50 protein-coding genes, 1 tRNA gene and 1 other RNA gene (1 of these 52 cut by a window edge) are annotated in these 41,561 nt (G+C 50.7%); 46 read left to right on the top strand and 6 right to left on the bottom strand.

Features of this window, described 5'->3' with window-relative positions:
- Nucleotides 1–871: 871 nt before the first annotated feature.
- A tRNA-Arg gene (locus EJQ19_RS25265) sits at nucleotides 872–943 on the bottom strand.
- A 275-nt stretch (nucleotides 944–1,218) separates the two neighbouring features.
- Here EJQ19_RS25265 and EJQ19_RS25260 point away from each other — a divergent pair.
- The 7 genes from EJQ19_RS25260 to EJQ19_RS25230 all read left to right on the top strand — a co-directional run bounded on the left by EJQ19_RS25260 (nucleotide 1,219) and on the right by EJQ19_RS25230 (nucleotide 9,142).
- On the top strand, nucleotides 1,219–2,241 hold the full coding sequence (locus EJQ19_RS25260; RefSeq protein WP_126144002.1) for a sugar-binding transcriptional regulator: 1,023 nt from the start codon (nucleotides 1,219–1,221) through the stop codon (nucleotides 2,239–2,241).
- Nucleotides 2,242–2,325: 84 nt separating this feature from the next.
- Complete coding sequence (gene gap / locus EJQ19_RS25255) at nucleotides 2,326–3,333, top strand: type I glyceraldehyde-3-phosphate dehydrogenase (RefSeq protein WP_126144001.1); 1,008 nt, start codon at nucleotides 2,326–2,328, stop codon at nucleotides 3,331–3,333.
- Between the two features lie 162 nt (nucleotides 3,334–3,495).
- On the top strand, nucleotides 3,496–4,677 hold the full coding sequence (locus EJQ19_RS25250; protein ID WP_126144000.1) for a phosphoglycerate kinase: 1,182 nt from the start codon (nucleotides 3,496–3,498) through the stop codon (nucleotides 4,675–4,677).
- Nucleotides 4,678–4,724: 47 nt separating this feature from the next.
- Complete coding sequence (tpiA, locus tag EJQ19_RS25245; RefSeq protein ID WP_126143999.1) at nucleotides 4,725–5,477, top strand: triose-phosphate isomerase; 753 nt, start codon at nucleotides 4,725–4,727, stop codon at nucleotides 5,475–5,477.
- A gap of 1 nt (nucleotide 5,478) precedes the next feature.
- Entirely contained in the window at nucleotides 5,479–7,017 is a 1,539-nt protein-coding gene (gene gpmI, locus EJQ19_RS25240; RefSeq protein ID WP_126143998.1) for a 2,3-bisphosphoglycerate-independent phosphoglycerate mutase, read from the top strand.
- A gap of 25 nt (nucleotides 7,018–7,042) precedes the next feature.
- Entirely contained in the window at nucleotides 7,043–8,335 is a 1,293-nt protein-coding gene (gene eno, locus EJQ19_RS25235; protein ID WP_126143997.1) for a phosphopyruvate hydratase, read from the top strand.
- A 99-nt stretch (nucleotides 8,336–8,434) separates the two neighbouring features.
- Entirely contained in the window at nucleotides 8,435–9,142 is a 708-nt protein-coding gene (locus EJQ19_RS25230; protein ID WP_126143996.1) for a M50 family metallopeptidase, read from the top strand.
- Nucleotides 9,143–9,172: 30 nt separating this feature from the next.
- On the opposite strand, the gene EJQ19_RS25225 is transcribed toward EJQ19_RS25230, so the two are convergent.
- The gene (locus EJQ19_RS25225; protein ID WP_126143995.1) at nucleotides 9,173–10,543 is read right to left on the bottom strand and encodes an extracellular solute-binding protein; all 1,371 of its coding nucleotides are present in this window, start codon (nucleotides 10,541–10,543) and stop codon (nucleotides 9,173–9,175) included.
- A gap of 280 nt (nucleotides 10,544–10,823) precedes the next feature.
- On the opposite strand from EJQ19_RS25225, the gene EJQ19_RS25220 reads away from it, so the two are divergent.
- From EJQ19_RS25220 to ssrA, 8 genes are all read left to right on the top strand, one after another.
- Complete coding sequence (locus tag EJQ19_RS25220; protein WP_126143994.1) at nucleotides 10,824–11,774, top strand: carbon-nitrogen hydrolase family protein; 951 nt, start codon at nucleotides 10,824–10,826, stop codon at nucleotides 11,772–11,774.
- A 603-nt stretch (nucleotides 11,775–12,377) separates the two neighbouring features.
- Nucleotides 12,378–13,322: a Gfo/Idh/MocA family oxidoreductase gene (locus EJQ19_RS25215; protein ID WP_126143993.1), complete on the top strand. Its 945-nt coding sequence runs from the start codon at nucleotides 12,378–12,380 to the stop codon at nucleotides 13,320–13,322.
- On the top strand, nucleotides 13,319–14,620 hold the full coding sequence (locus EJQ19_RS25210) for an enolase C-terminal domain-like protein (RefSeq protein ID WP_126143992.1): 1,302 nt from the start codon (nucleotides 13,319–13,321) through the stop codon (nucleotides 14,618–14,620). Before EJQ19_RS25215 ends, EJQ19_RS25210 begins: the two co-directional genes overlap by 4 nt.
- Nucleotides 14,621–14,770: 150 nt before the next feature.
- Nucleotides 14,771–15,007 (top strand): preprotein translocase subunit SecG, encoded by a 237-nt coding sequence (secG, locus tag EJQ19_RS25205; protein WP_126143991.1) that lies wholly within the window; start codon nucleotides 14,771–14,773, stop codon nucleotides 15,005–15,007.
- Nucleotides 15,008–15,169: 162 nt separating this feature from the next.
- A complete protein-coding gene (locus tag EJQ19_RS25200; RefSeq protein ID WP_126143990.1) occupies nucleotides 15,170–15,886 on the top strand; it encodes an alpha/beta hydrolase in 717 nt (238 codons plus the stop codon).
- Nucleotides 15,887–15,911: 25 nt separating this feature from the next.
- Entirely contained in the window at nucleotides 15,912–18,758 is a 2,847-nt protein-coding gene (gene rnr / locus EJQ19_RS25195; protein WP_126143989.1) for a ribonuclease R, read from the top strand.
- 103 nt (nucleotides 18,759–18,861) lie between these two features.
- Nucleotides 18,862–19,344 (top strand): SsrA-binding protein SmpB, encoded by a 483-nt coding sequence (gene smpB / locus EJQ19_RS25190; RefSeq protein ID WP_126143988.1) that lies wholly within the window; start codon nucleotides 18,862–18,864, stop codon nucleotides 19,342–19,344.
- Nucleotides 19,345–19,512: 168 nt separating this feature from the next.
- Nucleotides 19,513–19,876, top strand: a transfer-messenger RNA (tmRNA) gene (gene ssrA / locus EJQ19_RS25185).
- A gap of 24 nt (nucleotides 19,877–19,900) precedes the next feature.
- On the opposite strand, the gene EJQ19_RS25180 is transcribed toward ssrA, so the two are convergent.
- The 4 genes from EJQ19_RS25180 to EJQ19_RS32255 all read right to left on the bottom strand — a co-directional run bounded on the left by EJQ19_RS25180 (nucleotide 19,901) and on the right by EJQ19_RS32255 (nucleotide 22,334).
- Nucleotides 19,901–20,815 (bottom strand): recombinase family protein, encoded by a 915-nt coding sequence (locus EJQ19_RS25180; protein ID WP_126143987.1) that lies wholly within the window; start codon nucleotides 20,813–20,815, stop codon nucleotides 19,901–19,903.
- Nucleotides 20,812–21,327 (bottom strand): recombinase family protein, encoded by a 516-nt coding sequence (locus EJQ19_RS25175; RefSeq protein ID WP_126143986.1) that lies wholly within the window; start codon nucleotides 21,325–21,327, stop codon nucleotides 20,812–20,814. Before EJQ19_RS25175 ends, EJQ19_RS25180 begins: the two co-directional genes overlap by 4 nt.
- A gap of 73 nt (nucleotides 21,328–21,400) precedes the next feature.
- Nucleotides 21,401–21,862: an ImmA/IrrE family metallo-endopeptidase gene (locus EJQ19_RS25170; RefSeq protein ID WP_126143985.1), complete on the bottom strand. Its 462-nt coding sequence runs from the start codon at nucleotides 21,860–21,862 to the stop codon at nucleotides 21,401–21,403.
- A gap of 13 nt (nucleotides 21,863–21,875) precedes the next feature.
- The gene (locus EJQ19_RS32255; RefSeq protein WP_206438488.1) at nucleotides 21,876–22,334 is read right to left on the bottom strand and encodes a helix-turn-helix domain-containing protein; all 459 of its coding nucleotides are present in this window, start codon (nucleotides 22,332–22,334) and stop codon (nucleotides 21,876–21,878) included.
- Nucleotides 22,335–22,539: 205 nt separating this feature from the next.
- On the opposite strand from EJQ19_RS32255, the gene EJQ19_RS25160 reads away from it, so the two are divergent.
- The 31 genes from EJQ19_RS25160 to EJQ19_RS25020 all read left to right on the top strand — a co-directional run.
- Nucleotides 22,540–22,833 (top strand): helix-turn-helix domain-containing protein, encoded by a 294-nt coding sequence (locus tag EJQ19_RS25160; RefSeq protein ID WP_126143984.1) that lies wholly within the window; start codon nucleotides 22,540–22,542, stop codon nucleotides 22,831–22,833.
- A gap of 72 nt (nucleotides 22,834–22,905) precedes the next feature.
- The gene (locus tag EJQ19_RS32930) at nucleotides 22,906–23,040 is read left to right on the top strand and encodes a hypothetical protein (RefSeq protein ID WP_277600985.1); all 135 of its coding nucleotides are present in this window, start codon (nucleotides 22,906–22,908) and stop codon (nucleotides 23,038–23,040) included.
- A gap of 3 nt (nucleotides 23,041–23,043) precedes the next feature.
- On the top strand, nucleotides 23,044–23,382 hold the full coding sequence (locus EJQ19_RS25155; RefSeq protein ID WP_126143983.1) for a hypothetical protein: 339 nt from the start codon (nucleotides 23,044–23,046) through the stop codon (nucleotides 23,380–23,382).
- The gene (locus tag EJQ19_RS25150; RefSeq protein ID WP_126143982.1) at nucleotides 23,366–23,824 is read left to right on the top strand and encodes a DUF5348 domain-containing protein; all 459 of its coding nucleotides are present in this window, start codon (nucleotides 23,366–23,368) and stop codon (nucleotides 23,822–23,824) included. Before EJQ19_RS25155 ends, EJQ19_RS25150 begins: the two co-directional genes overlap by 17 nt.
- Nucleotides 23,825–23,919: 95 nt before the next feature.
- On the top strand, nucleotides 23,920–24,072 hold the full coding sequence (locus tag EJQ19_RS32000; RefSeq protein WP_164716715.1) for a hypothetical protein: 153 nt from the start codon (nucleotides 23,920–23,922) through the stop codon (nucleotides 24,070–24,072).
- A 7-nt stretch (nucleotides 24,073–24,079) separates the two neighbouring features.
- Nucleotides 24,080–24,229 carry a hypothetical protein gene (locus EJQ19_RS31995; RefSeq protein ID WP_164716714.1) on the top strand — a complete coding sequence of 50 codons (150 nt, stop codon included), beginning with the start codon at nucleotides 24,080–24,082 and terminating at the stop codon, nucleotides 24,227–24,229.
- Between the two features lie 343 nt (nucleotides 24,230–24,572).
- The gene (locus tag EJQ19_RS25140) at nucleotides 24,573–25,382 is read left to right on the top strand and encodes a DnaD domain protein (protein WP_126143981.1); all 810 of its coding nucleotides are present in this window, start codon (nucleotides 24,573–24,575) and stop codon (nucleotides 25,380–25,382) included.
- A complete protein-coding gene (locus EJQ19_RS25135; RefSeq protein WP_241243083.1) occupies nucleotides 25,366–25,701 on the top strand; it encodes a hypothetical protein in 336 nt (111 codons plus the stop codon). Before EJQ19_RS25140 ends, EJQ19_RS25135 begins: the two co-directional genes overlap by 17 nt.
- On the top strand, nucleotides 25,698–27,092 hold the full coding sequence (gene dnaB / locus EJQ19_RS25130; RefSeq protein ID WP_126143979.1) for a replicative DNA helicase: 1,395 nt from the start codon (nucleotides 25,698–25,700) through the stop codon (nucleotides 27,090–27,092). The genes EJQ19_RS25135 and dnaB overlap by 4 nt, the downstream gene beginning before the upstream one ends.
- Before the next feature lie 5 nt (nucleotides 27,093–27,097).
- Nucleotides 27,098–27,355 (top strand): hypothetical protein, encoded by a 258-nt coding sequence (locus EJQ19_RS25125; protein WP_126143978.1) that lies wholly within the window; start codon nucleotides 27,098–27,100, stop codon nucleotides 27,353–27,355.
- Nucleotides 27,356–27,759: 404 nt separating this feature from the next.
- The gene (locus tag EJQ19_RS25120) at nucleotides 27,760–29,076 is read left to right on the top strand and encodes a radical SAM protein (protein ID WP_126143977.1); all 1,317 of its coding nucleotides are present in this window, start codon (nucleotides 27,760–27,762) and stop codon (nucleotides 29,074–29,076) included.
- Nucleotides 29,077–29,118: 42 nt separating this feature from the next.
- Entirely contained in the window at nucleotides 29,119–29,388 is a 270-nt protein-coding gene (locus EJQ19_RS25115) for a hypothetical protein (protein ID WP_126143976.1), read from the top strand.
- Between the two features lie 25 nt (nucleotides 29,389–29,413).
- On the top strand, nucleotides 29,414–29,608 hold the full coding sequence (locus EJQ19_RS25110) for a hypothetical protein (RefSeq protein ID WP_126143975.1): 195 nt from the start codon (nucleotides 29,414–29,416) through the stop codon (nucleotides 29,606–29,608).
- Nucleotides 29,609–29,732: 124 nt separating this feature from the next.
- On the top strand, nucleotides 29,733–30,167 hold the full coding sequence (locus tag EJQ19_RS25105; protein WP_126143974.1) for a hypothetical protein: 435 nt from the start codon (nucleotides 29,733–29,735) through the stop codon (nucleotides 30,165–30,167).
- Complete coding sequence (locus EJQ19_RS25100; protein WP_241243080.1) at nucleotides 30,133–30,651, top strand: sigma-70 family RNA polymerase sigma factor; 519 nt, start codon at nucleotides 30,133–30,135, stop codon at nucleotides 30,649–30,651. The genes EJQ19_RS25105 and EJQ19_RS25100 overlap by 35 nt, the downstream gene beginning before the upstream one ends.
- A 77-nt stretch (nucleotides 30,652–30,728) precedes the next feature.
- Nucleotides 30,729–31,055 (top strand): hypothetical protein, encoded by a 327-nt coding sequence (locus EJQ19_RS25095; protein ID WP_126143973.1) that lies wholly within the window; start codon nucleotides 30,729–30,731, stop codon nucleotides 31,053–31,055.
- Nucleotides 31,052–31,600 (top strand): tyrosine-type recombinase/integrase, encoded by a 549-nt coding sequence (locus EJQ19_RS25090; protein WP_126143972.1) that lies wholly within the window; start codon nucleotides 31,052–31,054, stop codon nucleotides 31,598–31,600. The genes EJQ19_RS25095 and EJQ19_RS25090 overlap by 4 nt, the downstream gene beginning before the upstream one ends.
- A gap of 246 nt (nucleotides 31,601–31,846) precedes the next feature.
- Complete coding sequence (locus tag EJQ19_RS33110; RefSeq protein ID WP_126143971.1) at nucleotides 31,847–32,143, top strand: HNH endonuclease; 297 nt, start codon at nucleotides 31,847–31,849, stop codon at nucleotides 32,141–32,143.
- Between the two features lie 123 nt (nucleotides 32,144–32,266).
- Nucleotides 32,267–32,629 carry a P27 family phage terminase small subunit gene (locus EJQ19_RS25080; RefSeq protein WP_126143970.1) on the top strand — a complete coding sequence of 121 codons (363 nt, stop codon included), beginning with the start codon at nucleotides 32,267–32,269 and terminating at the stop codon, nucleotides 32,627–32,629.
- Nucleotides 32,626–34,365: a terminase large subunit gene (locus tag EJQ19_RS25075; protein WP_126143969.1), complete on the top strand. Its 1,740-nt coding sequence runs from the start codon at nucleotides 32,626–32,628 to the stop codon at nucleotides 34,363–34,365. Before EJQ19_RS25080 ends, EJQ19_RS25075 begins: the two co-directional genes overlap by 4 nt.
- A gap of 13 nt (nucleotides 34,366–34,378) precedes the next feature.
- Complete coding sequence (locus tag EJQ19_RS25070) at nucleotides 34,379–35,581, top strand: phage portal protein (protein ID WP_206438487.1); 1,203 nt, start codon at nucleotides 34,379–34,381, stop codon at nucleotides 35,579–35,581.
- Nucleotides 35,571–36,185, top strand: a complete 615-nt coding sequence (locus EJQ19_RS25065) for an HK97 family phage prohead protease (RefSeq protein WP_164716713.1) — start codon at nucleotides 35,571–35,573, stop codon at nucleotides 36,183–36,185. The genes EJQ19_RS25070 and EJQ19_RS25065 overlap by 11 nt, the downstream gene beginning before the upstream one ends.
- 12 nt (nucleotides 36,186–36,197) lie before the next feature.
- Nucleotides 36,198–37,412, top strand: coding sequence for a phage major capsid protein (locus EJQ19_RS25060; RefSeq protein WP_126143967.1), 1,215 nt, complete (start codon nucleotides 36,198–36,200; stop codon nucleotides 37,410–37,412).
- A gap of 66 nt (nucleotides 37,413–37,478) precedes the next feature.
- Nucleotides 37,479–38,078 carry a hypothetical protein gene (locus EJQ19_RS25055; protein ID WP_126143966.1) on the top strand — a complete coding sequence of 200 codons (600 nt, stop codon included), beginning with the start codon at nucleotides 37,479–37,481 and terminating at the stop codon, nucleotides 38,076–38,078.
- A gap of 3 nt (nucleotides 38,079–38,081) precedes the next feature.
- On the top strand, nucleotides 38,082–38,369 hold the full coding sequence (locus EJQ19_RS25050) for a hypothetical protein (RefSeq protein ID WP_206438486.1): 288 nt from the start codon (nucleotides 38,082–38,084) through the stop codon (nucleotides 38,367–38,369).
- Nucleotides 38,356–38,967 (top strand): head-tail adaptor protein, encoded by a 612-nt coding sequence (locus EJQ19_RS25045; protein WP_126143965.1) that lies wholly within the window; start codon nucleotides 38,356–38,358, stop codon nucleotides 38,965–38,967. Before EJQ19_RS25050 ends, EJQ19_RS25045 begins: the two co-directional genes overlap by 14 nt.
- The gene (locus EJQ19_RS25040) at nucleotides 38,964–39,437 is read left to right on the top strand and encodes a hypothetical protein (RefSeq protein ID WP_126143964.1); all 474 of its coding nucleotides are present in this window, start codon (nucleotides 38,964–38,966) and stop codon (nucleotides 39,435–39,437) included. Before EJQ19_RS25045 ends, EJQ19_RS25040 begins: the two co-directional genes overlap by 4 nt.
- Nucleotides 39,424–39,864, top strand: coding sequence for a phage tail terminator family protein (locus EJQ19_RS25035; RefSeq protein ID WP_126143963.1), 441 nt, complete (start codon nucleotides 39,424–39,426; stop codon nucleotides 39,862–39,864). Before EJQ19_RS25040 ends, EJQ19_RS25035 begins: the two co-directional genes overlap by 14 nt.
- 2 nt (nucleotides 39,865–39,866) lie before the next feature.
- A complete protein-coding gene (locus tag EJQ19_RS25030) occupies nucleotides 39,867–40,928 on the top strand; it encodes a phage tail sheath subtilisin-like domain-containing protein (RefSeq protein WP_126143962.1) in 1,062 nt (353 codons plus the stop codon).
- Nucleotides 40,929–40,944: 16 nt separating this feature from the next.
- Nucleotides 40,945–41,379: a phage tail tube protein gene (locus EJQ19_RS25025; protein WP_206438485.1), complete on the top strand. Its 435-nt coding sequence runs from the start codon at nucleotides 40,945–40,947 to the stop codon at nucleotides 41,377–41,379.
- A gap of 14 nt (nucleotides 41,380–41,393) precedes the next feature.
- Nucleotides 41,394–41,561, top strand: the beginning of a protein-coding gene (locus tag EJQ19_RS25020) for a phage tail assembly chaperone (RefSeq protein ID WP_126143961.1). It continues 231 nt past the right edge of the window; only the first 168 of its 399 coding nucleotides appear in the window; its start codon is at nucleotides 41,394–41,396; its stop codon lies beyond the right edge, outside the window.

Genomic DNA, 41,561 nt, shown 5'->3' with positions numbered 1-41,561 from the left:
AGATGTGTATAAGAGACAGATCTACAAGTATGATAACGAAAAAACGTCTTAAGGTCAAGAAAGGTCAAACAAAGGTCAAACAAAGATGAATGCTGGTGGGGAGGGAAGGGTTGGGGGCTGTGGCTTTGCTTTGGCTTTGGCCATTATCCCTATCGCTCAGGAGTAGGTAGAGTGCGCTGAGGAAGATGAATGATGCTGCCGCCGCCACGCTTTGGCAACTATCCCTGTTGCTCAGGGAGACCGCGAGTGTGGCGATCCTTCAGTGACGGGCGACCTGTAAAACGTACAGCTAATTTTGCAAAAAGAGCTCTTTTAGGGAGGTTTACCTGTATTTGGTACAGCAAGATAATCTACTTCGTCTAAATAGTAGGGGATTAAGCAGGAGCGAAGCGGATTTTGATGTCGTTATTGCAACTTCTATTTCAGATTTAGGGGGAACTCGGAAATTTACATGTAAGTTTTACAGCTGATTGTGCAAAAATCCAGGGGGCGATGTTCAAAGGGGCTGCATAGCGTAAGGTAGAATGAATGAGATAGGGGGCCCACGACGATCTAAGTAAAAAGGACAATGGTTGAAGGTGTGAGTGAATACCTATAGCTTGTTAGGGCATTGAAGTACCTGAGTTGCTCCCCTGAGCCAAGGGGATCGTTGCCGAAGCTGTAAGCGGGTGAATGAACAATGAGGGGGGGTTAGTTGGCAATCGGAGTATCTGGAGCTGCACTGAACGAAGGGGATCGTGCGCGAGGCGGATGTTGAACTGGAGCAACGGACTAGCAGCAATCCCTGGCAAACTGGTGGCCCACGCGATCCAGCCAGATAAATAAAAAAGCCCGCCGAATCGGCGGGCTTTCCTTACAACTCATTCTGTTACGCGCCCGAAAGGAATCGAACCTTTATCTCAGGCTTCGGAGGCCTACGTCATATCCATTGGACCACGGGCGCATGTTCACAAAAAAGCGAAGCAAGGGTTATTATATGACAGGCGCGCAGAAAAAGCAAGAAGGAAAGCCCTTACAGCCTAAATTCATCTTTTTGTTTGAACAAATCTTGAATGTTGCCGAAGAATTGGTTATAATAAACTCTGTAAGAAGTCAGAAAGTTTTCACGAAATTGAAACAACTTGCTAGACGCCTTTTTTTTCACCCGGGTGGGACACAAAATGTATACGCGGGACACAAAACGTCCATCATAGGAGCAGGAGTGTTGACGGTCGTCATATGAGAGAAATTCTTGACATTCAAAAACAGCTCATGCCTGATGTCATGGACATCATGAAGAAGCGTTACTCCATTCTGCAGCACATTCTTGTATCCGGTGTTGTCGGTCGCAGGTCGTTAGCGTCCTCGCTCGATATGACAGAGAGGGTGCTTCGCGGCGAAGTCGAGTTCCTTAAGGAACTTGGTCTCCTCGAATCCGATCCTACTGGCATGAAGATCAGCGAAACGGGCAGGAAGCTGCTCGAGGATATGCAGCCGATCATTAAGATGGCTTTTGGCCTCACAGATCTGGAAGAAGCGATTGCGAAGGCGTACGGCATCTCGCAGGTCATTATCGTTCCCGGTGATTCCGACACTTCGGAATTCACGAAAAAAGAACTGGGACGCGCGGGAGCCGCAGCATTGAAGAAGTATGTCGCTAAAGATGACATCATCGCGGTGACGGGTGGATCGACGCTGGCGCAAATCGCCAATAACCTGGTGACATCGTCCTCCATGAAAGGCAGCTGGTTCGTACCAGCGCGCGGAGGGCTTGGTGAAAGCGTAGATATGCAGGCGAACACGATCGCTTCGATCATGGCGAAGAAGACGGGCGGGAAATACAGGCTTTTGCATGTGCCTGACCATCTTGGCGAAGAAGCGTATCAGACGCTGATGCAGGATCCGCAGATTCAGGAAGTTGTGAGCGCGGTACGCAGTTGTCGCATTGTTGTGCACGGGATCGGAGATGCTATGGTCATGGCACGCCGCCGCAAGGTGGATGATGAGACGACAGGCAGCCTCAGAGCCGATGGCGCATTGGCGGAAGCGTTAGGGTACTATTTTGACCGGCAAGGGAATGTGGTTCACAAGATGCCTACGGTGGGACTTAAACTGGAGGATCTGCAGCGCATTGAGGTCGTGATCGGTGTTGCTGGCGGGAGAAGCAAGGGCGAAGCCATCGCGGCGGTACTGAAGCACGGTCAGGAAGATGTGCTGGTCACGGACGAAGCGGCTGCCCAGGAAATTATGAAGCATGCCTGAGTGAAAATGAGACATCATAACGTATGCCTTACCGGGCTGCGTTTTGAAATATAATTAATCATGTACTTTTAGGAGGAATTGACGATGGCAGTAAAAGTAGGTATTAACGGTTTTGGTCGTATTGGTCGTAACGTATTCCGCGCAGCTCTGAACAACCCAGATGTACAAATCGTAGCAGTAAATGATTTGACAGATGTTAAGACGCTTGCTCACTTGCTGAAATACGACACAACTCACGGTAAACTTAACGCTACAGTTGAAGCTGGCGAAGGCGAACTGATCGTAAACGGTGTTTCCGTTAAAGTATTTGCTGAGCGTGACCCTGGAAACCTGCCTTGGGCATCTGTAGGCGCTGAAATCGTTGTTGAATCCACAGGTATTTTCACAGCGAAAGAAAAAGCGGCTCTTCACTTGAAAGGCGGCGCTAAGAAAGTTATCATCTCCGCTCCAGCTACAGATGAAGATATCACAATCGTGCTTGGCGTGAACGAAGACAAATACGATCCAGCAGCTCACACAGTGATCTCCAATGCTTCCTGTACAACTAACTGCTTGGCTCCATTTGCAAAAGTAATCAACGACCAATTCGGAATCGTTAAAGGGATGATGACAACTGTTCACTCCTACACAAACGACCAATCCGTTCTGGACGTTCCTCATAAAGACCTTCGCCGCGCTCGCGCAGCAGCTGAGAACATCATTCCTTCCAGCACTGGCGCAGCAAAAGCAATTGGTCTGGTATTGCCTGAACTGAAAGGCAAATTGAACGGTATGGCAATGCGCGTTCCTACACCTAACGTTTCCGTAACGGATCTGGTTGTAGAAACAAAAGTTAACGTAACGGTTGACGAAGTTAACGCTGCTCTGAAGGCTGCTGCTGAAGGCCCTCTGAAAGGCATCTTGAACTACTCCGCTGAGCCGCTTGTATCCAGCGACTACAACGGTGACCCAGCTTCCTCCACAATTGACGCGTTGTCCACAATGGTTGTTGGCGACAACATGCTGAAAGTCGTTTCCTGGTACGACAACGAGTGGGGCTACTCCAACCGCGTTGTAGACTTGACTGCATTCATCGCAAGCAAAGGCCTGTAATTGCATAGCTAGACACGATAGAGCCACATGAAGGGGAGAAGCGATTCTCCTCTTTATGTGTGATTTTCGCTATATCCGATAGACCGGAGAAACCATACACGTTCGGGAGCTTGTGCTTACGAAGTCAGTTTTCTGACGAAAACTTTTAGGAGGCTTTTGACGATGAATAAGAAAAGTGTACGTGATGTAGAAGTTGCTGGTAAACGAGTTTTTGTCCGCGTTGATTTCAACGTGCCTGTAGAGAACGGTCAGATCACTGACGACACACGCATCAGAGAAACGCTGCCAACGATCAAGTACTTGGTCGAGAAAGGGGCAAAAGTTATTCTTGCTGCGCATTTTGGTCGTCCAAACGGTCAAGTGGTTGAAGAGCTTCGTTTAACACCGGTTGCCGCAAAATTGGCTGAATTACTCGGTCAAAATGTGATCAAAGCGAATGAATCCGTTGGTGAAATCGTGAAAGCGCAAGTCGATGCGCTTCAGAATGGCGATGTGCTTTTGCTTGAAAACGTTCGTTTCAACGCAGGCGAAGAGAAGAACGATCCGGAATTGGCAAAAGCTTTTGCAAGCTTGGCTGATCTGTTCGTGAATGACGCATTCGGCGCGGCTCACCGTGCGCACGCTTCCACAGCGGGGATTGCGGCTTACATTCCGGCGGTGTCCGGTCTTTTGATGGAGAAAGAACTGGACGTTCTTGGAAAAGCATTGAACAACCCTGCGCGTCCTTTCACAGCGATCGTCGGCGGCTCCAAAGTGAAAGACAAAATTGCTGTCATCGAAAACCTTCTGAACATTGCAGACAACGTCCTGATCGGCGGCGGTCTGTCCTATACATTCCTGAAAGCGCAAGGCTACGAAATCGGAAAATCCTTGCTGGATGAGTCCAAGCTTGATCTGGTGCTCAGCTTCATCGAGAAAGCCAAAGAAAAAGGCGTAAACTTCCTGATTCCGGTCGACATCGTAGTTGCTGACAAATTCGGCGCGGATGCGAACACACAAATCGTGGGCATCGACGGCATTCCGGCTGGCTGGGAAGGCATCGACATCGGTCCGAAAACGCGTGAACTTTACGCTGACGTGATTGCAAAATCCAAGCTGGTTGTATGGAACGGGCCAATGGGCGTTTTCGAAATCGAGCCGTTCTCCCACGGTACGCGTGCGGTGGCTGAAGCTTGCGCGAACACAGAAGGTTACACAGTGATCGGCGGCGGCGACTCTGCTGCGGCAACTGAGAAATTCCACTTGGCTGACAAAATGGACCACATGTCCACTGGCGGCGGCGCATCCCTGGAATTCATGGAAGGCAAAGCGCTTCCTGGCGTCGTAGCACTTAACGATAAATAAGCATGGAGCCGGGCGACCGGATACTTAATTTGAGGAGGATTTGACCCATGAGTAGAACTCCGATTATCGCGGGGAACTGGAAAATGTTCAAAACCGTTTCCGAAGCGGTCAGCTTCGTGAATGAAGTGAAAGGCAGCACAGTAGCGGGCGTAGAGAGCGTCATTTGTTCTCCTTTTACAAACCTGCCTGCGCTGGTTGAAGCTGTGAAAGGCACGGATTTGCACGTTGGCGCGCAAAACCTTCATTTTGAAGATAACGGCGCGTTCACGGGCGAGATCAGCGGTGTAATGCTGAAAGATCTTGGCGTAGAGTATGTGATCATCGGTCACTCCGAGCGCAGAGCTTACTTCGCAGAGACAGACGAAATCGTGAACAAAAAAGTCGCTGCAGCGTTCAAACACGGCTTGAAACCGATCCTGTGCGTAGGCGAGAAGCTGGAAGAGCGCGAAGCGGGTCAAACGAAAGACGTGTGCAAAGTGCAAACGGAAGCGGCTTTTGCCGGCCTGAGCGCAGAGCAAGCGGCGAAAGTCGTGATCGCGTACGAGCCAATCTGGGCAATCGGTACGGGTAAATCCTCGACAGCAGCTGACGCGCAAGACGTGATCGGCTACATCCGTGAGCTCGTTAAAGGTCTCTATGGTGAAACGGTTGCGGCAGCGGTTCGCATCCAATACGGCGGCAGCGTGAAGCCGAACAACATCGCCGAGTACATGGCACAGCCTGACATCGACGGCGCACTCGTAGGCGGAGCGAGCCTGGAGTCCGCTTCCTACATCCAACTCGTCCAGGGGGCGAAGTAAGATGACGAGACCGAAACCGGTAGCACTCATCATTCTCGACGGCTTCGGACTTCGTTCGGAAGAGCAGGGCAACGCAGTTGCTCACGCGAAAAAGCCGAACTACGATCGGTACTGGTCGAGTTATCCACATACAACCCTCACCGCTTGCGGTGAGGCGGTCGGTTTGCCGCAAGGCCAAATGGGCAACTCCGAAGTCGGTCACTTGAACATCGGCGCAGGCCGTGTTGTGTATCAGGACTTGACGCGGATTTCCAAATCGATTCGTGACGGCGAATTTTTTGACAACGAAACGATCGTCAGCGCCGTGCGCCATGCCAAAGACAACGGCAAAAAGCTTCACTTGTACGGATTGTTGTCCGACGGCGGCGTGCACAGCCACATCGAGCATTTGTTCGCTTTGCTGGATCTGTGCAAAAAAGAGCAGTTCGCAGATGTGTATATCCACGCTTTCCTGGACGGCCGCGACGTGGCGCCGGATTCCGCGAAAGGGTACATGGAACGCCTGCTGAACAAAATCAGTGAAGTCGGCGTAGGCAAAATCGCGACCGTTCAAGGCCGCTACTACGCGATGGATCGCGATAAACGCTGGGAGCGTACGGAAAAATCGTACCGCGCCATGGTTTATGGCGAAGGCCCTGCGTACACCGATCCGATGAAAGCGATCATCGAGTCGTACGAGAAATCGGTCTATGACGAGTTCGTTATGCCGACCGTGATCGTAGGCGAAGACGGCAAGCCTGTAGGCTTGGTTGAGTCCGGCGACGCCGTCGTCTTCTTCAACTTCCGTCCTGACCGTGCCATTCAGCTGTCGCAAGTCTTCACGAACGAAGACTTCCGCGGCTTTGATCGCGGGCCGCAAGCGGCCAAAAACCTGTACTTCGTCTGCTTGACGCTGTTCAGTGAGTCCGTTGACGGCTTCGTGGCCTACAAGCCGAAAGACCTCGATAACACGTACGGTGAGGTTATCGCGCAAAACGGTTTGAAGCAGCTGCGCGCGGCAGAGACCGAGAAGTACCCGCACGTGACGTTCTTCTTCAGCGGCGGCCGTGATCACGAGCTGCCAGGCGAGACCCGCCTGCTCATTCCTTCGCCGAAGGTCGCCACCTACGACCTGCAGCCTGAAATGAGCGCGTACGAGCTGGCAGACGCGGTAGTGAAGGAGATCGAGGCGGAGAAGCACGACACGATCATCCTGAACTTCGCGAACCCGGACATGGTTGGCCACTCCGGCTTGCTGGAGCCGACTGTGAAAGCGATCGAAGCGACAGACGAGTGCCTAGGCAAAGTCGTCGAAGCGGTGCTGGCAAAAGGCGGCGTGGTGTGCATCACAGCAGACCATGGCAACGCGGATATCGTGACCAATCCGGACGGTACACGCAATACGGCGCACACGACGAATCCAGTCCCTTTTATTGTGACGGACAAATCTGTTACACTAAGAGACGGCGGCATTCTGGCCGATATTGCACCGACCCTGCTCGACTTGCTGCAAGTTAAGCAACCGGAGCAAATGACCGGAGCTACGATTATCAATCACTAATTTTATCGAAGGAGTGTTTCACACAATGACTATCATTTCTGACGTTTATGCACGCGAAGTACTGGATTCCCGCGGTAATCCAACAGTTGAAGTTGAAGTTTACCTGGAGTCCGGCGGTTTTGGCCGTGCGATCGTGCCATCCGGCGCATCCACAGGCGCATATGAAGCGGTTGAGCTTCGCGACGGCGACAAAGGCCGTTACCTGGGTAAAGGCGTTCTGAAGGCTGTTGAGAACGTAAACGAAATCATCGCTCCTGAGATCATCGGTCTGGACGCGCTTGATCAAGTCGGCATCGACAACAAAATGATCGCGCTTGACGGTACGCCGAACAAAGGCAAACTGGGCGCTAACGCGATCCTGGCTGTTTCCATGGCCGTTGCCCGCGCTGCAGCTGACGCGCTGGACGTGCCTCTGTACACTTACCTTGGCGGATTCAACGCAAAAACTTTGCCAGTTCCAATGATGAACATCATCAATGGCGGCGCGCATGCGGACAACAACGTTGACGTGCAAGAGTTCATGGTTCTGCCGGTTGGCGCTCCTTCCTTCAAAGAAGCGCTTCGCATCGGCGCTGAAATCTTCCACAGCCTGAAATCCGTACTGAAAGAAAAAGGCCTGAACACAGCGGTTGGCGACGAAGGCGGTTTTGCACCTAACTTCACATCCAACGAAGAAGCAATCACTACAATCTTGGCTGCGATCGAAAAAGCAGGCTTCAAACCAGGCGTTGACGTATTCCTGGGTATGGACGTTGCGTCCACGGAGTTCTTCAAAGACGGCAAATACCACCTCGAAGGCGAAGGCAAATCCTTCACATCCGCGGAGTGGGTTGACTTCCTGGCTGCTTGGGTTGACAAATACCCAATCATCACTGTTGAAGACGGCTGCTCCGAAGACGACTGGGAAGGTTGGAAATTGCTCACTGAGAAATTGGGCGGCAAAGTTCAACTCGTTGGCGACGACCTGTTCGTAACGAACACTGAGCGTCTGTCCACTGGTATTGAGCAAAACATCGCAAACTCCATCTTGGTCAAAGTTAACCAAATCGGTACACTGACTGAGACATTTGACGCGATCGAAATGGCAAAACGCGCTGGTTACACAGCCGTTATCTCCCACCGTTCCGGTGAGAGCGAAGACAGCACAATCGCTGACATCGCGGTTGCGACTAACGCTGGTCAAATCAAAACAGGTGCTCCGTCCCGTACGGACCGTGTTGCGAAATACAACCAATTGCTTCGCATCGAAGACGAGCTGTTCAGCGTAGCGCAATATGCTGGTAAAAAAGCGTTCTACAACTTGAGAAACTTCAAATAAGTTGCAACGTATGTAAATAGAAGGCGGGCAGGTGGCTTACACCTGTCCGTTTTTGCGTATAATGGGGAATAGTCGTCTGGCGCAAGGGAGGCCATGATTTTGAGTAATTGGGTAAAAACCATTCTGTTTTTGATCGGCTCCGCGATCCTCACGCATTGGCTTCCATCGTCGTTCTTCCGCAACCTGGACACGATGGTGCATGAGTTCGGGCACGCCGCAGTGACGCTGGCGCTGAGCGGCAAGGTCATGTACATCGAGCTATACCGCGATCACAGCGGGGTGACGTACTCCCAGCTCACAAAGTCGTGGGCGCTGATCCCTGTTTCGCTGGCGGGCTATATGACCGCTTCGCTGTTCGCCTGGTTTCTGTTCTCGGCGTATGCCAGAGGCAAGCAGCGACTGGGGCTGCAGGTGATGACAGGGCTGTCCGCGCTGTCGCTCGTGCTGTTCGTCCGCAACGGCTTCGGCGTATCGTTCCTGCTCGGCTTCATCGTCGTGACCGTGCTGGCGTTGGCGCTCGCGCCGAAGTGGCTGCGGGACTTCTACTACCTCCTGCTCGCCTTCCTCTGCCTGGAGGAGTCGGTGTTCGGGCCACTGTCGCTCGTCGTCTACGCGGCGCAGAACAGCCGCGCGGCCGGCGATGCGACGAACCTGGCGGCGCACACGGGCTTGCCGGCCATCGTCTGGGCCGTGCTGTTCAGCTTGTTCGCGCTGTGGTGTGCGAAGCAAGCCGTGCAAGCGTTCCTCGGGCGCAAGAAAGAGGCGCATCGTCCATCGAGACCTACCGCGATATCGTATCGCGAGTAGGTCTTTTTTTTGTACGCGGCTTGGCCTCATTTAGAGGCTCAGTTTTTCCTCCAAACGGGTCAGCACGGCTTCTAGCGTATCTAGGTGGGAGACGTAGTACAGCAACTCCTGGCGGATGGTGCGGAGCTCGTTCGGAGAAACGTTCAAGTCTTTGTACGTCCTGAACGTATGCACGATTTCGCGGTACATATGGTATCGGTAAGGGCGGTAATGCAGCTCTTCGCCCACCCATTCCGCTGCGCGCTGCAAGCCCGGCAGATTAAGCGTATGACGACGGATATGAAGCTGCGTCTCGTAGGAGAGCAGGAAGTCGACGAACGTTTTGGCAGCCGGCTTGCGCGCCGACGTTTTGTTGATGGCCAGTCCGATCACGACGAGCATCGTGTGCGAATCATGCAGATGAGGAAGCGGAGCGATGTCGTACGCGAAATCCGCTTTTTTCAGCTCGTTCAGGTTGGAATACGAAGCCATGATCATCGATGCGCGCTGATTCAGGAAAAGCGAAAGGGCATCGGAATCGTTTTCCGTTGAAATATAAGGGAAATGCTCCTGCGCCAGCTTACGGATCAGTTCGAATGCTTGGGCGATTTTAACATCGCGCAGGTTGATCTTGCCGTCTTCGTCGCGCTCGAATTTGACGCCGTTCTGGATCAGAAAAATCGGCCATCTGTTTTCCGACAGCATGTGGAAAAGGAACCCTAACCGCTCATTGCCCTTGGCGATCTGGGTTGCGGCACGGCTCAGATCTTCCCACGTCCAGGAGCTGTCCGGTTCCATTAGCTGCAGCTCGCGAAAATGCTCGCGGTTATAGCAGAGCATCACCGGCGTAAAGACGAACGGCAGGACGTACTGCTGACCGTTTTCCATAAAGTGCGCGTTCAAAAACGGATAGATGTCCTTGGCGGGCTCGAACGGTTCGAGCAAGCTTTTCTCAGGTGTCTCACTCCGCATCAACGCGTAGTTGTACAGGTTGACGGTAATGACGTCGAACAGGCCCTCTTGCAAATACGTCTCCACCGCATCACGCTCCCGCGGAAAATCGACGGGATACGGCTCCACGATAATGTCATTCTGCATGGCATTAAACTGGTTGACTAACTCTAGCAGCTCTGTTTCTTGATGTAGACTGGGGTAGTAGCCGAAACGGATAATCTCGCCCTGCTTCTCTGTTTTGCGAATGATGCGGGCACCGATCCGCGGTACTTTCTCAATAAAGCCCTCGTTGACCAGAACCTCCAGACCTTTGCGAACCGTGTTCTTGCTAAGCGTATACAAATCGCCGAGCTCCAACTCGGACGGAAGGAACTCCCCCTCGGCGCGCACTCCGTTCAAAATATCCTGTCTCAGTGTAGCGACCATTTCTTCCAGACGACTTCTGGAGGTGGCCCTTTTTGGTTTCATGTGCGTGCTTCCTCCAATATGCGTTTTATGTATATCAAAGTATACTACAGGAAAGAGGTTGCGTCATCTGCGATCCTATAATTACTGCTGCAAGTAGTAGGTTCACGTGGATATGGAGATGAAAAAAGGAATATCAGTTCGATTTAAACTGTAGATTGACAGGGGATAGATGTGAAAATATAATCTAAAGTATACCAGGGAATCGGGTTCCATGCCAGAAGCGTTGATCAATCGTATAGAATTTACGGATTTTACGGATTAACCAAAGGAGGACAAATGCATGGCGCGCTATATCACGATTTCCTGCCTGGGGCCGAGCCCGCTTGCGTTGCAGGCAGATGTTCCGCCAAACGAGGCGGTCGAGCAAATGATCAATCACTGGCAGCGGCAGCTGGATCGGGTGCTGCCCGATCAGCCGGACATTATCGTGCTGCCGGAAGTGTGCGACCGCCCGTCAAAGGCGACGTACCCCAAAGCGCAGCGCATGGCGTATTACGAGGCGCGGGGCACGAGACTCCGCGATTTTCTGGCGGGCGTCGCAGCCCGGCACCGATGCTATATCACCTATCCGGCGCATGTGCAGATGGCGGATGGCACCTGGCGCAACAGTGTGCAGTTGATCGACCGCAACGGCGGGAGTGCCGGCGTGTACAACAAGAACTACCTTGTCCCCGACGAGTATACCGAGGGAGGGATTCTGTACGGCAAAGAAGCGCCGATTGTTGAGACCGATTTTGGTCGAGTGGCGGCGGCGATCTGCTTTGACTTGAACTTCAATGAGCTGCGACGACAGTATGAAGCGGCGAGGCCGGATTTGATTCTATTCCCGTCGATGTATCACGGGGGCTTGATGCAGGGGTACTGGGCGTACAGCTGCCGGGCTTATTTTGCCGGGGCAATCGCGGGTCTGCCGTGCACCATTGTTTCTCCGCTAGGTGAAACCCTGGCTCAAAGCACGAACTACTATCCGTTCATCACCACTCGCGTCAACCTGGATGCGGCTGTGCTGCATATTGACTATAACGGAGAATTCTTTCCCGCTATTAAGAAAAAATACGGACCCAAGGTCCGCATCCACGATCCCGGCTACCTCGGGGCGGTGCTGCTCACGAGTGAAACCGAAGATTTCACGGTGGAGGATCTGATCTCGGAGTTCAAGTTGGAGCAGATCGACGATTATTTTGCGAGAGCAGCGCAGCAGCGGTGCGAGCCGGGGCGCATGGAGCCGTAAGGCGGGCGGCATGGAAGGGTAATAGATTGCGGGGGGAGTATTGGTCTGAAGGTATGGAGTAGCTAAAGGGTTTGATGGTGACTGGTGCTAACCTGCTGCATAGAGTAGTGAGTGGCGGGTGGTAAGTAGTGTTGGCTATTTTATATGGAGCCGTAGAGGCTGATGGGCTTGGTCTTGAGTAGCTAATTCAGATGTCTTACGAGATGGCAGACGAATTCCTGCAATTATGCAGGAATTTCCTGCGAAAAGTTCGTTTTCAGCGGAATTCCTGCAAGAAGGCAGGCTTTTGGGTCTATCCTACCTGAAAAGGTGGCTTTCGCCGAAAAAGCCTGCTGAATTGCAGGAATTTCTCAGAAGCCGGGGAGGGGATTAAGAGATTCCTGCCTATTTGCAGGTTTCGGCTCCCCGTCTCGTCCACCCCGTCCCCTCTACCCGCTGCTTGATGCTCGAATCCACCCCTCATCAATCACGCCCAGCACGAATCCTCTTGCACCGTTTGCCACTTCACAAGAAGCGACTCTGCAAGAAGCCGTTCCACAAGAATACCTCCACCCTGTACACCGCTCACACCAACGCGACACCAAAGGAGAGGAGCTCCTCGATATGACAAGAAAAAAGATCGGTCTGGTCGATCTGGATACGTCTCATCCGGCCAGTTTTGTGCCCATCCTGCGGGAGATGGGCTATGAGGTCGCCACCATCTTCGACGGCGGCACGGTGCACCCTGCGGGCTACGCGGAACGATTCGCCCACCAGCACAGCATCCCGCATGTCGCGTCCAGCCTGCAGGAGGTGGTGCAAAAGGCGGATATCGCCTTCCTCCACGGCTGCAACTGGGAGCTGCGCACCGAGCGTGCACGACCTTTTATCGAAGCCGGCATACCGGTCTTCCTCGACAAGCCGGTCGCGGGCAGCCCCGAGCATCTGCGCATCCTGGCCGACTGGGCGAAGCAAGGCGCCGTCCTGACCGGCGGCTCGGCGCTGCGCGTCAGCGACGAGGTCAAAGCGTGGCAGGCAGAGGCGATCCCGCCGGATGAATGGGTCTATGGCCTCGCAGGCTGCGCCATTGACGAATTCAACTATGGCATCCATGCCTATGCCATGGTGCAGGGGCTGCTTGGCCCGGGCATCGCCGCTGCGCAGCACAAGAGCAGCCAAGGTGGTCAGCGCCAGGTGGAGCTGACTTGGGCGGACGGCCGCCGCTTTCTGATCAGCGTAGGCGAAACCAAGGGCTACCTCCCGTTCTATGCGAACCTCGTGACGCAGACGACAACGCATTACATCCGAACCGATAACAGCAAGCTATATCGTGCATTGCTGAACGAGGTGATGCCGTACCTGAGCGGCGACACGACGGAGCCGCCGATCCCGTTCGACCTTCTCATCGAAATCGAGCTGGCGGCGTTGGCGGCGAAGCTGTCCGAAGAACAGGGGGGCCGGCGAATCGAACTCGCGGACATTCCCCTGAACTACGCCGGCTATGATGGTCAAGCCTTCGCGCAAAGCTACCGCGACGCCAAATACCCGCCGGTCGGAGGTGCCGTATGATCAAGATTGCGCAAGCCGCGCTCGCCGTCGAAAAAGAACCGCTGCTCTATCCCTTCGGCTTCAAGGGCGGCTCCCTCAGCGAGCTGTGGCAGACGATGGTCGGGCTTCAGAGCGAGAATGGGCACACCGCAGTAGGCTTGGGGATTCAGAGTGTGCTGTGGTCGGATCCGGGCGTGTTTTTTAGTGCGACGGAGCAGGCGGGGAACGAGCAGATGCTTGCCATCACCCATCACGCACTCGCCCAAACACGCGGTGCCGCGTTCAGTACGCCGCTGGAGCTGTCCCACGGCCTCCGCGCTTCCGGGCTCGCCTCCGGCCGCGAAGTGACTGGTCGCGCTGAGCTGCGTGAAACGTTCGCGCTGAACGCGCTTGTGCCGCTCGATCATGCCGCGTGGCTGTTATACGCGCGGGAGACAGGCCGCGAGCAATACGATGCGATGCTGCCTGAACCCTATCGCGAGTTGCTCAGCTACCGCAATGCGGAGCTGGGCCTCACGCCGGTAGTTGGCTATGGGCAGTCGCTGGAGGACATTCGAGGGATGCTGGATCAGGGCTATTTTGTGCTGAAAATCAAAATCGGCTCCGATCCCGACAAAGACGGCGATCTAAGCAAAATGCTCGCCTGGGATATGCAGCGGCTCACTGAGATCCATGCGTTGGCCGCGGAGCGCACCACGCCGTATACGGACAGCGGCCGCATCCTCTACTACCTGGATGCGAACGGCCGCTACGATACGATGGATCGGCTGCTGCGCTTCCTGGATCACGCCGATCGCATCGGCGCGCTGGCGCGCATCGTTCTCCTCGAGGAGCCGTTCCCCGAGGAGAACAAAAACCCCGTGCACGCCGCGCCTGTGCGCGTCACGGCGGACGAGAGCGTCCACGGTGTGGAGGACGCCATAGAACGCATCGCGCTGGGCTACGGCGCCATCACGCTCAAGCCGATCGCGAAGACGCTCAGCGTCGCGCTCGAAGTGGCGCAGGCAGCGCTGACGCGCGGCGTGCCGTGCCTGTGCGCAGACCTGACCGTCAATCCGTGGATGCTGGATTGGAACAAAAACCTCGCCGCCCGGCTCGCCCCCCTCCCGGGGCTGAAGGTCGGCATTCTCGAGTCCAACGGGCATCAGAATTATGCCCATTGGGCGCGGATGCAGGGCTACCACCCCGAGGGCCGGGCGCCTTGGACGCAGAGCGCGGGCGGTGTGTACACGCTCGGCGACGATTTTTACGCGCGCAGCGGTGGCAGCTTTGGGCGGAGCTCGCATTACGAAGCTGTGTTGGCGGAGGCGTGGGGCTAGGGAGGCCGCCAGGTGCCAGGCACCATTTTGACCCAGCAAGAGCCCTAACGCTGTGCGGGTTCCCTGCCTTCCTTGTGTTCTTGGACAATCTGTGATAAACTATCCATGCTAGTTGTATCAGGCGAAGAATAGGCAATTGGGGTGCTAACAATGGAAATTTTCATGAAAATTTTGCTCATCATAGCTTCGGTAGGGTTAATTGCGATTGTCCTTTTACAGAAAGGGAAAAGTGCAGGCTTGTCCGGTGCGATCTCCGGTGGTGCTGAGCATTTGTTCGGAAAGCAGAAGGCACGTGGACTTGAGTTGTTCCTGTCTCGCTTTACTATGGGGCTTGCTGCGGCATTTTTCATCCTATCCATCGTTGTTGCGTACGTCGTGAAGTCCTAACCCACATAAATCGAACACAGCAGGGGAATTCTACTCCTGCTGTTTTTGCATTTCTATGGACAGGAAAAGAAAGGAAGATCGGACATCGAAGAACGTGTTTACAAGTCGACGGAACCGTTTTATTGGGAAGGGCGCGGAGAGAAGCGGGGAACCGGGATCCTCATGATCCATGGGTTTACAGGCTCGCCTTCGGAATTCAGACGAATCGGATACGCCTTGCGGGACGAAGGCTACACCATTCAAGCGGTGAGACTGCCTGGGCACGGCACCTCGCCGGAGGATATGCGGCGCACCGGATGGACGGATTGGTATGGGCATGTGCTGGAGAGTTATGAAGCGCTTGCGGCCAGATGCCGGCAAGTGGTCATTATGGGGCATTCGATGGGCGGCTTGCTTGCTCTGAAGCTGGCGGCGGAACGCCGGACGGCCGGGGTGATTTCTTTGGCGGCGCCTCTGCGGCTGAGGTCGCGGAAATCGGCGCTCGCGGCGGTGCTGCAATATGTTATCCCCTATATCGCCAAAAAGCCTAGAACAAGCTCCACCTTGCTGGACGAGTCATGTGCTTATACCAAAACGCCGATTCGCTGCGTTGTCTCTTTGCGGAAGCTGATGAGGCATGTGAAAGGCCTGCTGTCACGGATTGAGGCACCCATTTGGATCGGTCAAGGATTGCGGGATGGGGTGGTGCATCCGGACAGCGCTTCTTTTTTGCAGGAAAAAGTGGGATCGGGATGGAAAGAATTACATATGTATCCTCAATCGTCTCATGGACTTCTGCTCGATCAGGAAAGAGAGCGAATTTATGCGGACATCGCAGCGTTTATCCTTTCTTTGCCTGTGGCATACTATGGAGTGAGGGAATTAAGAACGGCGGAGTAGATAAACCGAGAAGAAGGTGAAAGTCATGAGAGTAACAGGAGATCAAATCGTAAGCTTCATGCAAGAGCAGGCGTACAAGCCAATGACGTACAAGGAGCTGGAAAAGCATTTTGGCGTGGGGCGTGCGGACGATTTTAAAGAATTTATCAAGCTTCTGAATCAGTTGGAGGAAAGCGGTGACGTGGTGCGGGGCGCGAATGACCGGTACGGGGTGCCGGAGCGCATGAATTTGGTGAAGGGACGGCTGCAGGCGCATGCCAAAGGTTTTGCATTTCTGATTCCTGAGGATCGCGAGCATCCGGATGTCTATATTAACGCAAACGATCTGCATACGGCGATGAACAATGATATCGTTTTTGTGCGGATTACAGCGAAGAGCCAAGGCGGCGGCCGCCTGGAAGGCGAAGTTGTTAAAATTATTGCGCGCGCGAACACGCAGATCGTCGGTGTTTTTCAAGGGATGGAGACGTATGCGTTCGTGATTGCGGATGATAAAAGGTTGGCGCGGGATATTTTTATCCCCCAGCAGGCGTTTAACGGAGCGGTGACCGGGCAAAAAGTCGTCGTCCGCATCGTGAACTATCCGGAAGGCCGTTCGGCCGCGGAGGGCGAAGTCATTGAAATCTTGGGTCATAAGGATGACCCTGGTGTAGATATTCTGGCGATCGTGCGCAAGCACCAACTGCCGGAAGTGTTTCCGGAGGACGTGATGGCCGAGGCGGACGCCGTGCCGGACCGGATTTCGGAAGAGGAGATCGTCAGCCAAGGGCGCCGCGATTTGCGAGGGAAGCGGATCGTCACGATCGACGGCGAGGATGCCAAGGATTTGGACGATGCAGTGAATGTGGAAGTGTTGGAAAATGGGAACGTACGACTTGGCGTTCATATCGCCGACGTCAGCTATTACGTGCGCGAAGGCTCTGCGCTGGATACCGAAGCGTATAACCGCGGCTGCTCCGTGTACTTGACCGACCGTGTCATTCCGATGCTGCCGCACCGGCTGTCGAACGGCATTTGCTCGCTGAATCCGCAAGTGGACCGGCTGACGATGTCGTGTGAGATGGAATTTGACGCCGATCTGAAGGTCGTCTCTCATGATATCTTCACAAGCGTAATCCGGACGAGCGAGCGCATGACGTACAAGAATGTACGTTTGCTGCTGACGGGCGAAGCGGAACCGGAGCTCGTCGAACGGTATGCGTATTTGATGGAAGATTTTAAACGTATGGAGGCGCTGGCGGCGCGTCTTCGTTCCCGGCGGATGAAGCGGGGGGCCATTGATTTTGACTTTGAAGAGTCCAAAATCCTTGTCGATGCAGACGGCAAACCGACGGACATCGTGAAGCGCGAGCGCTCCGTGGCCGAAATGATGATCGAAGAGTTCATGCTGGCGGCGAATGAGACGGTTGCGGAGCATTTTACGTGGCTGAAAGTGCCGTTCCTGTATCGGATTCACGAAGATCCGGACGCGGAGAAGCTGATGAATTTCATGGAGTTTGTGACGACATTCGGCTATGCGATGAAGGGCGGCAAAGGCGGTACGATCCACGCGCGTGCTCTGCAAAATTTGCTTGAAGAGATCAAAGATACGCCGGAGGAGACGGTTATCTCCAAAGTAATGCTTCGTTCCATGAAGCAGGCGCGTTACGATTCACAGAGCTTGGGGCATTTCGGGCTGGCGGCGGAGTTTTATTCGCATTTTACATCGCCGATTCGGCGTTATCCTGACTTGGTCATTCATCGGGTCATTCGTGAGGTATTGGAGAACGGTGGCACCCTGTCTGATGAAAGGCACGAATATTTGGCTTCGCGGATGAACGATATTGCGCAGCAATCGTCGGAACGCGAGCGTATCGCAGTCGATGCGGAGCGGGAAACGGAAGCCCTCAAGAAAGCGCAGTACATGCTGGACAAAATCGGCGAGGAATTCGAAGGCATTATCTCTTCGGTCACGGGCTTCGGGATGTTCATCGAGCTTGATAATACCGTTGAAGGCCTCATTCGTCTCAGCGATCTGACCGATGATTACTACAATCATCACGAGCAGCAGCATGCTTTGATCGGCGAGCGCACCTCGAAAATGTTCCGCATCGGCGACAGTGTCAAGGTTCGTGTCGTCCGCGTAAATATGGATGAGCATACGGTGGATTTTGAGCTTGTGGATATGAAGCCGCGCAAAGAGGGTGTGTTCCCGCGCCGCGCTGGCGGCGGTGGCGGCAAGTTCAAGGGCGCCGGCGGGTTTAAGGGCTTCCGCGGCGGTAAAGGCGCTGTGGGCAAAGGCGGCGCAGACAGAGGCAAGGGCAAAGATAAGGGCAACGACAGAGGCAACGACAAAGGCAAGAGCGGTACTGGCCGCCGGGAGAAAGGGAAGGGCGGCTATGTGGCAGTAGGCACCAGCGAAAGCGCGGCGCCGGAGGGCGTTCGCGGCCGGAAGCGCAGCCGCGGTGATGGGGCTGCTGCGGCTGGCGAGGCTGCGCCGCAGCGTGTGGAAGGCGGCGGCGTGACGGACGCCGCCGGCGGTGCGAAGGCACGGCGGAAAAAGTCGTCCGGGGACGACGCGCCGTGGTGGGATAAGAAGCGCGGCAAGAAAGGCCGCGCTGGTGGCGGTACGCTGAGCGAAGGCGGTTCGCTCAGCGAGCGGTTGGCGGCTGTCGGCGCCGGGCGCACCGACAGCGGAACCGGCCGCCGCGCGGCCAAGGGCCGCGGCGGGATTGCGCTGGGGGGCGGCGGCGGTGAGGCCGCCCCTGATACGGGCGCCGCGCCTGCGGAGCGCGGCGCGGTGGATTGGGCGAGCGGCGTGAACGCGCTCGCGAAGGGTGGCCGCCGCCGGAGCGAAGGCGGCGAAGGCAGTGATAAGAAGCGGCGGCGGTAGCGCCGCTTCTTGCTTTTCTGCAGTGATCTTGCTACAATAAATTGCACTCATTGTAGCAAGATCACTTGCTTTTTAGCAGGCGTGCGGAAGGGGGACATCTCACGTGGCAACCAAGAAGGCAGACGGCAAACTGCTGGCGCAGAATAAGAAAGCTTCGCATGATTATTTTATAGAAGACACCTATGAATGCGGTCTTGTGTTGACCGGCACGGAGATCAAATCCTTGCGGATGGGTCGTGCGAACATCGGAGACAGCTTTTCAACGATTCGCAATGGCGAAGCTTTTGTTCACAACATGCACATCAGCCCGTTTGAGCAGGGGAATCGCAGCAATCCGGAAGATCCTACGAGGACGCGTAAACTGCTTTTGAAAAAGGCGCAAATCGCCAAAATGCTTGGTCAAGCCAAGCAAGAGGGCTATACGCTTGTGCCGCTGAAAGTGTACATTCGCAATGGCTATGCCAAGCTTTTGCTCGGCATCGGCAAAGGGAAAAAGCAATTCGACAAGCGGGAATCCGCCGCGAAAAAAGATGCACAACGCGACATTCAACGTGCGCTGCGCGAGAAGCAAAAAGTCGCGAGATGATTGGTTGGTATGGAAGCGAGCACCTTCACTTCCATGAAGCTGGACGTTCCATTTTGGCGTCTGTGTGGTATACTAGGTTTACAGCTTGAGATGAGCTGTAGTGACTAGCGCGAGTAACGCGTCCTTTTAACCTTCACCGTTCTGATGAGCGGCTGGTGAAGGCAATCCGGGGGTGTTCTTGGATTCGACGGGGATAGTTTGAGCGCGGGTTGCGGGTAGTGGGGCCGCGTCCACTATAAAACGCTAAAGCCTATTAAATGGCAAACAACAACAAACTTACGCTTTCGCAGCTTAATAACCTGTGAGCGTGCTTCTACTCAGCATCGCCCATGTGACTGGGATAGGGGCTCAACTATAGTGGGATACGACGTTCGGTCTCCGTCTGGGGTCGACGTAAGAAGATAATCAGACTGACCCAACGCATAGCCGGTTACGGGGCGCTGCTCGGGTGACATCAAAACTGTGACTACACCCGTAGATGCCTGTGTGGCGATATTTTCGGACAGGGGTTCGACTCCCCTCACCTCCATTTAAGTACGGAAACAAAGAAGAGGGATCAGACGGTCAGCATATCGACGATATGCCAATCGTCTGATTTTTTTATGGTGATTTTCTTAAAGAGGGACTGCACAATTTGCTTTTGAGTCGAGGTGTCAATCAGTTGCCAATTGCTTTTTAGATCATCAAATGTCTTACGTACCTCAGATAGCGGAATAGTTTGTTCCGGTTCGGGTTCAGCCTTTTCTTTGATCGCCTGAATCCGTTTTTCCTCCTGGTCGATCAAAGCCGCGTAATCATCGCCCGAAAGCTTTCCGTCTCCTAACGCCATCATCCAATTGCGCCGGCGCTTCTGGCTGATCTCCAATTCCTTCGGTAAGTTTACTTTGTTGCGTGGGGACTTGGCCTTCGGATTTTGGAACCCGTCGTCAACAAGCTCAATATGCGCCAATACGATTTTACTCAATTTGGTTTCCGAAATGCTCCGTGCATCGCATGTGCCTTTGGCATATTGATTAAGGCAACGATAACCTGTGTACTTCTTCCCGCTATGAACGCTAGTGTTTCCGACATAGTTTGCACCGCACTCCCCGCATTTGATAATACCGCTGTAGGCGTAATCAAACGATCGCCTTGACATATGCCCATCGGCACGCCTCTTGCGAAATGTCTGTGCTTTTTCAAATTGTTCTTTGCTGACAATCGCGGGGTGAGTGCCAGGCGTGATTATGCGCTGCTCCTCCGGCCAATCCTCAGCCTTGAAGTGATTGTATCCGGCGTACGTTGGATTCTTCAAGACGTTGCGAACCGTCTTGTTGTCCCATTTGCCGCCTTCTTTTGTTTGAGACTTCTCATTCATATACTTCGCTATTTTGGTAACGCCCCAGCCTTCCTCGGTATACAAGTCAAATACCTCTTTTACAAGAAGCGCCTCTTCCTGTACGATCACTAATTCCAGTCCCAGTGCCGTCATCCATTATCACCTATCAGAAAGCTATATCCGAGAGGCGGCCTAGACATATGTCGCCCGCCGTTCCTGGCCTTCTTTTCTAGCCCCTTTAACGTCTCTTCGCGAAGGTTATTGATATACAGCTCAGCCCATATTCCGTTCAGTTGCAGGAAAGCTTTCCCCATGGGAGAGCGTGTGTCGATTTCATCCTGCCCTTGAGCGGCGATAATCAGCCGGATGTCCAGTTTGTTCACCATGTCGATAAAAGCGATGATGTCACCCATGTTGCGACTAAGGCGGTCAAGCTTGTGGATCAGCAGCGCTTCGAATCGTTTGGATTTCATGTCCTTGATCATTTCTTGTACACCCTTGCGTTTGAATGTCTTCCCGCTGACGCCAGGATCGGAATAGACGCGGTACAACTGGAGCCCTTTGCGCTCAATGGTTTGCATCAGCAGGTCTTCCTGCGCTTCCAAACTAAATCCTTCTTCGGCCTGCATGGCCGTACTTACCCTGGTGTAAATGGCAGCTCTCATATTTTCCTCCAGTCAAACATATGTTCTATTTTTATGTATAGTAAACAGCCTTACGGCTGGAAAACGCAGAAGGTTAGAAATTAAAGTATGTATTCTCGTCACGCCAGAAACTGGATCGCGGCGGCTTCTTCAGATGTGCAACTTCCTCTGGTACGCCGCACAACCGCGCAGCATCGTAAATCGACACACCGGTTAGGAGTGACTCATCCGGAATAAGAAGTTCTACCGCCAGCGTATTGGCTTCCTTTTCAATTTTCTCGATAGATTGCAAGGTGTGTCGCCGTAGAAAAGGCGTGTTTACTTTAGGATGAAGCACCGCATGTCCTAATTCATGGGCACAGGTAAAGCGTTGGTCAACTTCATCTAGTCCCGAATTAATATGGATCATCGGTATCCTTTTATATGTGTTAAAGTAGCCCATCATTTCGCCAAGCGGTTCGAACAGGATAAGGATGTTTTTCTCAGCAGCAATGGTGAAAGGATTGTTCGTTCCATATTTGCGGATAAGCTGGCTGACAAGTTGTTTAATTGCCATCCGATAACCCCTCTTATTTGTTTTTATTTGGGTTAAATTTCTGCTTGGCCATCTGCTTGGCTATGCGCAAGGAATTTTCAAGTGAAATCTTCATAAGCTCTTTTGTCTCGTCATCCATTGGTTCGCCATGGAATGCCAGAGCTTCGTTAGTTTCAAGTTCACCAATCATGCGTTCCAAATCGGCAGCAATATCACGTTCTTCTTTGGATGTAAGTCCAAACGAACTATAAGATGTATTTATGCCTTGCGTATCATCTTTATAAGTCGTATCAATGTCACTCTTATGAACGCCGAAAACATCAGCAATTTTTTGAATGATTCCATGAGATGGTTTTGAACGATAGTTTAAATAGTCGCTTACAGTGGAGGGCTTAATATTTATCTTTTCAGCAAGTGTTTTCTGAGTCATGTTGTGTTGTTCCAAGTACTTCTTTATATTCTCGGCTATGACAACCTTTGGATCTTCAATCATTCCAAAACACTCATCCCTTCGAAAAATACGTTAAGATCGTATATATTTACTATAATATCGTAATTATCTGTATTGCGCAAGTATAAAAATATGATTATAACGTATTTCTATGTTGACAATACGAAAATAACGTGTTAATTTTAACTTGCGAGTACGAAGAAAACGTACTTTTCCATCAAAGTGAGAAAGGAGACTTTGAAAACTTATGGATGAGCTTAGAAGTATAAGTGAGCTTAGGGAAAGTTACTGCTTGTCGCAAAAAGAGTTAGCGGAGATTCTTGGCATTAGTAGTAAGACACTTTGGAATTATGAGCAAGATTCAAGCAATATACCGAATGCTGTTCTTTCAAAGATTATGATCGTGTTTGAAGTAAAGTATGATCAAATTTTTTTGGGCAAGAAGTACGAAAAAAACGTACTGAAGCGTCAGATTATTTTTGATCGTGCTGCTCAGTTGAAGAACTCGGCTCATGACGAAACCTGTGCTACCAGCGCGTGACCCGAGATAACTAGCGTTTCACCCGTCACAGTGAAACGCTGGATAGCGGCGCGAAACATTAAGGAGGTTTGTATGAAAGCAATTTTGAAGTCAAGCCAACTCTCTTATGAGTTATTAGAGCGTATTGCCTTGCAGGTTCGCGCCGCGAAAGAGCAGCAAGCTAAACAGATGGAAACGAAGAACAAAAGGAAGAAAGGGGTTGTGTAAGCTATGGCAGTTATCACGGAAGGACTCAAAACACTTGACAATCCGTTAGGCAAAATGTTGGAAAAGTCGGAAAGTTCGTTTTTGAATGAACTGCGGGAGCTTGTAGGGGCGAGAAATATTTTCAAATTGGAGCAAGAGGTGTTGCCAGATCGCCACGGCGAAGCTGAGTATCTGATCGTCCGCATGCTGATCGGCAGTTCACGCCCATCTCGTTGCATTGAATACACGTATGGATTCAAGCGGGACGACTTCTGGAAGGATGTTGATGTCCACTTGTATGACGTGGAACGGATTTATCAATTTGCGGGGTTAGGGGGCGGCGTGGATGCCATTAGACACTAGTGCAAAGAACGCAATCAAGAAAGATCTCACACAGTTGTTACCGTTAATCAAACGCGTATCGCAACTGATCGACGAAGTGGAGAACGAATGGACGGATCATTTTAACGAAAACGATCCTGACGATATGTACTTGCGCTCCATGTATTATCGCATCCAGGAGAAGTTGGACGATGCCCGCCGGATTGCGCAGCATGTGACAGCGGAAGAATCGGCGAAGGGAAAACTCAGGAAGAACAGTGCAGGGCGCTACGAAATAACCGGTTCGGGCGTGTATTTTACATCTGGATCGTCAATTGAATTTTTGCTTGAGGATGACGGCCGGATACGTTGGGTGAATTCACGCGTCGAACACAACGGCAAGGACTATTACATCGTCGCTGCACCAGATTTGAGAATGGCCGGAGTTATGGCGCGAACAAAAGATTTGCCTGCGTGGTACTAGGGATGACAAATCCCTTTCTTTTTTACCCTTGTTGCAAAATATGTAAGTCGCCGCTGTTGAAAACAAAAATACGAGTCGAAAGGGCGCGGATCACCATGAAAAAGGAAATTTTGCGCAAGGCTGCTTATTGGCTCCAAGTCGAAGAAGTATCTCACGAGCCGGCTGTTCAGCGGTATGCCCGCAGGAAGTACGAGCAGTACATGTCCAGTTTGAAGCCGGTCGCTCTGCGTCTGGCGGTGGGGAGGTGATGGGAGAATGCAGTGGAGATATGAAGGCATGTACGTGATGCGTAATGATCAGGGCGTCATTATCCGGATCGAGGAGGAGCAGCCCGAAGGGTTTGAGCATCCGGAGTTGCCGAAGGAAGAGAAAGATCAATTGCGCTATCGCGTAATTGGCGATTGATTGGCCTGATCGTGGAGGGCGCGCTAAGGCGTGCTTTGTCCGATGACGCCAATGGGTCATCCAAACAATTAAAGAAGGGAGACGAGTGTTATCGAACCTCGCTACGACGAATTTGGCATACCGCTTGCTAGGTCGGGCGTCAGCGGGCGGATTTGGGCGCTATGCGGAATGGATATGGACGCGTTCGAGCAGGAAGTGGAGCAATATTTTGCGCGTGGGTATCCAGGATGGAAGGTAGCCGCCATCAGTTTCGACGAGCGGATCATCTGGTTAAAGGATGTGAGGAGGTCGAGACGACACGGAAGATAGGCGCCAAGTACAAGCACAATGGGAGCTGGCGATTATGATTTTAGATTATCAGCAGGAGGTCAACGCCTTTTATGATTGGCTCGAAACAAACACGTTGTCTGATGCAGCTATTGTTCTGTGGCACGCGTTGATGCACACATGCAATCGGGCTGGATGGCCGGACGAGTTTGCAGTAGCCGTATCAACCCTGAGTAACAAAACGGGGTTAAAAAAGGATGCGATTAACCGAGCGCGGCACCGATTGCAACAAACCGGTAGGATTGATTTTTCAAGTAGACCAGGACAGCAGTCAGCGGTTTACAAAATAATATCACTTTGCGGCGTTTTAAACGACGCAACCCACGTCTCAAACCGAGCGCAAACAGCGTCACAAAGCGCGTCACAAACTGCGACACAAACCGCATCCATTAATAAAGATCTTTCTTCTTCTACTTCATCATCTTCTGGCAAGCCGTATGAATCATTTTATTCAGCACATGTGAGGGTGTTTGGTTTTGAATGCAATCCATTCCAAAGCCAAGAACTCGGGGCTTATATCGATCAGGATGGAATGGAGGAGGCGGTTGTAGTCCGTGCGATCGAGAGGGCTGCAAGGGCATCGGCAGGGTATAATTTTAAACTTATCACAAGAATTCTGGATGACTATTTCAAGTCTAAGGCGCTGACTCTACAGCAGGCTGAGGCGATAGACGCTGCTTTCGATGCTCAAAAAGCGAGAAGGGCAGATGAAGGCAGTTCAAGCACAGGCGGCGTTCCTAGGCTAACCAAACAACAGCAAGAACTGGAAGACTTAAGACGTCGATCAGAGGAGGCGAGGCAGCGTGAACATGTCAGAAGTGTTTGATCTCATGTTTGAAATCAAGAAAAATTATGCTGCATTTGACGTAAGCGACGACGAAGTTGATCGGCATTACAAGTATTTAAAGGATTTCCCCTTCGATGCTGCTATGAGGAACTTGGACGCTTACGTAAAGGCCAATTCGTATCCACCAAAAATAGCGGACATCCGCGGTCGTCTCGGCGATCAGATCGATAGTGAGCGGAGTAAACTCCAGGCGGCGGAAAACGAGGCTTATCTCGTGCATTGGTCTTTGAAGAAGAGTGAGCCGCCACCAAACTATTGGCAGTCAGTACGGGAAAGGTTAAACGGTGGGCAATCATGAACGAGCAAATGAATATTCAGATGCCAGTCGACATTCGAGCAGAGCAGGCGGTGCTGGGATCGATCTTTATCGAAAAAGACGTGTTCAGTATTGTCAGTGATCGTTTGATTGGTGGGGAGTTTGACAGGGAGACGCACAAGCGCGTTTATCGTGCGATGACGAAGGTCGCCGAAAGCGGACGTCCCATTGACCTTGTCACCGTGACAGCAGAGCTGCAGGATTCAAAAGAACTTGAAGCAGTTGGAGGAGTTAGCTATTTATCTGAGTTGTCAGCAGCGGTGCCAACAACGGCGAATGTGGGATATTACATCGATCGCGTTCAGGAAATGTTTTTGCGGCGAGAGGCAATAAAAACAGCGATGGATCTTGTCAAGCAGGCGACAGAGGAGCAAAACGTCCACGCATTTATCGCAATGGCCGAGACGTCAGCGTTAAAATTATCCGATAAAGCAGCACCTCAGAAAGATTTTCAGCCGATCAAGCAAGTGCTTCTTAGCGCGTGGGACGATGCGGAGCGGCGTTACAACGCAAGGCATACGAATCGTGGTATAACTGGCATTCCCAGCGGGTTTACTGATCTTGATAACATGACAGCAGGTTTCCAAAGCGGCGACTTGATCATCGTAGCAGCTCGGCCTTCTGTCGGTAAGACGGCTTTAGCGCTCAACGTTGGGCAAAATGTCGCGACAATGACGGGCGAAAACACTGCGATTTTTAGTTTGGAGATGTCAGTCCTCCAGTTGGCACAACGCATGATTTGCGCCGAAGCAAATATCGATGCAAGCCGGATGCGCACAGGATTCTTTGATGACGATGACTGGAGTAAAATGTCTATGGCCGTGGGCAAGCTGGCTGAATCAGGTATCTTTATCGACGATACGCCAGGCATGACGGTAAACGAGATCCGCTCCAAGTGCAGGCGTCTGAAAAAGGAAAAAACGCTTGGCATGGTCATTATCGATTATTTGCAACTGATCCAAAGCAGCAAGCGCGGATCTAACCGGCAGGAAGAGGTTTCGGAAATATCCCGAACGCTGAAGCAGTTGGCGCGTGAGCTTGAAGTGCCGGTCATTGCATTATCTCAGCTCAGCCGTGGTGTCGAGCAGCGGGCAGACAAGCGGCCAATGATGTCCGACCTCCGAGAGTCCGGTGCGATTGAGCAGGACGCCGACATTGTTGCCTTCTTGTACCGAGACGATTACTACGACAAAGAGTCCGAGAAGAAGAACATCATCGAGATTATCATTGCCAAACAGCGGAATGGTCCGGTCGGGACAGTGGAACTGGCGTTTCTCAAGCAGTTCAACAAATTCGTGAATCTGGACCGAACGAACTCAACTACGGAACCGGCAGGCAGAAGAAAAGTGCCGGATATGCACAGAAGGGCGTAAAGCCTATGAGTGATAAGGCAGTAAAAATTATCGAGTCGGTGTTGAAGACAATCATTGAGCAACGGAAACGGGATATTTCGAAGATGATGCTTTACGTGTATCCTGGTTCACCGTTACTGGAAGAAGGATATGTGAAAACGAAATACGGCGTACTCGTTGTTACCGAGAACCCTTGGGCGACAAAAGGCACGGCATACATAAGGGAAGAGACTAGCAAGGGCAGTGCATTCGCTTGGGTGTCTAGACGCCAGGTAACAAAATGAATATTAAAGGACTTGGAGGGTTAAAATGCCAAACCTTGAAGAATGCCCCCATTGCCATAAGAAGGTTGATAAGAACCGTAACCATTACACCGATTACGGTCAAAGATGGCATATACGGTGCTTCAATGAATTTGAACGTGATCGCGACCGCATTCGGAAGGAAGAAAAGGAAAAGAAGCAACGGACTGTTTGAATAATCAATGACTTGGGGTGACCGAATGTGATAAAGGTGTACATTGACCGAAAGAAAAAACGTGGATCTGGATACTTTGTTAAATCAAAAAGATTCCACTCATTAGCTAAGGCTCACAAGTATTGCAACCATCTCGACCGTATAGGCAAAGAGTATCGGATGTTCGAGTTTTAATGGACAGGTTGAATAACGAAGAACTTGGGGGTGCGAAATGCGGATCGGAATTCTGGACATCGATTCGGAGATGAAAGCCGATAATCGCGGCATCAAAAGGAAGTACCCCAATGTGGCTTGTGGGAAGATTTACGGTTATCACAAGGTTGCTGGAGATGAAGTGATTTATCCGTGGAAGGGACAGAAGGTCGACAAATTGTATATTTCCACGATCTTCACCAGTACCAAGCCCGCAATATTGCGTCAGATGCCGCTGTACCAAGCAATGGCAAAAGAAGTCTTTATAGGCGGATCAGGATGGGACGATTACTCCAAAAAGCCATATGTCATAACTAAGCTCCCGAAGGAAATTCAGGATTTTGACGATCCTAAATGGCTTTACGAGATGTACGACATCGATTATGGAATTGGATTCACAACACGTGGCTGCTCTGTGAACTGCTCGTTTTGTCTGGTGAGCAAGAAAGAGGGGGCTATCGAATACGCTGATACGCCAATCACGAAGATCGTCAATCCAAAGTCAAAGCACATCGTGCTGATGAACAACAACAGCATTGCACATGATGACTTTTGGGCGGATGTGGCTGAGATTAAGGCCCGCGGATTATCTATCCATTGGGATCAAGCAAATGACATCACACTTGTTACACCAAAGGTTGCGGAGGCGTTAGGCTGTGTCAATTACCGCAGCTTTAATGGGTCGGACAAAGAATTGAAGTTCGCTTTCGATTTGCTTGTTAGGCGTAAGGGAATTGTCTTGGAAACAGCATCCCACAACAGCCTGAATGCACTTGACCTCGATCTCGACAAGGATGGGTTCTACTTCATCGATAACGGTCCGGAGTTCAATTCTCCGAAGGGCATGCGGCTTTTACTGGATACCCGATACGAAAACATTCATGGCGACATATCAATGATCGCAAAACAAGCTGAGAACAGGCTTACAGGAGAACTTGAAACTGTAATGACTATCACTTACAACATGATGAAGCTCGTTCCTCGGAAAATCAGACTAATGCAAGAATATGGAATTGAGCCGTATCATCTTATGTTCTACGTCCTTATCGGCTTCAATACCACGGAAGACGAGGACATCGCAAGGATCGAAATACTAAAGGAATTCCGCAGCCGGCCCTACCCGATGCTATTCCGCGACTTAACCGGAAAAGCCGGAGTAGACGGATCAGGGAAACCCCAGTCGTTTCATTGCCGGCCATTTCGAGATTGGGTGGTAACAGGGCTTTATAAGAAACAAGCATTTCACGATTTCACAAGATATCACCTGCGGAAGAAGCAAGCTGAAGAAAAGCTACTGCAGCAAGAGACAGAGGAGCATCAGCTCTCGCTGTTCTGACGGACAGGTTGAATAATCAAATACATGGGAGGGTACGACAAGATGAACAAACACCAAAAAGCAGAAATGCAATTGGATAAAATAGCACAGATTATGCGACTCGCTGCTGAAATTACCGCTAAAACGGAAAAAGTGGTTTTCATCCGTTACGAAGCTCACGTGAATTGGTTAGAGGTGGAGGTTTGCCCGAATAAGACGCTCCATTCCTCATTTTTGTACGAAGATCAGATTGACTTAGACAATAATCCACCATTAAGCCGGTTTGATAAAGCTATCACAAGATTGCAGAAATATCTTGCGAACGCAGGTTGAATAAACAAGGACATGAGGTGACAACGTGGATAAACGGAATTATACAAGGGATGATGTTTGCGAAGCTCTTGTCGAGCACGTCAAGGACATAAATCATCAGTTATCGTTGAAGATAGGAAATCTCCATCATCGAGAAGGATACGACAACGCTGCCATGCTTTTGTTGGCTAAGTCTCAAGCTTTAAGTGCTCTAGCTGCTGTGGCGCCATCTAGAGAATAGGAATGAATATTGAAATACATGAAAGGGCTGAACGCATGCAATTCGTTATCTTATGGTTCATTTTTGTAGAATTTTTGAAATCGATCTACCGAAGCATCTTCAGGTTGAAATGAGGGACGAACAAGTGAAATTGACTCGCCTGGAATCGTTGGTGTATGAAAGGCTCAAAGTGCAACCAGGGCCACCTCGTGAAACGGCCTGCTATCTGAAATTGGACTTAGTAAAGGTAAAGCAAACGTTTAAGCTGCTCATAGATTACGGAGCTATTACCAGAACTGGAAGCAGAAGGTACTCGGTGTATGAAGCACAAGGATTGCCGTATGAAATCATCTCATCTCGGAGGGGAATTCGGGAATTGAGAGAAGAGGATGCTGATTGGTTTGTTGAGCTATCAACAGATGATAAAAGGCTTCTCAAAGCTAGAAAAGGCTTGCCACGATCACAACTAGCAAAGGAATTTGGTTTGACAAAGCTGCAGCTCAACTTTGCGCTAATGGCGTTGGAAAAAGAGGTGCATAAGAAACGTGGAAAACGGAAACTGGCTAGAAAGCATTCATGATTTAAAGCGGAGTTATCGGAAGACACACCGGATTCTCCAGCAGGCAAAAGAGCGTGCTGAACAAGCCAATGATGAAGCGGAGCTTATCACGATAAAGGAAATGATGTCGGACGTTGTCTATGCCATTGAATGGATGCACACCGGTCGTCGTCCTGGAAACAAAAGGGGGATTGAACGTCGTGCCGGGTATCAGCGCTATAAGCTTTTAGATCCACTCCGAATGCAGTCATTTGTCAGCAATACGACGGCAGCTAGCCCATCAACATTAACGGATCATCAACGTTATCAGATAAAGGATGCTCTCTCCAGATTAAGTGAGCAGGAGCGAGAATGTTATGTTCTGGCTCATGGACACTGCCTATCTTATAGCGATATTGCAAAGTTACTGAATATTGCGAAAAGTAGTGTTCAAACTTACGTCGAGAGGGCTCAAAAAAAAGTTTCAGAAGATCTGCAAAACAGCCTCTTCCTTATATGGGAATAGGCTTTTTTTGTCGAAATTTGTCGTACGATTGCCACCTATAGGTGAATGAACAAAACGAAACTTGGAGGGAAGGAGTTATGAATCAGTATAGTAACTACGAAGTTGATTTAAAAACACATGCGTATGAACGATACCGCGAGCGAGTCGGGAAAAAATCATTTTCCGATGTGCTGGATTGGTGCAAGGAACAGATACTGGGCGGTAATTATGGGGCGATTGAAAGAGGGCTAATAAACATTGATGGCGTCTGGTTTGCATGCCGGTTGGAAGAGCAACATTTAATTCTGGTTACGTGCTATGGCCGGACAACGGCCAATCTGCCAGCCGGAATGAAATGGGCCTTAAAGCACAACGATCGGATTAACCTTGATACGATCTCGGGCATTGGAGTGATGCCACCGTGAATTATGTCCATCCCATTAAAGACCCAGAAGTTGTGGCCGACATCAAAGCCTTCCTAAAAGAGAACAACAAGCGAAATTTCATGATGTTCTTATTAGGCGTTGATACGGGACTTCGAATTTGCGACATTCTTAAGCTTCGCGTTCGCGATGTGGTTGGATCACATATCGAAGTCAAGGAGAAGAAGACCGGAAAGAATAAAAGGATTCTAATTACCAAAGAGCTGCGGAAGGAAATTAAAGAGTACGTTTCTGGGATGCAGCAGCACGAGTATCTTATCAGAAGCAGAGAAGGTTACAACAAGCCGATTGGCAGGAATATGGCTTACAAAATAATTAGAGAGGTGGCACGAGAGTTTTCCCTCCAAGGAATTGGGTGCCACTCACTGCGTAAGACATTTGGATATACGTTCTATCATCTGTCTGACAAGGATGTTGGGATGCTTCAGCAATTTTTCGGCCACTCTTCACCCAAGATTACTTTGCGGTATATCGGCATTGAGCAGGATTCACTAGATAGCCTCCTAAAACGCTACAAATCATCGTGAGTTAATCATATTACAGATAGGTGTAACTCGATTAAGGGATCATGAGAAAACCTAGATGTATCAAGGGTTTGAAGCAGAAGAATGAATTACCCAGAATGACCAATATGATTAACTCAAATGACCCCAAAAAAGAGGCTTTCAGGCCTTGCTGTGACTGGGTTTGTGGCACTTGTCCACACCTGTGGATAAAAATATGGTTGGTCAATAAATGTCCCAGTGACGTAAAAAGGTGTGAAAAAGGGGATTATGGCACGTCATCCTGAGATTTACGCATCACCTGAATGGGAGCCTGCAAGGCAGTTTGTTATCAGCAGGGCTAATGGTTTGTGTGAGTTGTGCTGGCAAAAAGGGACGGTTAAGGCGGGGAAAGACGTGGATCACATCATCGAATTGACCGATCAGAACAAGCATGACTGGCATATAGCCTATGATCCCGCCAATTTGCAGTACCTGTGCACGGATTGTCACAATCATAAGCACGAAAGAAGCATTGGACTTCAGAATTTCCTTTTTATACCAAAAAAGAGGCCCCCCCGGGGTTAAAAAGGGGTTTGGGGCCTTGGGTACCGTAGGGGGGAGTTGCATTTTTACTCGCGGGCTGTTTGCATAGCCCCCCTCCCCCTAAAATCCCAATCGCTTGGGAAAATCGACGAGAAGGTGATAACTATGGCGATCGCGGTCGGCCCGACGAGAGAGGAGCGGATAAAGCGGGAATTTAATCGCTTGAAACGACTTCTCAAAGAGTTGCCGAAAGAGAAGTTGCAGGCTGCGGAAGGAATGATTGAACGGGCTGCGTTCATGGCGATCACGCTCAAAGAGCTGGAAGAGGACATCAACTGGAAAGGCACCGTCGAGATGTTTACACAGGGAGAAATGACATATGAGCGGAAGCGGCCTGCGGTTGAAATTTATAATACTACCATGAAGAACTATGCGGCTGCTTGCAAGCAATTGACAGATCTTATTCCGGGCGGCGTTCCAAAACCGGAAGGACAGGATGCTTTTCAGGTTATCATGGGGCGTAAATGACATATGTCCCTGAATACATTTCCGACTGGCATGAATATGTGGAGCGGGAGCCGAGCAAGCACGGCAAAGATATTAAGGATCTCAAAAAGTTAATCGAGAAGCTGCTGAGAAACAAGAAGGTTCGATACGATCCGACGGATGTAGAAGCGTTCATTGATTTTTGTAAATTGCTGAAGCACCGTGAAGGGCGCTGGGCGGGCCAGTCATTCGAACTAACGATTGAGCAGAAGTACATCGTTGCCTGCATATTTGGCTTCAAAATTTATGACACCGAGTTGGAAATGGAAGTGCGATACTTCCGTGAGATGGTGCTGTTCGTCGCGCGGAAGTGGGGGAAGTCATTCTTCATCTCGGCCATCGCCTTGTTCCTGCTAATGGCCGACGGTGAACCGGCTGCGCAAGTATGGTGCTTAGCTACGATCAAGTCACAAGCGGGCATCGTGTACGACAATGCCAAGGCTCTGCTAATGTCATCAGATGTGCTGACGCCGGAAAAACGCCCGCGCAAGTATTGGCGCACGAAGCGGGACAAGGACAATGCGGAGAAGCTGGTGTTTCTGCCGACGGACAGTTACATGAAGGCAGGAAGCAAAAACAGCAATTCTCAGGATGGACTCAATCCGCATGCGTATGTTATTGACGAATGTCATGCCATTACGCAGCGGAACACCTATGATGTGTTCTCATCAGCTGTCGGGGCGCGTACGCAGCCGCTGGGCGTTATCATTTCGACGTTCGGCTTTGTTCGCGAAGGGATATTTGATTCTATCCTGGACCGCTGCACGAAAGTGTTGTCAGGCGAGAGTAAAGAACGCCTCTTCCCGATGATCTTCCGTATTGATGCTGACGATGATCCGAAGGATAGATCGTGCTGGATTAAGGCAAATCCCGGACTCGGCAGTCATCCGACAATGAGCTACCTTGAAGGCGAATATCAGAAGGCGCTCGAAGATCCAGCGCAAATGCCGTCGTTTTTGGCCAAACATTTGAATCGCGCTAGCAGCTTGAGCGTCATCTATTTTGACCTTGCAGTCGTGGATGAATGCGCGATTGAAATGTCAATTGATATGATCCAAGACAAGTACGCTGTCGGCGGTGTCGACATGGCAGAAACAACGGACTTGTGCTGCGCGACAGCACTTGTACCTGTCGGAGGGAAGTTGAGGATTTTCCAAAAGTATTTTATTGCCAGTCAACGGATTGAGAAGAACAGCCAGGCTGACAAAATGGCATATGAGAGTTTCTGTAATACCAATGCCAAAGATCCATTGAACAAAGAGCTTCTGAAGATTTGCGAGGGCAGTATGGTTCGCAAATCAGAGGTCACGGAATGGTACGTTGAACTGGCTGAGACTTATCAAGTAACTTTTTGGAAGATCGGCTGGGATCGTTGGCATGGTGGAGACTGGGCGGATGATATGGAAGCCAATGGTTTTCCGAAAGAAGATACGAATGGACGGGGAGTCACATTTCCTGTAGCCATGGGAGCGAAATCTCTGTCGGTTCCCATGAAAGAAACAAGAGCCCTCTTTGAAGATGGACTGATTGAATATAGCGAGTATAATGGATTATTTCGCTGGTGTACGACAAACACGGCCGCAAAAATTGACCCAAACAACGGCATACAGCCTGACAAGGCAAAGAGCAGGGGGCGTATCGATGGATACGTTTCTTTTTTGATTTCTTATGTCGCATACCTGAAGGTTGCCGACCAGTTCGCAGAATATCAGCCGTGAGGGAGGTGAGGATTTGGGATTTTGGCAACGAGCCTTACATGTGTTTCGGCCAGACAAGACAACAAGCATAACAGCGGCGCAAATCATCGACAGTTTGCAACGGGGAGCGCCGCTGATGAGTTTCGGGCGGAATCTGTACGATACACCAGAAATTCGAACGGCCATTAATTTTGTCGCGGAGAAGATCGGGAGCATCCCGTTCTACCATGCACGAGCGGACAACGAAGGCAACGTGTTGCCGTTAAAAAGCAGGCTGCAATATGTATTGGAAGTACGGACGAACCCGCTGCACACGCCGCAGGTTTTTTGGACATTCGTGATTACGCGATTGTTGCTTGCGAACAACGTCTACATGTTTCCAGATTGGGACGACAGCGGAAACCTACGGGCGATCTATCCGCTCCCCTATGCGCAGCATGAATTTCTGCAGGATGATGCGGGCAAGATCGTCATTAAATTTCCGGCAGGCGGAGAGCAGGGCCTTTTTTATTATGACGATATTTTGCATCTGCAACGGTTCCCGACGCAAACGGGAGGGGCGCAGCGCCAGGCTACCGGCGGGTATACGGAAATTGTAAACACCTTACAAGAACAGTCGGTGAAAGACAGCAAGAACAGTCAGCGGATTGCCGCGCTCCTAATCAATAAGTCACAACTGAAGGGCACCGACCAAAAGAAGAAGCTGGAGGAATTTAAAGAACTGTTCCTGACAGCCGAGAACACCACGGGATTTGGGATGATCGGCGCTGAGTATGATGTTCATAATCTCGATCTGAAGATGCAGCCGCTTAACAAAGAAGTGCTGGAGACCGTTGTCGGTTACCTGTACACGTACTTTGGCGGTAGCCGTGAGGTGTTTACGCATACGGCCAGCGAGATCCAATATGAGCAGTTCATTGACAACACCATTCGTCCTCTCGCTTATCAGATCGAGGAGGAATTGACATATAAACTTTTTAGCATGACGGAGATCGCCCACGACAACAAGGTTCTCGCGGAATTGATCGATTTGGAAATCAGCACGCTTAGCTCGAAAACAACCTTCTTTAAGGAAATGCTCTTTGGCAGCGTGATGACCAGGAATGAGATTCGCCGGAGGCTGCGCATACCGAAAGGGCCACCTGAACTGGACAAATTCATGGAGAGCAAGAATTTCCAAACGCTGAAACCAGGCAGCTATACGGTGGAAGGGGGTGAAGAGAACAATGGAGACTAAGAAGTCGCCGCTGTCCGCCCAAACCAAACGAAGAATCGATTACGGAGATGATCGCTCTCAGTTTCGGGCTGTCACCGAAGAGATTGACGGCAATCAGGTGAGGAAGATTAGAGGCTATGCCATTCTATTTGGCGTCCTCGGCAAACCGTGGCGGGGCAGTGTCTGGCAGGAAAAAGTCGCATCTGACGCGCTCGATGGCGTGGATCTGTCCAGGCTGGTCTTACTGCTCGATCACTCATCCACTTGGGTGCTTGGCCGTAATGGCAAAAACATGCGGGCGGTTGTCGATGAGGTAGGTTTATTCATTGAGGCGACGCTAGGTAACACGTGGATGGACGATTATGTCTATGACCGCATCGAACGCGAGTTGATGGACGGCATGTCCTTCTATTTTGACAGCAAGGCCATAATCGCAAGCGATTGGGAAAATAAAATCGATGTCATTGCGAAAATCAATGAAATCTATGAAGTCAGCGTGCTTGCATTCCCGGCCTACGATCAGACGCTTATCATCACGACAGATGGCGAAGAACCGGAGCCAGAAGCAGATCCCGAAGAGGAAGCCAAAAAACAAGCGCTCATTAATTTGATTGAGCAACTTTAGGAGGATAATCTCATGAAATTAACGCAAAAAGAAGCGGCCGAATACAAACGCGAGAAAGGTGAGCTGGAGCAGAAGCGCCTGGCTTTGAAAGAAAAGGTGAAAAATCACCGGGATATGTCCAGTGAAGAAATGGGCAGAATCACGGACGAATTGCGGAGTATGTCGGAGCGAATCGACGAAATTAACGAGCATCTGGCAGACGCTCCGGAACCACAGCACAGAGGCAGTCTGCCGAACTTCAAATCTGGCGAGATCAATTCGGAAAACTATCGAAGTTCTGCCAAGTATCGCGATGCCTTCTATCGTTCGTACTTGAATAACCGTGTAAGCGAGGCTGACGCGGAAATCATGTCGTTCGGTAAACGGGCCATCACGGATATGAATGGTGGAGCGGTGACGTCCGGAGCCGAGTATTTGGTTCCTCAAACAACACTCGACCGTGTCTACTCTGTCATCGTTCAGTATGGTCGTGTGTATTCTGCAATTACGAAGTTCGGGTTTACTGGTGATGTAACATTGCCAATCGGGACGACGGAGGCGCCAACTGAGAACGAGGATGGCACGGTTGATCTGAAGTTCTCGATTACGGAAGTTAGGATTCAGCAGCAAGCGGTTGTCGCTACGATTACCGTCAAGAACCTGCTGCTCAAGAACAGTATTCCAGCATTTGAACAATTTCTGTCCATGGAAATTGGCAAGTACATCGGTTTGCTACTCGAAAATTATGTGTTGAATGGTTCCTTGTCGAACTCCATGTTCCAGGGTATCATCACGGCTATTAAATCCGGTACATCGGCCGCTAAAACCTATTCGGATATGGACTGGGCTCAAATCGCTGCGATTCTTGGGGCCATTGATAGCCCATACGGAGATCAAGGCACATGGGTCATGAAGCGATCGACGTTCTTTAACCGGTTCTTCTCTCTGACTGACGCAGCGGGTAAACCATTGGTGACGATTAACCCTGTTCAGGGCGGTCCTGGTCAAAGTAGCTACCTGATCGCGGGTATGCCGGTTGTCTTTACATCGCAAATGCCGGATACCGATTCCGTGCTATATGGCGACCTGTCCACGTATATCGTGAACGAATCGGAAGCCTTCACGATTGAGTCTAACTCATCCGAGAAGTTCTCGCATGATGAAACGGTATGGCGCGGCAAGGTGTACTCGGGCGGTAAACCGCTTTTCGCGAAGGTAACATTCACATATTGGACGTTCGAAGAGTAGGAATAACCTTGGCAGGAGCGGGTGACCGCTCCCTGCTGTCAATTAAAGAAAGGAACGTGAGTGCATATGCAACGAATCAAGCCAGGCATTGCAAGTACTGTCCCTAGTGATGTTACCGGCAGGAAGCTGGAACGGATGTATACGGTGAGGTATCATCTTAACGCCGATAAAGCGGCGGCAGCGGACGTGGATGCTGTTCATGTAGCGGTTGACGGCACCTCACATGAACTTATCGCGGATATTACCAATCCGCCGACACCAAGAAACATTACAGCCACAGCAGGGGGCACAGCGGGAAACATTAAGGCCGTTCAGGTTGTCATCGAAGGAACCGATTACGACGGAAAAGTGATCACAGAGACGCTGCCTGCCTTTACGGTGGATACGGCAGGAACGGTCAGCGGTAACAAGGCATTTAAAACGGTCACGAAGGTTACAATTCCTGCACATGACGCAGCAAGCGCAACAACAAGCATTGGCTTCGGGGAGAAGATCGGACTTCCGTACAAACTTCCGCATAACACGGTGCAGGCTGCCTACTTAAACAATGTCAAGGAGTCGACGGCGCCGACCGTCACGACTAGCGAGACGGATCTGGCGAGTAATACGGTTGATTTGAATAGCGCCTTGAATGGAAGCCCTGTAGACATTTACCTTTGGGTGTAGGCCATGATGACCGATGATGAACTGCTGGAAAAGGTAAAGCGAGGATTAAGCGTGAGCGGATCGTTTAACGATACTACGCTTAGAATCAAGGTGCTTGCGGTGAAACAATACATGCTGAATGCTGGCATTACGCAGGAAATCATGGAATCAGAACTCGGAGTTGCGACGCTGACAATCGGCGTCACTGATCTGTGGAATTTAACAAGCGGGGAAATTAAATTTTCGCCTGCTTTTTCTGAATGCCTGATGCCGCAATTAATGGTGGTGAGCTTGCCAGATGTTTCGTCCTAATATTCAGCAGATGACAACGCCCATTCGTATTAGCGGGGCCGCCGAGGTTGATTTCTGCAACTGGAAGGGGAAGAGTGGGTCAGCGGTTACAGAAGCGGGGGTTTCCGCAAGCCACGCTTTCGCGGAGGTCGTAACCTGGTTCAGACCTGAGATTAAGCAGTACGATCGATTGTTACTGAATGATGATCCATTTCAGGTATACGAAATCATTGAAGCCGAGAATGTGGAAATGCGAAATATATGGCTGATTTTAAAGGTCAAGCGTGTAGACGCGATCAATGCCATGTTTTCGCAGTCGTACACGTTATTTAGATACCAGACCGTCAAGGATGAGTACAATACGCCAGTTGGCGACCAGTGGAACGAAGTCGGAAGCGGGAAGTGCCTTCTTTCTCGTAAGTCCATTCAAGCCGACCAAGAGCATCCGGCGAATGTTACCGAAGAGGCCTATATACTCTTAGTTGACTTGGGAGTCGATATTTCTGGAGGAGATCTCGTCGAAATTGCGGGGGCAGGAAAGTATAGATGCTCTGTTCCGTATCAACCGATCGGAAGCAATCACCTTGAAATCCAAGTGGAATGGAGCGGGCCGATATGAGTGATTTTCGTATAGAGGGCTTCGACGAACAATTCCGGAGGTTGGCGAGAGAGGCTGGTGATAAGCGTCGGTATGACGATCTTCGGTATGACGTTGGCCGTAAATTCTTAGATCACTGTGCCGAGGAGTCACCTGAAAAAACAGGACAGCTTATTGCTTCCTTTAAGCGAAGGTCCTTTGACGGAAAGAAGGAATGGATTCTTGACGGTAAGCATGCAGAGTCGATTGAGGCAGGGACCAAAGTGTTCTATGCCTCAATGCTTAATGACGGTCATCGGCTCGTTATCCGGAAAAGAAATAAAAAGGGAGAACGGATACGAGGGAAACGAGGGCTGAAAGAAAATGGCTTTGTAAAGGGCACACATTTCATGGACAAAGCACTTGCGAAAACTAATCAAGATATTCCGGAGATGGTCGAAAGCTTTTTACGGGAAACTGGAAGGGCGGCGGGCTTCGATGTATCTGGATAGTTTGAATGCCATTCGGGCGCTTCTTAAAAATTCAGTTCCATCGGTAACAACGGTATATGTTGACGATGTTCCGGCAAATTTTGAGCAGCCATCTTTTTTCATTGAACATGTGCATAGCGGGAGCGAAGACCTTAACTTCACCTACATGCAGTTCAACATCCAGTGGCAGCTTGTATACTTCCCGCCGAGGTTAAAAAGCGGGATTCCGGATAGGATGAACCAATTGGAAATGGCCGAACAACTGAGAGGCATCTTTACAGCACAGCCTTACTTGATGTCGCCAACTGGACGTGTATATCTGATTGATTCGTATGATGGCGGCCCGCGAGGGGATGAATTATATATCTCCATCAGGCTCCACACTCAACTGCAACGGGAGAAACCAACGTATGAGACGATGCAGCAAATGCATCTCAAGGAGGAATAATCATGGGTTTGCCCAATATTAACATCGCATTTAAGAGCGCCGCTGCAGCTGCTATCGCCCAAGGCGGCGTCGGCATCGTCGCGTTAATCATGAAAGACAGCCTTGTGACTACAGGCGTAAATGAGTATGACCTCTTTACGACGGCAGACATTCCTGCCGGCTTATCGGCAACAAATAAAGACTTTGCGGCACTTGCACTGTCGGGCTCACCGAGTCAAGTCAAACTGATCGTTCTTCCAACCGATGCGGAGGACTACACAGATGCGCAGAACTATTTGGAAACCATTCTCTGGAACGTGCTTGCGGTTCCCGGCATTGTGACGGCGGATGTTGCTGGAATGGCAACATGGGTGAAAGGACTTTTTGACACCAAACTGATGAAGATTTCTGCCGTTCTTCCTACAACCGCAGCTGATCATCCAGCTGTGTTTAATTTCACGACGGACAACATTAAGGTCGGCGCTACGACTTATACCAATGCAGCGTTCTGCGCTCGCATTGCTGGTCTCATTGCAGGATTGCCGCTCACGGTGTCACCTACCTATCAAGTGCTTTCCGATGTGACCGATGTGCCCAAAATGACAAAGGCACAAGCTGATGCTGCAATTGATGCCGGCCAATTGATTCTTTATCACGACGGCGAAAAAGTGAAGATTGCCCGCGGCGTCACCTCTCTTACCACACTATCAACATTCTCCGTAGATTGGAAGAAGATTAAGGTTGTTCGCATCCTGAACAAAATCTATTCCGACATCAAGCGGACGTGTGAGGACAATTATATCGGGAAATACAGCAATAGCTACATCAATAAGCTCTTGCTGGTGTCTTCTATCGGCGCGTATTTTGACCAACTCGAAGCAGACGGCGTCCTTGATCCTGGCAAAAGCGTTATCGACATTGATTCCGCTACGCAGCGGACCTATTTGCAATCCATCGGTACCAATACCACGGGTTGGAGTGATCAGCAAGTAAAGGAAGCTAATACACGCGACCAAGTCTTCCTGAAAGCTTCGGCCAAACCACTCGATGCCATTGAAGACATCAAGCTAGATATTTACTTGTAAAGGAAGGTGAAAACCATTGGCTATTTCTGCTGAACAAATTATGAGCGGGACGTTTGGCGAGGTTTGGTTGGAATCCGAGTACGTTGGCGAAGCCAAAGGCTTGCAGGCAAAGCTCAACATTGAAAAAGAAGACGTTCCGGTTGCTGGCAAGTATGCGACAGACAGCAAATTCATGGGTTACAAAGGCACGGGAAGCATGCGGCTATACAAGACCAACAGTCGTATGATCAGCAAGATCAGTGACATGGTCAAGCAAGGGAAAAACCCTCGCTTCCAGATACTGAGCAGTTTGAATGATCCTGCGGCGAAAGGCGCCGAGCGCGTGCTAATTAAGGACGCAAGCTTTGATGATTTGACCCTCATTGACTGGGAGCTTCGCCGTAATGGAGAAGTGGAATGTCCGTTCACCTTCACGGACTGGGAAGTTAAAGACAAAGTCGAACCACAATAATAGGAGGATCATTCATGAGTAATACACTTGATTTATTACTGTCCATCCATCCTGACAAATTGAAACGCCCGGTTATGGATATTGAAATCAAACGGTTAAGCGAAGCGGCTGGCGGAAAGGTCCTGTTCTCCATTCAGGCACTCACACCTGACGAAGAGGAAGAAATTCGTGGGATCGCGACG

It is taken from the genome of Paenibacillus whitsoniae (assembly GCF_003955665.1).
GTDB lineage: Bacteria > Bacillota > Bacilli > Paenibacillales > NBRC-103111 > Paenibacillus_E > Paenibacillus_E whitsoniae.
The sequence above is the reverse complement of the archived record's forward strand: the minus strand, read 5'-3'. Positions and strand labels throughout refer to the sequence as shown.

Coding starts and splice junctions, on each gene's coding strand:
- EJQ19_RS25260 (WP_126144002.1), top strand. CDS start 1,219: ATGAGAGAAATTCTTGACATTCAAAAACAGCTCATGCCTGATGTCATG.
- gap (WP_126144001.1), top strand. CDS start 2,326: ATGGCAGTAAAAGTAGGTATTAACGGTTTTGGTCGTATTGGTCGTAAC.
- EJQ19_RS25250 (WP_126144000.1), top strand. CDS start 3,496: ATGAATAAGAAAAGTGTACGTGATGTAGAAGTTGCTGGTAAACGAGTT.
- tpiA (WP_126143999.1), top strand. CDS start 4,725: ATGAGTAGAACTCCGATTATCGCGGGGAACTGGAAAATGTTCAAAACC.
- gpmI (WP_126143998.1), top strand. CDS start 5,479: ATGACGAGACCGAAACCGGTAGCACTCATCATTCTCGACGGCTTCGGA.
- eno (WP_126143997.1), top strand. CDS start 7,043: ATGACTATCATTTCTGACGTTTATGCACGCGAAGTACTGGATTCCCGC.
- EJQ19_RS25225 (WP_126143995.1), bottom strand. CDS start 10,543: ATGAAACCAAAAAGGGCCACCTCCAGAAGTCGTCTGGAAGAAATGGTC.
- EJQ19_RS25220 (WP_126143994.1), top strand. CDS start 10,824: ATGGCGCGCTATATCACGATTTCCTGCCTGGGGCCGAGCCCGCTTGCG.
- EJQ19_RS25215 (WP_126143993.1), top strand. CDS start 12,378: ATGACAAGAAAAAAGATCGGTCTGGTCGATCTGGATACGTCTCATCCG.
- EJQ19_RS25210 (WP_126143992.1), top strand. CDS start 13,319: ATGATCAAGATTGCGCAAGCCGCGCTCGCCGTCGAAAAAGAACCGCTG.
- secG (WP_126143991.1), top strand. CDS start 14,771: ATGGAAATTTTCATGAAAATTTTGCTCATCATAGCTTCGGTAGGGTTA.
- EJQ19_RS25200 (WP_126143990.1), top strand. CDS start 15,170: ATGATCCATGGGTTTACAGGCTCGCCTTCGGAATTCAGACGAATCGGA.
- rnr (WP_126143989.1), top strand. CDS start 15,912: ATGAGAGTAACAGGAGATCAAATCGTAAGCTTCATGCAAGAGCAGGCG.
- EJQ19_RS25180 (WP_126143987.1), bottom strand. CDS start 20,815: ATGACGGCACTGGGACTGGAATTAGTGATCGTACAGGAAGAGGCGCTT.
- EJQ19_RS25175 (WP_126143986.1), bottom strand. CDS start 21,327: ATGAGAGCTGCCATTTACACCAGGGTAAGTACGGCCATGCAGGCCGAA.
- EJQ19_RS25170 (WP_126143985.1), bottom strand. CDS start 21,862: ATGGCAATTAAACAACTTGTCAGCCAGCTTATCCGCAAATATGGAACG.
- EJQ19_RS32255 (WP_206438488.1), bottom strand. CDS start 22,334: ATGATTGAAGATCCAAAGGTTGTCATAGCCGAGAATATAAAGAAGTAC.
- EJQ19_RS25160 (WP_126143984.1), top strand. CDS start 22,540: ATGGATGAGCTTAGAAGTATAAGTGAGCTTAGGGAAAGTTACTGCTTG.
- EJQ19_RS32930 (WP_277600985.1), top strand. CDS start 22,906: ATGAAAGCAATTTTGAAGTCAAGCCAACTCTCTTATGAGTTATTAGAG.
- EJQ19_RS25155 (WP_126143983.1), top strand. CDS start 23,044: ATGGCAGTTATCACGGAAGGACTCAAAACACTTGACAATCCGTTAGGC.
- EJQ19_RS25150 (WP_126143982.1), top strand. CDS start 23,366: ATGCCATTAGACACTAGTGCAAAGAACGCAATCAAGAAAGATCTCACA.
- EJQ19_RS32000 (WP_164716715.1), top strand. CDS start 23,920: ATGAAAAAGGAAATTTTGCGCAAGGCTGCTTATTGGCTCCAAGTCGAA.
- EJQ19_RS31995 (WP_164716714.1), top strand. CDS start 24,080: ATGCAGTGGAGATATGAAGGCATGTACGTGATGCGTAATGATCAGGGC.
- EJQ19_RS25140 (WP_126143981.1), top strand. CDS start 24,573: ATGATTTTAGATTATCAGCAGGAGGTCAACGCCTTTTATGATTGGCTC.
- EJQ19_RS25135 (WP_241243083.1), top strand. CDS start 25,366: ATGTCAGAAGTGTTTGATCTCATGTTTGAAATCAAGAAAAATTATGCT.
- dnaB (WP_126143979.1), top strand. CDS start 25,698: ATGAACGAGCAAATGAATATTCAGATGCCAGTCGACATTCGAGCAGAG.
- EJQ19_RS25125 (WP_126143978.1), top strand. CDS start 27,098: ATGAGTGATAAGGCAGTAAAAATTATCGAGTCGGTGTTGAAGACAATC.
- EJQ19_RS25120 (WP_126143977.1), top strand. CDS start 27,760: ATGCGGATCGGAATTCTGGACATCGATTCGGAGATGAAAGCCGATAAT.
- EJQ19_RS25115 (WP_126143976.1), top strand. CDS start 29,119: ATGAACAAACACCAAAAAGCAGAAATGCAATTGGATAAAATAGCACAG.
- EJQ19_RS25095 (WP_126143973.1), top strand. CDS start 30,729: ATGAATCAGTATAGTAACTACGAAGTTGATTTAAAAACACATGCGTAT.
- EJQ19_RS33110 (WP_126143971.1), top strand. CDS start 31,847: ATGGCACGTCATCCTGAGATTTACGCATCACCTGAATGGGAGCCTGCA.
- EJQ19_RS25080 (WP_126143970.1), top strand. CDS start 32,267: ATGGCGATCGCGGTCGGCCCGACGAGAGAGGAGCGGATAAAGCGGGAA.
- EJQ19_RS25075 (WP_126143969.1), top strand. CDS start 32,626: ATGACATATGTCCCTGAATACATTTCCGACTGGCATGAATATGTGGAG.
- EJQ19_RS25065 (WP_164716713.1), top strand. CDS start 35,571: ATGGAGACTAAGAAGTCGCCGCTGTCCGCCCAAACCAAACGAAGAATC.
- EJQ19_RS25060 (WP_126143967.1), top strand. CDS start 36,198: ATGAAATTAACGCAAAAAGAAGCGGCCGAATACAAACGCGAGAAAGGT.
- EJQ19_RS25055 (WP_126143966.1), top strand. CDS start 37,479: ATGCAACGAATCAAGCCAGGCATTGCAAGTACTGTCCCTAGTGATGTT.
- EJQ19_RS25050 (WP_206438486.1), top strand. CDS start 38,082: ATGATGACCGATGATGAACTGCTGGAAAAGGTAAAGCGAGGATTAAGC.
- EJQ19_RS25045 (WP_126143965.1), top strand. CDS start 38,356: ATGTTTCGTCCTAATATTCAGCAGATGACAACGCCCATTCGTATTAGC.
- EJQ19_RS25040 (WP_126143964.1), top strand. CDS start 38,964: ATGAGTGATTTTCGTATAGAGGGCTTCGACGAACAATTCCGGAGGTTG.
- EJQ19_RS25035 (WP_126143963.1), top strand. CDS start 39,424: ATGTATCTGGATAGTTTGAATGCCATTCGGGCGCTTCTTAAAAATTCA.
- EJQ19_RS25030 (WP_126143962.1), top strand. CDS start 39,867: ATGGGTTTGCCCAATATTAACATCGCATTTAAGAGCGCCGCTGCAGCT.